This window comes from Microbacterium proteolyticum, assembly GCF_029639405.1.
GTDB lineage: Bacteria > Actinomycetota > Actinomycetes > Actinomycetales > Microbacteriaceae > Microbacterium.
In genome coordinates this window covers 3,747,315-3,804,985 of record NZ_CP121274.1, presented here as the reverse complement: position 1 = coordinate 3,804,985, position 57,671 = coordinate 3,747,315, and the positions used below count along the sequence as shown (strand labels likewise).

General features: G+C 68.8%; 52 protein-coding genes and 1 pseudogene (2 of these 53 cut by a window edge). 23 read left to right on the top strand and 30 right to left on the bottom strand.

The window, feature by feature from the left end; all coding sequences use genetic code 11:
- The 5 genes from P8R59_RS19025 to acs form a co-directional block, all read right to left on the bottom strand.
- A protein-coding gene (locus P8R59_RS19025; RefSeq protein ID WP_278102279.1) for a bifunctional 2-methylcitrate synthase/citrate synthase crosses the window boundary here: on the bottom strand, positions 1-798 show its 5' portion. It extends 378 nt beyond the left edge of the window; only the first 798 of its 1,176 coding nucleotides appear in the window; its start codon is at positions 796-798; its stop codon lies beyond the left edge, outside the window.
- A gap of 2 nt (positions 799-800) precedes the next feature.
- Positions 801-1,718 carry a methylisocitrate lyase gene (gene prpB / locus P8R59_RS19020; protein ID WP_278102278.1) on the bottom strand — a complete coding sequence of 306 codons (918 nt, stop codon included), beginning with the start codon at positions 1,716-1,718 and terminating at the stop codon, positions 801-803.
- Positions 1,718-3,244, bottom strand: coding sequence for an MmgE/PrpD family protein (locus P8R59_RS19015; protein ID WP_278102277.1), 1,527 nt, complete (start codon positions 3,242-3,244; stop codon positions 1,718-1,720). The genes prpB and P8R59_RS19015 overlap by 1 nt, the downstream gene beginning before the upstream one ends.
- Complete coding sequence (locus P8R59_RS19010) at positions 3,241-3,903, bottom strand: GntR family transcriptional regulator (RefSeq protein ID WP_278102276.1); 663 nt, start codon at positions 3,901-3,903, stop codon at positions 3,241-3,243. The genes P8R59_RS19015 and P8R59_RS19010 overlap by 4 nt, the downstream gene beginning before the upstream one ends.
- Before the next feature lie 155 nt (positions 3,904-4,058).
- Positions 4,059-6,026 (bottom strand): acetate--CoA ligase, encoded by a 1,968-nt coding sequence (gene acs / locus P8R59_RS19005; protein WP_278102275.1) that lies wholly within the window; start codon positions 6,024-6,026, stop codon positions 4,059-4,061.
- Positions 6,027-6,431: 405 nt separating this feature from the next.
- On the opposite strand from acs, the gene P8R59_RS19000 reads away from it, so the two are divergent.
- The 3 genes from P8R59_RS19000 to P8R59_RS18990 all read left to right on the top strand — a co-directional run bounded on the left by P8R59_RS19000 (position 6,432) and on the right by P8R59_RS18990 (position 8,947).
- The gene (locus P8R59_RS19000) at positions 6,432-6,962 is read left to right on the top strand and encodes an ATPase, T2SS/T4P/T4SS family (RefSeq protein ID WP_278102274.1); all 531 of its coding nucleotides are present in this window, start codon (positions 6,432-6,434) and stop codon (positions 6,960-6,962) included.
- 109 nt (positions 6,963-7,071) lie between these two features.
- Complete coding sequence (locus P8R59_RS18995; protein WP_100345637.1) at positions 7,072-7,797, top strand: hypothetical protein; 726 nt, start codon at positions 7,072-7,074, stop codon at positions 7,795-7,797.
- Positions 7,784-8,947, top strand: coding sequence for a helix-turn-helix domain-containing protein (locus P8R59_RS18990; RefSeq protein ID WP_100345636.1), 1,164 nt, complete (start codon positions 7,784-7,786; stop codon positions 8,945-8,947). The genes P8R59_RS18995 and P8R59_RS18990 overlap by 14 nt, the downstream gene beginning before the upstream one ends.
- On the opposite strand, the gene P8R59_RS18985 is transcribed toward P8R59_RS18990, so the two are convergent.
- From P8R59_RS18985 to P8R59_RS18955, 7 genes are all read right to left on the bottom strand, one after another.
- Positions 8,936-10,189 carry a recombinase family protein gene (locus P8R59_RS18985; protein WP_245861771.1) on the bottom strand — a complete coding sequence of 418 codons (1,254 nt, stop codon included), beginning with the start codon at positions 10,187-10,189 and terminating at the stop codon, positions 8,936-8,938. The genes P8R59_RS18990 and P8R59_RS18985 overlap by 12 nt on opposite strands.
- Before the next feature lie 141 nt (positions 10,190-10,330).
- On the bottom strand, positions 10,331-11,779 hold the full coding sequence (locus tag P8R59_RS18980; RefSeq protein WP_157802982.1) for a recombinase family protein: 1,449 nt from the start codon (positions 11,777-11,779) through the stop codon (positions 10,331-10,333).
- A gap of 4 nt (positions 11,780-11,783) precedes the next feature.
- Positions 11,784-13,112 carry a hypothetical protein gene (locus tag P8R59_RS18975; protein ID WP_100345633.1) on the bottom strand — a complete coding sequence of 443 codons (1,329 nt, stop codon included), beginning with the start codon at positions 13,110-13,112 and terminating at the stop codon, positions 11,784-11,786.
- A 6-nt stretch (positions 13,113-13,118) separates the two neighbouring features.
- Entirely contained in the window at positions 13,119-13,625 is a 507-nt protein-coding gene (locus P8R59_RS18970; RefSeq protein ID WP_150447115.1) for a hypothetical protein, read from the bottom strand.
- Positions 13,622-13,849 carry a hypothetical protein gene (locus P8R59_RS18965; RefSeq protein WP_100345631.1) on the bottom strand — a complete coding sequence of 76 codons (228 nt, stop codon included), beginning with the start codon at positions 13,847-13,849 and terminating at the stop codon, positions 13,622-13,624. The genes P8R59_RS18970 and P8R59_RS18965 overlap by 4 nt, the downstream gene beginning before the upstream one ends.
- Positions 13,842-15,626, bottom strand: a complete 1,785-nt coding sequence (locus P8R59_RS18960; RefSeq protein ID WP_100345630.1) for a DEAD/DEAH box helicase — start codon at positions 15,624-15,626, stop codon at positions 13,842-13,844. Before P8R59_RS18960 ends, P8R59_RS18965 begins: the two co-directional genes overlap by 8 nt.
- 263 nt (positions 15,627-15,889) lie before the next feature.
- On the bottom strand, positions 15,890-17,437 hold the full coding sequence (locus P8R59_RS18955; RefSeq protein ID WP_100345629.1) for a serine/threonine-protein kinase: 1,548 nt from the start codon (positions 17,435-17,437) through the stop codon (positions 15,890-15,892).
- A 169-nt stretch (positions 17,438-17,606) separates the two neighbouring features.
- Here P8R59_RS18955 and P8R59_RS18950 point away from each other — a divergent pair, with 169 nt between their 5' ends.
- The 3 genes from P8R59_RS18950 to P8R59_RS18940 all read left to right on the top strand — a co-directional run bounded on the left by P8R59_RS18950 (position 17,607) and on the right by P8R59_RS18940 (position 22,657).
- A complete protein-coding gene (locus tag P8R59_RS18950) occupies positions 17,607-18,497 on the top strand; it encodes a hypothetical protein (RefSeq protein WP_278102273.1) in 891 nt (296 codons plus the stop codon).
- A 25-nt stretch (positions 18,498-18,522) separates the two neighbouring features.
- Positions 18,523-19,389 carry a hypothetical protein gene (locus P8R59_RS18945; RefSeq protein WP_278102272.1) on the top strand — a complete coding sequence of 289 codons (867 nt, stop codon included), beginning with the start codon at positions 18,523-18,525 and terminating at the stop codon, positions 19,387-19,389.
- A gap of 265 nt (positions 19,390-19,654) precedes the next feature.
- Entirely contained in the window at positions 19,655-22,657 is a 3,003-nt protein-coding gene (locus P8R59_RS18940; RefSeq protein ID WP_150447118.1) for a hypothetical protein, read from the top strand.
- A 77-nt stretch (positions 22,658-22,734) separates the two neighbouring features.
- Here the strand turns inward: P8R59_RS18940 and P8R59_RS18935 are convergent, their stop codons facing one another.
- The 3 genes from P8R59_RS18935 to mobF all read right to left on the bottom strand — a co-directional run bounded on the left by P8R59_RS18935 (position 22,735) and on the right by mobF (position 27,216).
- Positions 22,735-23,055: a helix-turn-helix domain-containing protein gene (locus P8R59_RS18935; RefSeq protein ID WP_150447119.1), complete on the bottom strand. Its 321-nt coding sequence runs from the start codon at positions 23,053-23,055 to the stop codon at positions 22,735-22,737.
- Between the two features lie 106 nt (positions 23,056-23,161).
- Complete coding sequence (locus P8R59_RS18930) at positions 23,162-23,500, bottom strand: sulfate permease (RefSeq protein WP_100345624.1); 339 nt, start codon at positions 23,498-23,500, stop codon at positions 23,162-23,164.
- Positions 23,501-23,655: 155 nt separating this feature from the next.
- Entirely contained in the window at positions 23,656-27,216 is a 3,561-nt protein-coding gene (gene mobF, locus P8R59_RS18925; protein ID WP_100345623.1) for a MobF family relaxase, read from the bottom strand.
- A 273-nt stretch (positions 27,217-27,489) separates the two neighbouring features.
- On the opposite strand from mobF, the pseudogene P8R59_RS18920 reads away from it, so the two are divergent.
- Positions 27,490-27,870, top strand: a pseudogene (locus P8R59_RS18920) (DNA cytosine methyltransferase); the annotation flags it as partial.
- Between the two features lie 43 nt (positions 27,871-27,913).
- Entirely contained in the window at positions 27,914-28,417 is a 504-nt protein-coding gene (locus tag P8R59_RS18915; protein WP_245861775.1) for a hypothetical protein, read from the top strand.
- A 296-nt stretch (positions 28,418-28,713) separates the two neighbouring features.
- Here the strand turns inward: P8R59_RS18915 and P8R59_RS18910 are convergent, their stop codons facing one another.
- A complete protein-coding gene (locus P8R59_RS18910; RefSeq protein WP_245861746.1) occupies positions 28,714-29,076 on the bottom strand; it encodes a cytochrome c biogenesis CcdA family protein in 363 nt (120 codons plus the stop codon).
- A gap of 75 nt (positions 29,077-29,151) precedes the next feature.
- Complete coding sequence (merA, locus tag P8R59_RS18905; protein ID WP_071044826.1) at positions 29,152-30,528, bottom strand: mercury(II) reductase; 1,377 nt, start codon at positions 30,526-30,528, stop codon at positions 29,152-29,154.
- A 99-nt stretch (positions 30,529-30,627) separates the two neighbouring features.
- Here merA and P8R59_RS18900 point away from each other — a divergent pair, with 99 nt between their 5' ends.
- A complete protein-coding gene (locus P8R59_RS18900; RefSeq protein ID WP_054682943.1) occupies positions 30,628-31,017 on the top strand; it encodes a heavy metal-responsive transcriptional regulator in 390 nt (129 codons plus the stop codon).
- Between the two features lie 14 nt (positions 31,018-31,031).
- Here the strand turns inward: P8R59_RS18900 and istB are convergent, their stop codons facing one another.
- From istB to P8R59_RS18850, 10 genes are all read right to left on the bottom strand, one after another.
- Complete coding sequence (gene istB / locus P8R59_RS18895) at positions 31,032-31,832, bottom strand: IS21-like element helper ATPase IstB (RefSeq protein WP_071044827.1); 801 nt, start codon at positions 31,830-31,832, stop codon at positions 31,032-31,034.
- On the bottom strand, positions 31,829-33,523 hold the full coding sequence (istA, locus tag P8R59_RS18890; RefSeq protein ID WP_054686999.1) for an IS21 family transposase: 1,695 nt from the start codon (positions 33,521-33,523) through the stop codon (positions 31,829-31,831). The genes istB and istA overlap by 4 nt, the downstream gene beginning before the upstream one ends.
- An 82-nt stretch (positions 33,524-33,605) precedes the next feature.
- On the bottom strand, positions 33,606-34,016 hold the full coding sequence (locus tag P8R59_RS18885) for a cytochrome c biogenesis CcdA family protein (protein WP_245861745.1): 411 nt from the start codon (positions 34,014-34,016) through the stop codon (positions 33,606-33,608).
- Positions 34,013-34,642: a TlpA family protein disulfide reductase gene (locus P8R59_RS18880; protein WP_100345620.1), complete on the bottom strand. Its 630-nt coding sequence runs from the start codon at positions 34,640-34,642 to the stop codon at positions 34,013-34,015. The genes P8R59_RS18885 and P8R59_RS18880 overlap by 4 nt, the downstream gene beginning before the upstream one ends.
- A gap of 38 nt (positions 34,643-34,680) precedes the next feature.
- Entirely contained in the window at positions 34,681-34,950 is a 270-nt protein-coding gene (locus P8R59_RS18875; RefSeq protein ID WP_100345619.1) for a hypothetical protein, read from the bottom strand.
- Positions 34,951-34,976: 26 nt separating this feature from the next.
- Positions 34,977-35,942 carry a c-type cytochrome biogenesis protein CcsB gene (gene ccsB, locus P8R59_RS18870; protein ID WP_100345618.1) on the bottom strand — a complete coding sequence of 322 codons (966 nt, stop codon included), beginning with the start codon at positions 35,940-35,942 and terminating at the stop codon, positions 34,977-34,979.
- Positions 35,926-37,563 (bottom strand): cytochrome c biogenesis protein ResB, encoded by a 1,638-nt coding sequence (gene resB / locus P8R59_RS18865; protein WP_100345617.1) that lies wholly within the window; start codon positions 37,561-37,563, stop codon positions 35,926-35,928. The genes ccsB and resB overlap by 17 nt, the downstream gene beginning before the upstream one ends.
- Positions 37,547-38,434 (bottom strand): prolipoprotein diacylglyceryl transferase, encoded by an 888-nt coding sequence (lgt, locus tag P8R59_RS18860; protein WP_100345902.1) that lies wholly within the window; start codon positions 38,432-38,434, stop codon positions 37,547-37,549. Before lgt ends, resB begins: the two co-directional genes overlap by 17 nt.
- A complete protein-coding gene (locus P8R59_RS18855) occupies positions 38,434-39,237 on the bottom strand; it encodes a M23 family metallopeptidase (protein ID WP_100345616.1) in 804 nt (267 codons plus the stop codon). The genes lgt and P8R59_RS18855 overlap by 1 nt, the downstream gene beginning before the upstream one ends.
- Positions 39,238-39,617: 380 nt before the next feature.
- Entirely contained in the window at positions 39,618-40,061 is a 444-nt protein-coding gene (locus tag P8R59_RS18850; RefSeq protein WP_100345615.1) for a DUF6153 family protein, read from the bottom strand.
- Positions 40,062-40,271: 210 nt separating this feature from the next.
- On the opposite strand from P8R59_RS18850, the gene P8R59_RS18845 reads away from it, so the two are divergent.
- Positions 40,272-41,423 carry an acetate kinase gene (locus P8R59_RS18845; protein ID WP_100345614.1) on the top strand — a complete coding sequence of 384 codons (1,152 nt, stop codon included), beginning with the start codon at positions 40,272-40,274 and terminating at the stop codon, positions 41,421-41,423.
- Here the strand turns inward: P8R59_RS18845 and P8R59_RS18840 are convergent.
- The 3 genes from P8R59_RS18840 to P8R59_RS18830 all read right to left on the bottom strand — a co-directional run bounded on the left by P8R59_RS18840 (position 41,420) and on the right by P8R59_RS18830 (position 42,995).
- The gene (locus P8R59_RS18840; protein WP_278102271.1) at positions 41,420-41,911 is read right to left on the bottom strand and encodes a DUF305 domain-containing protein; all 492 of its coding nucleotides are present in this window, start codon (positions 41,909-41,911) and stop codon (positions 41,420-41,422) included. The two genes, P8R59_RS18845 and P8R59_RS18840, sit on opposite strands and share 4 nt — an antisense overlap.
- Positions 41,908-42,312: a four-helix bundle copper-binding protein gene (locus tag P8R59_RS18835; RefSeq protein WP_100345613.1), complete on the bottom strand. Its 405-nt coding sequence runs from the start codon at positions 42,310-42,312 to the stop codon at positions 41,908-41,910. Before P8R59_RS18835 ends, P8R59_RS18840 begins: the two co-directional genes overlap by 4 nt.
- A gap of 161 nt (positions 42,313-42,473) precedes the next feature.
- A complete protein-coding gene (locus P8R59_RS18830; RefSeq protein WP_245861743.1) occupies positions 42,474-42,995 on the bottom strand; it encodes an AAA family ATPase in 522 nt (173 codons plus the stop codon).
- Positions 42,996-43,088: 93 nt separating this feature from the next.
- Here P8R59_RS18830 and P8R59_RS18825 point away from each other — a divergent pair, with 93 nt between their 5' ends.
- From P8R59_RS18825 to P8R59_RS18765, 13 genes are all read left to right on the top strand, one after another.
- Positions 43,089-43,373: a metal-sensitive transcriptional regulator gene (locus tag P8R59_RS18825; RefSeq protein ID WP_045246014.1), complete on the top strand. Its 285-nt coding sequence runs from the start codon at positions 43,089-43,091 to the stop codon at positions 43,371-43,373.
- Between the two features lie 50 nt (positions 43,374-43,423).
- A complete protein-coding gene (locus tag P8R59_RS18820; RefSeq protein WP_100345612.1) occupies positions 43,424-43,780 on the top strand; it encodes a heavy-metal-associated domain-containing protein in 357 nt (118 codons plus the stop codon).
- Complete coding sequence (locus P8R59_RS18815) at positions 43,777-46,065, top strand: heavy metal translocating P-type ATPase (protein ID WP_100345611.1); 2,289 nt, start codon at positions 43,777-43,779, stop codon at positions 46,063-46,065. Before P8R59_RS18820 ends, P8R59_RS18815 begins: the two co-directional genes overlap by 4 nt.
- A gap of 26 nt (positions 46,066-46,091) precedes the next feature.
- Positions 46,092-46,373 carry a YHS domain-containing protein gene (locus P8R59_RS18810; protein WP_100345610.1) on the top strand — a complete coding sequence of 94 codons (282 nt, stop codon included), beginning with the start codon at positions 46,092-46,094 and terminating at the stop codon, positions 46,371-46,373.
- A gap of 31 nt (positions 46,374-46,404) precedes the next feature.
- Positions 46,405-47,022 carry a hypothetical protein gene (locus tag P8R59_RS18805; RefSeq protein ID WP_100345609.1) on the top strand — a complete coding sequence of 206 codons (618 nt, stop codon included), beginning with the start codon at positions 46,405-46,407 and terminating at the stop codon, positions 47,020-47,022.
- Positions 47,023-47,116: 94 nt separating this feature from the next.
- A complete protein-coding gene (locus P8R59_RS18800; RefSeq protein WP_100345608.1) occupies positions 47,117-47,602 on the top strand; it encodes a DUF6153 family protein in 486 nt (161 codons plus the stop codon).
- Positions 47,603-47,713: 111 nt separating this feature from the next.
- Positions 47,714-48,340: a DUF305 domain-containing protein gene (locus P8R59_RS18795; RefSeq protein WP_100345607.1), complete on the top strand. Its 627-nt coding sequence runs from the start codon at positions 47,714-47,716 to the stop codon at positions 48,338-48,340.
- A gap of 197 nt (positions 48,341-48,537) precedes the next feature.
- On the top strand, positions 48,538-49,386 hold the full coding sequence (locus P8R59_RS18790; RefSeq protein ID WP_157802977.1) for a F510_1955 family glycosylhydrolase: 849 nt from the start codon (positions 48,538-48,540) through the stop codon (positions 49,384-49,386).
- 52 nt (positions 49,387-49,438) lie between these two features.
- Entirely contained in the window at positions 49,439-51,892 is a 2,454-nt protein-coding gene (locus tag P8R59_RS18785) for a phosphoketolase family protein (RefSeq protein ID WP_278102270.1), read from the top strand.
- Entirely contained in the window at positions 51,889-54,486 is a 2,598-nt protein-coding gene (locus tag P8R59_RS18780) for a heavy metal translocating P-type ATPase (protein ID WP_278102269.1), read from the top strand. Before P8R59_RS18785 ends, P8R59_RS18780 begins: the two co-directional genes overlap by 4 nt.
- Positions 54,483-56,003, top strand: a complete 1,521-nt coding sequence (locus P8R59_RS18775) for a multicopper oxidase family protein (RefSeq protein WP_100345604.1) — start codon at positions 54,483-54,485, stop codon at positions 56,001-56,003. The genes P8R59_RS18780 and P8R59_RS18775 overlap by 4 nt, the downstream gene beginning before the upstream one ends.
- Entirely contained in the window at positions 56,000-57,130 is a 1,131-nt protein-coding gene (locus P8R59_RS18770; RefSeq protein WP_278102268.1) for a helix-turn-helix transcriptional regulator, read from the top strand. Before P8R59_RS18775 ends, P8R59_RS18770 begins: the two co-directional genes overlap by 4 nt.
- A gap of 171 nt (positions 57,131-57,301) precedes the next feature.
- A protein-coding gene (locus tag P8R59_RS18765; protein ID WP_100345602.1) for a bifunctional DNA primase/polymerase crosses the window boundary here: on the top strand, positions 57,302-57,671 show its beginning. The gene runs 527 nt beyond the window's last position; the window shows 370 of its 897 coding nt (coding positions 1-370); its start codon is at positions 57,302-57,304; its stop codon lies beyond the right edge, outside the window.

The window sequence follows — 57,671 nt, the reverse complement described above, 5'->3', positions numbered from 1 at the left end:
GTACACGCGGTGGCCGAAGCCCATGATCTTGCGCTTCTCGGCGAGGGCGGTGTCCAACCACGGACCCACGTTCTCGGCCGAGCCGATCTCGTCGAGGATGTGCATCACGGCCTCGTTGGCTCCGCCGTGCAGGGCGCCCTTGAGCGCCCCGATCGCCCCGACGACCGCGGAGTACAGGTCGGCCGTGGTCGAGGTGATCACGCGCGCCGTGAAGGTCGAGGCGTTGAACGAGTGCTCGGCGTACAGCACCATCGACACCGCGAACGCGCGGGCGACGACCTCGTCGGCCTCCTCGCCGAAGGTCATCCAAAGAAAGTTGCGCGCGTAGTCGAGATCGGCGCGGGGCTCGACGAGCGCCTCGCCGCGGCGGCGACGCTGGTCGTACGCGACGATCGCGGGGATCTTCGCGAACAGCAGTTTCGCCTTCGCGAGGTCGGAGGCCACGGAGTTGTCGGCCACGTCGGCCGCGGGGGCGAGCGCGCCGATCACCGACACCGCCGTGCGGGCGACGTCCATGGGGTGGGCGTCGAGCGGGAGCAGATCGATCGTGGTGCGGACGGCAGCATCCAGGTCGCGGTGGGAACGCTCGAACTCCTCGAACTCCCGCAGCTCCTCCGCGGTGGGGAGGTCGCCGTTCCACAGCAGAAGCGCGACGGCCTCGAACGACTGCGTCGCGGCGAGCTCCTGCACCGGATATCCGCGGTAGAGGAGGCTGTTGGTCTCGGGGTTGACCTTGCTGACGGCGGTGTAGTCCACCGTCACCCCGGCCAGACCCTTCTTGATCTCTGCGTCGCTCATGCTCACTCCTTCGTGGCTCGGCTGTCGGCGACCGTGAAGTCGAACACGTTCGCGTCGAAGCGCGAGTAGTGCTCGTAGTCGATCAGGTCGTAGAGGTCGGCGCGGTGCTGCATCTCACCGAGCTGGTCGCGAAGGTGACCCTCGGATGCCAGGGCGTCGAGGCCCCGGCCCGCGGCCCCCATCGCCAGGCGCAGGAGCGACACGGGCCAGATGACCATGTTCACGCCGGCGCCCTGCAGCTGCGCGGTGGAGAAGAGCTCGGACTTCCCGAACTCCGTCATGTTCGCCAGGATCGGCACGTCCAGCGCCGCGCGCATGGCCTCGAACTCGCCGAGGTCGCGCATCGCCTCGGGGAACACCGCGTCGGCGCCGGCGTCGACCAGGGCCTTCGCGCGGTCGATCGCGGCAGGGAGGCCCTCGACGGCCCGGACGTCGGTGCGGGCCATGATCAGGAAGTCCGGGTCGCGTCGGGCGTCGACGGCCGCGCGGATGCGCTTGATCGCGGTGTCGGCATCCACGACACTCTTGCCGTCGAGGTGGCCGCAGCGCTTCGGGTTGACCTGGTCCTCGATGTGGGTGCCGGCGAGGCCCGCATCCTCCAGCGTCTGGATCGTGCGGGCGACGTTCATCGGCTCGCCGAAGCCGGTGTCGGCGTCGATGATCGCGGGCAGCTCCGTCATGCGCGCGATCTGCTGTCCGCGGCCGGCGACCTCGGTGAGGGTCGTGAGCCCGATGTCGGGCAGCCCCAGGTCGGCCGAGATGACCGCGCCTGAGATGTACACGCCGTCGAACCCCTTGCGCTCGATCAGCCGCGCCGAGAGGGGGTTGAAGGCGCCCGGCATCCGGACAAGCTCCCCGGATGCCAGCTTCTCGCGCAGCGCGCGCCGCTTCTGCTGAGGGGTGGTCTGGGCGTACAGCATCAGAACAAGCCCTTCGGCGCCGGCGCGAGGGCCAGGACTCCCGGCTTCGCGACGATCGTGAGCTGCAGCACCTCGTCGGCGGTGAGCTCGGGCAGGCGCTGGGCCAGGGCGAGGAACCGCTCGATCTCGTCGGCGGTGAGCACCGGCTCTGCGAGCAGGCGGAACTTGCGCACGTAGTCCTCGCGGGCGAAGGGGCGGGCGCCGAGCGGGTGGGCATCGGCGACGGCGATCTCGTCCTCGACCACGGACCCGTCGGTCAGCGTGATGACCACACGACCGCCGAACGCCTTCTCGTTCGGATCCTCGGAGTGGTAGCGGCGCGTCCACTCGGCATCCTCGGCCGTGGTGATCTTGTGCCACAGGGCGACGGTGTCGGAGCGGCCCGCGCGCTCGGGCGCGTACGAGTCGACGTGGTGCCACGCGCCGTCCTGCAGGGCGACGGTGAAGATGTACGGGATCGAGTGGTCGAGCGTCTCGCGCGAGGCGGTGGGATCGTACTTCTGCGGGTCGCCCGAGCCCGAGCCGATCACGTAGTGCGTGTGGTGGCTCGTGTGCAGGACGATGGATGCCACGTTCGCGGGGTCGCGCAACTCGGGACGCTCGGTTCCGAGGCGGCGGGCGAGGTCGATCCACGCCTGGGCCTGGTACTCGGCCGAGTGCTCCTTCGTGTACGAGTCGAGGATGGCGCGCTTGGACTCGCCCTCGGCGGGGAGCGGCACGTCGTAGGTGGCGTCCGGTCCGCCCAGCATCCACGCGACGACGCCGTCCTCGCCTTCGTAGATGGGGGAGGGGCTGGTCTCGCCGCGCATCGCGCGGTCGACGGCTTCGACGGCCATCTTCCCGGCGAAGGCGGGTGCGTGCGCCTTCCACGTGGAGATCTCGCCCTTGCGCGACTGGCGGGTGGCAGTGGTGGTGTGGAGCGCCTGACCGATCGCCTGGTAGATCGTCTCCTGGTCGAGGTCGAGCAGGGTGCCGATGCCGGCGGCGGCGGAGGGGCCGAGGTGGGCGACGTGGTCGATCTTGTGCTTGTGCAGCGAGATGGCGCGCACGAGGTCGATCTGCACCTCGTAGGCCGTCGCGAGGGCGCGGACGACCGCCGCGCCGTCGCGGCCGGTGTGCTGGGCGACCGCCACCACGGGCGGGATGTTGTCGCCCGGGTGCGAGTAGTCGGCGGCGAGGAAGGTGTCGTGGTAGTCGAGCTCGCGGACCGCGACGCCGTTGGCCCACGCGGCCCACTCGGGGCTGGAGCGACGCTCGAGGGCGCAGCCGAACACGGTCCCGCCGACCCCGCCGATCGAGACGGCGTGGTCGAGCGCCTGCTGCCGCGCGGCGCTCACCGGACGCCGCGTGAGCGAGGCGGCCGCGACGGCGGCGTTGTCGATGACGCGGTTGATGATCATGTCCACGACGTCGTCGTCGACCGCGACCGGGTCGACGGCGATGCGCGCCAGGGCCCACGCCAGCTGCCCCTCGCGCGCGAGGTTCTCGTCGCTGCGGTGGACGCGGAGGTGGTGGGTGATCGTCATGCGAGGGCCTTTCGATGGGGCGAGGGGGCGGCGTCGTCGAGGGACTCGAGGATGCTGGTGAGGGCGTTGTGCAGGTGCACGTGGGTGGCGTGGGCCGCGAGGTCGGCGTCGCCCGCGGCGATCGCGGCGGCGATCAGCCGGTGCTCCGACACCGAGGCGGCGAGCCGCTCGGGCTGGTAGCGGGCGAGACGTCGCACGCGGACGAGGTGGGTGCGGACGGAGCGCAGCGCCGAAGCGAGGTAGTCGTTGGCCGCCGCCTCGTCGAGCGCGGCGTCGAAGTCCGCGATGAGGCGGTAATAGTCGTCGCGTGCGGCCTCGCCGTCGAGATGGGCGGCGTCGAAGGCGGCCGTCAGGGCCGCGAACTCGGCGGCGCGGGGGGAGGCGGCCGCGAGCCGTGCCGCGGCCTCTTCGAGCGCCCGCCGGACGACGAACAGCGCGCGGATGTCGTCGCCGTCGACCGCGGTGACGACGGTGATGCGCGGAGAGGTCTGGGCGACGAGCCCGTCTGCGGTGAGCCGGGCGAGCGCCGCGCGGAGGGGGGTGCGGCTGACGCCGAGGCGGGCGGACTGCTCGACCTCGCCCAGGACGGTGCCGGGGGCGAGCACGCCGGTCTGGATCTCCTCGAGGAGCGCGGAGTAGGCGCGGTCGCTGGCGCGCATAGCATCCCTCCCCGGCGTCGATTCCCCTCAGTGTATACAAAAACGAGTCGAAGAGGGCGCCCGGGCCCGTCACTTGCGTTCTTGGTATACACCGTGTGATCGCGCAAAGAAGGATCGTGGATGCCGAGGGGCCCGGCATCCACGATCCTTCCGCGTCACTTCACCTGGGCGCTGATGACGCTCATGACCGCCGTGTCGGCGAGCGTCGTGGTGTCGCCGACCTCGCGGCCCTCGGCGACGTCGCGGAGGAGACGCCGCATGATCTTGCCGGATCGGGTCTTGGGCAGTTCGCCGACGATGTAGACGTCGCGCGGGCGGGCGATCGGGCCGATCTGCTCTCCGACCCAGCGACGCAGCTCGTCGCCGAGGCCGTCGACGCCGTTCTTCTTCATGTAGCGGCTCTTGATGATGACGAACGCGACGACGGCCTGTCCGGTGGTCTCGTCCGACGCTCCGACCACCGCGGCCTCGGCGACGCCCTCGTGTCCGACGAGAGCCGATTCGATCTCGGCCGTGGAGAGGCGGTGGCCCGAGACGTTCATGACGTCGTCGACACGGCCGAGCAGCCACACATCGCCGTCGTCGTCGAGGCGCGCGCCGTCGCCGGCGAAGTAGTAGCCCTTGTCGGCGAACTTCTGCCAGTACGTCTCGACGAAGCGGTCGGGGTCGCCCCAGATGCCCCGCAGCATCGACGGCCAGGGCTCGGTGATGACGAGCAGGCCGCCGTTGCCGTGGCCGACGGGCGCGCCGGCGTCGTCGACGACGTCGATCGAGATGCCGGGGAGCGGCACCTGCGCCGAGCCGGGCTTGGTCTCGGTGACCCCGGGGAGGGCGGAGATCATGATCGCGCCGGTCTCGGTCTGCCACCACGTGTCGACGATCGGCGCGCGGTCGGCGCCGATGATGTCGCGGTACCAGATCCACGCCTCGGGGTTGATGGGTTCGCCGACCGAGCCGAGCAGCCGCAGCGACGACAGGTCGAAGCTCTGCGGTACGTCGCGGCCGATCTTCATGAACGACCGGATCGCGGTGGGCGCGGTGTAGAAGACGGTGACGCCGTGGTTCTGGATGAGCTCCCACCAGCGGCCCGGGTGCGGGGTGTCGGGGGTGCCCTCGAAGAGGAGCTGCGTCGCGCCGTTGGCGAGCGGGCCGTAGGCGACGTAGGTGTGGCCGGTGATCCAACCGATGTCGGCGGTGCACCAGTAGACGTCGGTCTCGGGGTGCACGTCGTGGACGACCCGATTCGTGAACGCCGCCTGGGTGAGGTAGCCGCCGGACGTGTGCAGGATGCCCTTCGGCTTCCCCGTGGTGCCGGAGGTGTAGAGGATGAACAGCGGGTTCTCGGCGGGAAATGCCTCGGCCTCGTGCTCGCCGGAGGCCTGCGGCACGACGTCGTGCCACCAGATGTCGCGGTCGTCCGTCCACTCGACGTCGTTCTTCCCGCGCCGGACGACCAGCACGTGCTCCACGGTCTCCTGGATGCCGGATCCGTTACGGTCGGCGAGGGCTTGGTCGACCGCGGGCTTGAGGGGCGAGACCTTGCCCTTGCGCCAGCCGCCGTCGGCGGTGATGACGAGCTTGGCTCCGGCGTCGTCGATGCGGGAGCGGAGGCTGTCGGCCGAGAATCCGCCGAAGACGACCGAGTGCACGGCGCCGATGCGGGCGACCGCGAGCATGGAGGCGATGGCCTCCGGGATCATCGGCAGGTAGATCGCCACGCGGTCGCCGCGCTCGATCCCCAGGTCGATGAGGACGTTCGAGAGGCGCTTGACCTCGTCGGTGAGTTCGGCGTAGGTGACGTCGCGCCGGTCGCCGGGCTCGCCCTCCCACCGCAGCGCGATGCGGTCGCCGTTGCCGGCCTCGACGTGACGGTCGAGGCAGTTGTACGCGACGTTCAGCTCGCCGTCGGCGAACCACTCGGCGAACGGCGGGTTCGACCAGTCGAGCACGGTCGTGAACGGGGTGTGCCAGTGGAGCTCGCGCGCCTGATCCGCCCAGAACCCCTCGCGGTCGGCGGCGGCGCGCTCGTACAGACTCGCGTCGCCCACGGCGTTCGCGGCGAACTCCGCCGAGGGGGCGAAACGGCGGGTCTCGTTGAGGAGATGATCGATCTGGCTGCTCATCTGGCGCTCCTTCGCGGTCGAGGCACGGCGCGTCCTCGCGCCACGGTCACGCTATCCCTCCGCCGCGAAGGGCGGTTACCTCCGATAGTTGGCATCCGACGAAAACGGCCCAGCTGATATATCACTCGCTTTTCGAGCCATTCGGTTCCTTCCGGGGCGCGAGACGGTTAGTCTTGTCCCTGCCCGAACATCGCTTCCGGCAGCGCGTCGGGGGGAGCCCCCCAATTTTTCCCCGGCGCGTGGCGGCATCCCTCGCCCCCCATTGACGGGATGCCGCCCCCTCTTTTTTCCGGGCCCGTTTCGACGGGCCGTCGGTTCCTCCCCAGGCCGCGAAGTCGCGGACCTCTCCACGGATGAGTCCATCGGCACCGCGCCGGGACGCGCGGTCTTCCTACCGTCGTCGGTGTGATCTCCCCGCTCCTGTTCCCCGTTCCGGAATCCGCCACCCCGCCGCATTCCCCGCTCGCCGGGATGCCGTCGGCCTGGGCCGACCCGGGACTGGCCTTCCTCCGTCCGTTCCTCGACGACCCCGCCGTCAGCGACGTGTTCGTGAACGGCGAGGACGGCCTCTTCATCGACCGGGGGCGCGGAGCCGAACGCGTGCCGTCGTGGCGGGCGAGCGAATCCGAGGTGCGCCGGCTCGCCGTGCGGTTGATCGCGCTCGGGGGTCGTCATCTCGACGATGCCTCTCCCTGCGTCGACGTCCGGCTCGAACGGGGAGTGAGGGTGCACGCGGTCCTCGCGCCGGTGGCCGTGCGCGGGACGGCGATCTCGATCCGGGTTCCGCGGTGGGACGCCCCCGACCTCGAGGCGCTGGATGCGACGGGGATGTTCCCGCCGGGTGTCCGCGCGCAGCTCGAGGCGATGGTGGATGAACGCTCGAACGTCCTCATCGCGGGAGCGACCGGGGCGGGCAATACCACATGGCATCTCTGACTCCACTAGACACCGCGTCGGCGACCCGCGACAGCCCCATTTGAGCGTTTGGCGTCGAAAACTAAAGCAATGTGGTAGATTTTGGGCATCCGGATGAAGGGAGCCTATTGTGACGATCGACGAGGGGCGCGCGTGGGCGCTGCGAACGCTGGGAGCCGACGGTGTGCTGGTGCGAGAGCAGATCTCGTCCATCATCCGTGACTGCCACGAGAAGATGGCGAATGCGCAGGCGGAAGCCGAGATGAAGCACACCGGCGTGTACGGGCAGATCTGGCGGAAGTGCCTGGACGAGTTCGTCACTGTGCTCGGCCGCCTGCCCTCGGCCGAGATCGTTCCGCGTCGGGGCTACAAGCTGGTCTCGTTCAACGGGGTGATCCTGTTCCCGTGGCGGTTCGCACGGGAGCGGTCCACGGACATCGGGTCGCGCCCGTTCGCCGTGTCGGACACGCGGGTCTCCCTCTTCGGTGAGGAGCGTGAGTCGTCCCAGCAGCTGGACATCGAGTTCGAGCACCCCGAGTTGACCGAGGAAGAACGGGAGCTACTCGACACCGAGAGCAAGGCGCTAGAGGAGGCGCTGTCGACGCATTCCCGCGTGGTCGTCGTGCCGTACGCGAGCAACCCGTTCGCGCTCTACAGCGTCAACTGGGGCGAGGCGACCTTGGGTGGGGACGGGTATCTCACCTTTGCATCGATGGAGTCGCTGCTTGAGGTGGGCACGGGCTCGCTGGTGGATGTGGACCTGACGGACGAGTCGTTCTCCGACGGGCCGATCCCGCGCCCGGATCTGGGGGTGAAGGGCGACGAGGTGGACGGAGAGGCTGATGGACGACCGTGACACCCTGTTCTCGCTCCTCGGATCAGCCGACCGTCCCGATCTTGATGCCGTCGCTGATGCGTTCGATCCGGCCCGTCTGACACAGGCACGTTTCGCAGCCGGCCTGTCGAAGGCGAGACTGGCCGAGCTTGTCGGGGTCACGCCTGCGGCGATCGGTCAGTACGAGTCGCGGGTGGTTACGCCGCGTCGTGACTTGCTGCCGGTGCTCGCGCGTGAGCTCGATGTTCCCGTGGACTACTTCGCGACGGGTCGGCCGATCGGCCGTGTCGACGGTTCCGAGGCGCATTTCCGTAGCCTGCGCTCGACCACTGCACGGGATCGGTCCAAGGCGATCGCGTTCATTGAGCAGGTCTGGGAGCTGACGTTCGCGCTGGAGAAGAAGGTTCGGTTCCCCGAGGTCGACTTGCCCGCGGTGGATCGACAGCAAGCAGATCCCGTTTCCGCGGCGCGGGCGCTTCGCCAGCATTGGGGCCTGGGCGTGAAGCCGGTCAAGCATCTGGTGGCTTTGACGGAGTCGCATGGGATCGTCGTGAGCCTGCTGACGCTGGCGAATGCCGATGTGGCCCGGGTGGGTGCGTTTTCGACGTCTCGGTTGGCTCGCCCGGTCATCGTGGTGACGCCCGAGCGTGCGAAGTCGGTGTTCGTCTATCGGTTCACGGTTGCCCACGAGTTGGGGCACCTGCTGTTGCATGGCGAGGCTGTGCCGGGCGATCAGCAACAGGAGCGTGAAGCCGATCAGTTCGCTGCTGAGTTTCTGACGCCACGTTCCCAGATCGTGAACTTGCTGCCGCGGACGGTGAATCTTTCCCGGCTCGATGAGCTCTCGCGACATTGGGGTGTGTCGGTGGATTCGCTGCTGCTGCGGATGAAGGAGACCGGTACGGTCTCCGACGCCTCGATCCGTCGGGGCTATCAGAAGCTGAACCAGCTGCGCAGCTCCTCACTGGATGCCTCCGAGCCGGTGAACGCGTACCCGGGTGAGATGCCATCGATGTTGGCCGAGGCTGCCCGGCTTGCCGATCAAATCGGCTTCGCCCAGATCGACCTCGCCCGCGAGCTGCGCTGGCACCCGGCACGGGTGCGCGAAGTCCTGGGTGTCGACGATCCCCGGCCGACGTTGAAGCTTGTCACCGATCCTTCACCCGGATAGATCAGCGCGCGGCTCGAGCGGACTAGTGCCGTCGAGGTCGGGGAGTAGGGCGCAAATGACCGCTCTCCGGAAGGGCAGCGACGTCGCCCAACGGTGGTGAAACTCGGCGGTCGCGAGACGGAGAACCCGGGCTTGGCGGTGCGCGGCGAAGCCGATCCCGCCGACGGTCAACACCCGGTCGAGCGGATCACGCATGGTCAGGTAGCCGTTGTGGTCGAGGCGACCGGCGCCGAAGCTGATGGCGAACGAAGCGAGGTCCTCGCGGGCAGTTCGTATAGTCTGCAGCAGCTCTTCCGGGGGTGGCACATGAGGGCGCCACGCGTGGCTGAACTGCTCCACGGCCGCGATGGTGATCTGCTCATCCATCTGGCAGGCATCAAGAGTTGGGCCGGGACATCGGGCGAGCGCAGTGCGGCAGCTGTAGATCCGTCGCCCGAATCGGGTCACCCCAGCAACCAGCCGCCGACCGCACCCTCGGCAGCGCAGGATGCCGCCCAGGAGGGTGGTTGAGGAGCGGCTTGCATCGCGCGGCGGGAGGAGTAGTCCTAGCTGGACGAGCGTCGATTCATCGTCGGAGATGAGCTGGTCCCAGATGGCAACGATGAGGTTCGCGGTCGGGCGATGAAAGCGCCGGTGGTGGAGTCGGTCGCTGGTGAGGATCTCGCTGACGGTTGTCCCATTCCACTTTCCGCCTCGTGGGGCGGGCACACCGTCTCGGGTCAGTTCGTGGGCGATCGCGGTGGGGGAGAGCCCGATGAGGTAGTCGTCGACGATTTGCCGCACGATCCCGGCCTGGAACGGCTCGAGCGCGCCGTTGTGCTGGTAACCGTAGTGGCTTCCGCCGTGTAGCAGCCCGCGTCCGGCACGTTGCTGCTGGGCTCGGGCGACGCGAGCTCCCCGGTGGGCGGACTCGTAGTTCGCGAACGCGACGAGCTGCCGCGCGAACAGTCGCCCTTCGTGTCGGTTCAGGTCGAACGAGCCGCCCTGGACCGCCTCGATCCGCACTTGGCTGGTGTCGAGCAGATCGAGGAGCTGCTCGAGCTCGTTCGGGCGTCGGTAGAGCCGATCCAGATGCCACACGACCACCGTCGCCGGCGCAACCGCGATCCGCTGCAGCAGTTGCTGGTAGCCGGGGCGGGTTCGTTCTCCGTAGGCGGAGACCGCTTCGTCGACGAACTCGACGGTGCGGATGTAGCCGAGGCGGGCGGCGAGGGCGGTGCAATCGTCGCGCTGTTGCTGTATGGACGCGTGCTCGCTGGTGCGGTTGGCGGAGATTCGTAGGTAGATCAGGGCGGTGTCGGGCTGGATGGCAGGCTCCGGCGCCGCCGCGCACTCCTGGTCGCCACTCCGCTGTGGGGCATGAGGGTGCGCAGCGGCGCGAGGTCAGGACGCGTAGGTGATGCGGATTCGGGCAGGGTCGAAGCCGCGACCCGGGCGGCCGGGGGCGATGGTGAGCTTGCGGATCAGCGTCGTGATCACCGCGCGTCGATCGGCCACGTTCAGGCGCCGCCACCAGGATTCCAGCCCGGCAGGATCGCCGATCGGCACCGTTAGCAGCCCGACGGCGCCGGCCGCGGCGAGCTGCCGGTGCGCCGCCTGCAGCGCCTCCTCGGCTGCCCGTTGCCCGGACATACGTTCCCTTGGGGTGATGAGCCCCGCGGCGCTGTCCTGCTCAAGCAGTGCGATCCGCTGGTTGGTCTCCACGATCTGTTCCACCAGGGCACTGATCGGCGAGGTGTCGGAGGCAGGCCGGGGCCGCCCGAGCCGGTGGAGGATGCCCCTGGTGACCTCGTCGTCAAGCAATGGGGCGCTGATGCTCAGACCGCCCCGTTCCGGATGGGAAGGGTCCTTCTGGCAGACGTATCGGAGGGTTGGGTTCGCGCCGGGGGCGGATGTGTGGCCGGCGATTGTCAGGCCTGCACCGCACTTACCGCACCGTGCGATCCCGCCCAACAGGCTCGGCCGCGCCGTCGTGGTGCGCCGCCGGGCCGGGTCGGCGAGGATCGCACGAATCCGCGCCGTCTCTTCCGGGGTGATGATCCGCTCCCAATCACCAGGACCGAGGATTTCCCGCCCGCCGGCGGGATCCGCGCGGGTGCCGGGGGAGTACGCGCGCTGCCCGGAGATGCGCGCAGAGGCCAGCACGCTGCGCACCGTGTACGGGTGCCACAGCCCCGACGTGTCGCTCCCGGCGCGCAGCGGAGGGATCTGTGAGCGGTTCAGCCAGGCGGTGATCGATCGGATCGACTCGCCGGCGAGGAAGCGGTCGGCCATCTGCCGGATCACCGCGGCCTGCTCCGCGATGAGCACCCCGCCCGGCCCGTAGCCGTAGCGGGCCGGCCCGTGCCAGCGGCCCTGCTCCGCCAGTCGCTGGTTCGCGCGCTTGACCCGGTCGGACTTGTGCCCGGACTCGTAGGCGGCGATCGCGACGAGCTGCCTGGCCATCAGCCGGCCCTCGCTCGTGTTCAGATCGAACCCGCCGCCCTGCACCGACTCGATCCGCACCGGATGGTGCTCGACCAGGTCGATGAGGCCCTCCAGCTCGCGCGGCTGCCGGTAGAGGCGATCGACATGCCACACCACGATGTGGGTGACACCGCCCTCCACCTGCGCGATGAGGGCGTCATAGCCGGGGCGCCGGCCCCCGTCGAACGCCGAGACGTCGTTGTCGATGAATACCGGCGGATCATCGAAACCTAACCGCGCCGCCAAGGCCAGGCAGTCCTCCTGCTGGCGCAGCACCCCGGCACGCACCCCGGCGCGATCCTGCGAGATCCGTAGATACACCGCCGCAGCGGCCCGTTCGGCCCTGTCCAGGTTCAAGTCGTTCACGTGATCATGAGTCCGGTGCCCCGGTCTCCACCCCGATGACGATACTGCGGCCAGCGTCGAGAGCGTTTTGGACGACGGATACAAGGTCCTCGGTTGCCGTTCCGCGTGTCCCGATAAGTCCCGTGCTGACCAGCGCAGCGAAGGATGTGTTGCCCAGAGATCTCGCCTTGAGTGGTCCTTCTACGATGCGGGCGGCGCCTCTTTCGCCGTGCATGGACGCCATGAGCGATTGGACATAGTCGGTGGGCACGTAGCTGCCTGGCATCAGCTTGAGATCGTTTACGTCGAATGCCGCATTTCGGCGGCAGAACTTGAAGTAGGTGACGGGTGCGCCCAGCCGGTAGTTCAAGTGGTTCGACGAGTCGAATGCGGCCTGCTGATGGATCGACTCCACTGCAACGAGCCGCTGGCGCTCGAGTTCGAATTGTTGGTCGGGGTAGTAGACCCACTCGGCGGTGCGGTGCTCCATCATCTTGTACTGGACGAGCACGAACGATTCGTTCGAGTGGTTGTAGTAGATGAGATCGGCGCCGGTTGCCTTTTCGATCGGACCTTTGTTTGCGTTCACTACAGTCAGCGTCCGCTGCCCGCTATGAAAGGTCATCGCCGCTGCGTGCTCTGTCTCGAGGCCAACCCAGTCCAGGAAGTTCCGGGCGTCCTTATCGATCACTTGGTCTTCAAGCTGATGAGCATCCGCAAGCCGGGCGAGAAAGGGGGCCGAGGAGGTCTCCCGCGACATGTATCGCAGGCCCCCTCGAAGATTGGTGCTGCCTCCGAAAATCTCCGTGGCGACCATCACAGCGTCGCGTTCCTGGAGAAGTATGCGCCCTTCTGCAGCGCTTGGGGGCGTGAAGGGACGAACGGAATCAGACAAGAACCTCAGCCTCGCGCGGGTGGGCTCCGCGATTCGAAGAAGTCCGTCCCAAACCAGCTGCGAGGTTTTCGGCGACAGGAGTCGACCGTCGAGCCCCTCCTCGAAGACGCGCTTCTGGTCTGTCGTGAGATCGATCTCTGCGCGCAATTCCTCGACATCGAGCAAGAAGTCGAACATGATCAGCGGATCGAATGCATACCGTGTCTGCACGGTAGTGGCGCGACCCGCGGGTCGCATAACGCCGGCACCGACGATGTACACCCCAGGGGACGGGGCGGCGCCCCCGTCGGAGTACTCCATCGCATCGGAGTCAGCGAGCACGATGCATAGCCGCACGCTGCCGGCACCAGGAACTTCATCCCGACGCAGGGCGACGGTCATGCGTTCCGATAACTGAGCCCGTCGGTGGAACGCATCCAGCTCGGCGCCGTCCGCGACGCGATAAAGGACGACGTTCATGGCACCTCAGAGCTCAGGAAAGATCTCAGCCACGAGGTCGTGGGAGCGGCGAACGGAGGAAACGGTGACGACGATCGGAAAGGCCGGGGCAGTCATCGGGTGCGCAGCCATGTTCCTCAACTCTCGGGCAAACGTCAGCGTCTCAACCACATCGGACTCAGGGTCAGTCTCTCGTTGGAAACGTGCAATCAGTTGGCTATATGTGGTGTTCTTGCCCGCGGTGAAACGGTGACGAAGAGCGGCCTCGACAGCCTGCAAACTCTTCTCCATCGCGAGGGCCGCGAACTCGTAGTGGATAACACTCGTTTCGAGCAGGTCGACGGACAGTTGAAGGAGCGCGGCTACATTCGCGGGGGTACTCGTCGTGCGAGGGAAGGTCTGGGCGTGTACTGACACCGTCTCAGGGGTCATGAAGATCGGGCCAGACTCATTGCCGGTCACAACGATCGACGAGTGCGTGGATCGTTTGTCGAGAGCAAAGGTCCAGGCTGTCGGGTGCGGGCCGAATGTCATGGTGTCGCCAGCAGGTCGGTCTCAAGCGCGGCAAGGTCTTTCCGGGCCGTGGCGATGAACTTGAGCCCGCAGTCGAGGCAATAGTGAAAGCTATCGCGCTCGATCTTGATCACCAAGATGCGGTCGCCCTTGAGGAGGACGTGGCGCTTGTTCCCTTTGCAGTAGTGCTTTTTGCCCGCGACACCCGCAGTGAGCGATTTGAGCAGGGATCGTTGGCTACCCATGACGCAACTCCTCTTCCACGCTGTCGACGATCTTCGGCAGTTCGTTGATGAGATGGTCCAGGTCTGCGGCGGAGTACTCGCTGCGGGTGGTTGCGCCGCTGGGGACCGTCTTCTTGATCCGGAGGTCGATCGCGGACTTCACGACCTTGAAGTTCTCACGGGTCTTATCGAAGTCGCGGCCGGCGTGCTTGAGGCTGTGCTTGGCGAGGAGCTTGCCGACGGCGGTCTTCACGAGCTCGTCGAGAAGCGCCCGCTTCGCCTTGCGGGACGCCTGCTTGGTGGGGGTGATCCGCTGCAGGCGGTCGAACTGCTCACCCGTGCTGATGCCGGCGTCTTTCAGGACTGCGAGCGCCGCTGCGACCTTGGGGTCGGCGGTGAGCAGGGTGAGGCTCTCGAGCAGGACATCGTCTTGAGCGGTGATCACCGGAAGGCTGCCGCCTCCGCCGTTGCCTCCGGGGCCGGGTTCGCGGGTCGGGGTGGGTTCGATGAGGTCTTCGTCGATCAGGTTGGCGAAGAACGCCTGGTCGGCTTCGGCGAACTGCTGGAAGTCTGTCCAGACCCCGGTGATGTTGCCTCCGACATGGAAGACCACTACTCCGTCGTTGACGGGGTCAAAGGGATCCACGCCGGGGATGGTGCGCATGATGCGGCCGACGAACTGCATGAACGGGCCAAGGTTGCTGAAGATGCTGAACACCGCGGCGACGCTGAGGTACGGGTGATCGAAGCCTTCGCCGAGCTTCCGCACTTGCACGATGACGTCGAGCTCGTGGTTGTCGAGCTTTTCGTGGATGCGCTCGTTCGCCTTCTCCGCGAGCTGGCTATGGACGAAGTCGGCACGCATCCCCAGTTCGCGGTACTTCGCGACGACCTGCTTACAGTGCTCCATGTTGAGAGCGGAGGCGATGATCTTCAGGCGGGGCTGTCCGGTGGCCTCTCGCATCTCCTGGAGCTTGCGGATGGATGCTTCGGCGATCGTGGTGAGGGTGGCCTCGGAACTGACGATGCTGCGTCGGAAGCCGGCATCCTCCTCGCCGAGACGGCGCACCTCATCCAGAGAGACCTCGACCTCGGCGTCTCCCTCGTGGCGAACGTAGTGCAGCGTCGTCGGGTTCAGCCGGTATCCGTTGATGCGCTTGACGTACCCCTTCTCGACGGCCTTGGAGATCGGGTAGCTGTAGATGACCTCGCCGGTCATCACTTTTCCGTCTGCTCGAGCCGGGGTCGCGCTCACGTTCAGGATTCGCGCATCGGGGAACTTGCGTCGCAGCACGTCCCAGCTCTCGGCGACGTTGTGGTGGCCCTCGTCGAAGAGGATCAGGTCGAAGAAGTCGCTGGGGAGCTTCGCGAGCCACTTGTTGTTCTCGCGCTGCAGCTGCTGGATGTTCGTGACGACGATGTCGGCTTCCTCGAGGTCGCCGACGTTGCTCGAGGCGCCGCGGATCTCCGCGGGCTCAGGGAACGGCTCGCGGTCGAGGACCTTCCGCTTCGTGTAGAAATACTTCGGGTTGCTCGGTGTGAGGTCGCCAAGCAACTGGTCGGCGATCTTCAGGTTCGGCGCGACGAGCAGGGTGCGCCTCGACCTCGCGGCGAAGGGCGCGAGGGCGAGGAGTCCGGACTTGCCGCACCCCACTGGCAGGACGACCGACACCTCGCGGGCGTCGGCAGCTTGAAAGTCGTGGTTCTCGATCGCCTCATAGGCGAGGATCTGCGGCTCGCGCAGCTCGGGATTGCCGGCAACCGTGGGCTGCACGACGACGTACTGGTCGGTCTTCACTTACTGCTCCGAACATGATGCTGATGGGTTGTTGTTTATGCTGGGAGCGGGACCGCCCTCCAAGGCGGCCCCGCTTGGTTCACGCGAAGTCTCAGCCGCTCAGCTCTTCTTCTTGTGGACTACCGTCGTTCTCGGGTTGCGCTTCGCGTAGCTGAGCTTCACGAAGCGTCCCGAGACGGCGCTGCGCGCGTGGCCGCGTGACGCGGCCGGTCTTCCCTTGGGCATGTCTGTCACCCCCTTCCTTGAGGTCGTGCGAGGGGTCATCAACTGGCCTCGCTTATCCAGTCCGCAATGCCGATCCGGATCGCCGGCGGCAGCGTGCGAACGGTGAAGTCGGTGATCGACCAGGCGACCTGGTTGCGGCTTACCGATCGCAACCCCTCGATGGCGGCCATCGACATCTCTTCCGACTTGACGTCCTGCAGGACTGAGACCAGCACGTCCCGCACGTGCCAGCGGTTGTGGTCCGGGCCGAGGATGGCAAGGGCGGCGACCGCCATGCGCAGGATGCTGGAGTCGCCGGTGACATCGACGGCGCGGCGCATGAAGTTCGCGAGCACGTCGCAGTACTCGAACGAGAAGCCTGTGCGCTTGACGTAGTCGGTGAACCGCTCGAACAGACGACGGAACGCGCCACGGTCCCGGTTCCACAGGAACTCGATGGACGACGAGGTGCACCACGGCAGGACGCGGCTGAGCGCCTTCATGTCATCCTCGTCGGATTCGTCGAGAAGCGTGGCCCACTCGAGCATCTCGATCAGATCGGCCGGTGTCGTCGACGGGCTCAGCATCCGGTCGCGGAGTCGTTCAGCGGTCTGTTCGCGCGATTCCCAGGTCTCGTACTCCTGGTGAGTGCCGAGCGAACGCTCGAGCGCCTCGAGGAACTCGGCGACAGAACCGTACCGGCTGGCAGGGTTGTTCGCGGTGGCGCGCTCGACGACGGGTCGCAGGGGCCCTGCTGCCATCTCGGTATTCACCGGGTACTCCTGGGTCACGAGTTCCTGCAGGATCTTGCCGAGACTGTAGACGTCCGAGCGGTGATCGGCGCTGCGCGCTCGCGCCCACTGCTCGGGGGCTGCGTACACCCAGGAGCCCATGCCTGCCCGGAGCGTCGATGTCAGAGGCGTGGTGCCCCGCTCGGCCTCGACCGCCAGCCCGAAGTCGGAGACGGCCCATTCGCCGCTCTCGAGACGGAGCACGTTCGCCGGCTTCAGATCACGGTGGTAGACGCCGTTGCTGTGGATGTATGTGAGTCCGGCGCAGATCTGGCGCATGATGTCCACGATCAGTGGCGGGTTGCCGTCGACCTTCTCGATGAAGTCCGCCAGGCTGCCCTGCGCCAACGGCATCGCGTACCAGACGTCCTGCTCGTCTGTCTCGCCCTGCGCGATCACGGAGATCACGTTGGGATGGGTAAGCCCTTCCAGCAGCCGCAGTTCTCGCTTGAAGCGGCTGATCGCCTCCGGGTCCACGGTTGCCGTGTCCCGCAGGACCTTGACCGCAACGAGGTTCCCGGTCTTCCGGTCGGTCGCGCGGAAGACGTCGGCGAATCCGCCGCTTCCGATTGCCGGAAGTTCGAGGATGAACCGCCCGCCCAGGGTCCTGACGGTGAGGTCGGACTTCGGGCGTCCGGCCTTCCTCTGACGCAGGCCGGATCCGTTCCAGGCCTTGACCACGTCCAGATCCCAGATCGGGCCCTGAGCGATCTCCCCGACCGCATCCGGGAAGTCGGGTCGCTGTCGCAGCGCAGCGATCCGCTGGGGCGTCACTCCCAGTTCTTCCGCCACTTCGCTCAGCCCGCCGAGCCTCATGAGCCGCTCCCGCAGCCCTCGAAATTGTTGTCCATAGAACAAGTATACCACGGAAATGGTTTGACGTGTCTCAACTATTATGTATCCCCGACGGTGGGATGACAGCGAACGCGACATGGGCCTCGGCATCGGTTGTGGTGGGGGAGTCGGTCGCGTCACGATGTTTTCTATGAGTGAGCCGGAGTCGAAAGGCCCAGTGGTGGCCGCGGTCGTGGGGACGCTGTTGCCCGGCGACGTGGGCAAGCCGTTCACCGACGCTGACCGGATACGAGCGATGGTCTCGCACGACTGGCAGATGCTGGGTGCTCAGTACGAGTGGGCAGAAATACACGGCGTGAGCAAGGGACTGCCTCACGGCTACTTCGCGGATCTGTTGGGCCGTGCGGCCGCCGCCGGTGAGCAGCTTGGACTCGCGTTCGCTGCGCTCCGTGATGCTGAGGTTTGGCGCGATACCGCTACAGAGCCCGCGACCGCAAACCATCGCAATATCGCCGGCCGTGCAGTCGCCGAAGCATCCGGGCTGTGGGCTGTGAGTGCCGGCCATGCCGTAGTGAACGTGGTGGCTCGCGTCGTCCGCATCCACAGCAAAGCTGCGGGTCTCGACGTGAAGCTTAGCTGGACCGGCCTCCCGGCGCCGTTCGATTCCGGACGACTCGCAAACCTCTCCCTCAATCCGGAGACAGTGAAGTACATCCTGGCGGCTGCCCGGCAGACGGGAAAGGTCGCGCTGGCGGATCTCGTCGAGCCGCTGGACGATCTCGTGAAAAGCGCAGCTTGGGCTGCGCTGGCAGCCCGGCGAGACGCGGGATATCACCGCCTGCGACCCCAGAGCATCGAAGGCGGGGTGCCGTCTGTAAACCCGTGGGCGACCGACCAGGCCGCGGGAACGCTGACCCTGAGCGTGTCGACGTTCTCGGACTACGTACCGCCCGTGCTCGAAGAGGTGGTGACCGAGACGCACGCCGGCTATGAAGCACTCTCGTCGGCAATGCGCGACGTGCACGACCGTCTGCCCGAGGCGCTGCGAGCCGCGGGCGTCCCCATCTGGCGCACGCCCTGACGATCGCTGTGTGTGCGAGGAAGGCGTGAGGCTGGTGTCCAGAAGGGAAGAAGAACACGCGAGGCTGATGCTGTCGGATGAGCTCGGTGTGGAGTTTCGACTGTATGACGACGGCTCCAAGTCGAACATGCCCGACCTGCTATCCGAGGACGGGAAACACGTCGCGGAAGTGATCACGACCACACCGTCTGCCATTCGCGAAGCAGAACAACGCCTCGCTCCGACGGCGGAGCCGACACTGCCGCACTGCGTGTGGGTGATGATCCCGTACATGATCTTGGGAGGCGCAACTAGAGACGTGCGCAGCAAGATCAGGGCGGATGTCCTTCGGTGGACTGTCGAAGCCGGCTGCGAATATCACTGGTCATCTCGCGACGAGCGACTGTTGCTCCCGGGGGTAGATCCTGTCCCGATCCTCGGACTCGCGGTCTACGACGACGGTGTCCAAGTGATGTGTGCTCAGCGCTGCCAGCATCCGCACACGGAGCCTCATCAGATCAGGTGGTCTGTTACGCATGCACCGTTGCCCGATGATCCATGGGCGTTGATTCGACAGTCATTGCACATCGTCGATAAGGAGCAGCGAGGGGGAGTGCGAGCCATAGGTGAAAAGCTGGACGGGTACCCGAATAAGCACCTCGTGATGTACCCATTCGGTCCGCCCGGGAACCTGACGGCAGCGTTCAGCCGTTACTCGCCCCCGCCCAATCCGCGCGACCTGATGCCCCCGCAACTGAATCCGCCCCTTGTGGACGTTCATCTTTGGCTCATGTATCGGTACGAGGACCGCGACGTCACAGAGGGACTACACGTCTGCAGTGGCCTCTGGGCGAGGTTCGGAACCAGCCTTCCCAAGCTCCCGCTCCGGCAGCTCCATTACAGGGATGGCTGAGAATCCAGGCGATTCTCCGGCCATCTCTAGGAGCGGGTAAGTCCCGATCAGAGGCTACTTAAGCGGAGAAAATGTAGGGGGTATTGCAGCGAATACCACATGGAATCTCTGACCCAGGTAGTTGCGGGCGCTCTGAGCAACAGCCAGGTCGTCCGCAGAGGCCAGAACTCGGCTGCGGCTGTGCGACGTCGCGTGGGCCGATCCGCGCACCTGCTCTGAGGACGGTCGCTTCCCACCGTCCTTTGCAGAGTCAGGAGGACGGCCCATGTCAATGTCGATCGCATCCCCACCCGAGCCCCCAGGTGTGCATCCGCCCGGCGCGGTGATCCGTCGTCTCGCTGCGGTCCTCGTCGCGCTACTCGTGCTGGCTGGGACGGTCGTGCTCGGTGCGGTGCCGGCTCACGCGGGCAGCCTGGGGACGGGCTACTACGGTGACTCGGGTTTCCTGGGGGCGTACAACACGGACGTCGACGGCAGGCAGGGGTACTGCATCGACCTCGGCGCGAACTCCCCGTTCGATCCCACATCGGGGCCGCAGACGGTGACCTCCCTGGACTCGCTCTCGCGTCAGCAGCTCGCGGAGCTGAACTACGTGCTGGACAGGTGGGGGCAGTCCGGCGACCCGAATCTCACGGCGGCGGTCGCGCTGTATGTGTGGTCGGTCGCCGATCCGGGCGTCTACAACAGCCACGGGATGTCCGGCGATGACTACTACGTGGCCCGCGCGCCTGTCGGCGTGCGCGGCACGATCCTGGCGAACCTCGCCGTCATGCGGCAGGAGGCCGCCGTCAACGCGGTCACCGATCCGTCGCTGTCGGTGAGCATCGCCATGTCGGACCAGTACGCCGGCACGGTGACGGTCGCCGCTCATCCCGCGTCGCTGCAGGGCGGGGCGGCGCTGACGGGCGCGGTGTTCGTCGACGGGTCGTCGTCGCGCACGCTCGGCGTCGGGCAGTACGGCATCACGGGCACCCCGGCCGACGGGGTGCCGTCGTACCGGATCGAGGCGAGCATGAGCGTCGCCGCGGCCGGCTACGGGGCGCAGGTCGACCTCTACACGACACCGGGCGCGCAGCGCCTCATCGCCGCCGTCGCCGGTTCTTCGACCGGGCTGTCGGTCCAGGCGCAGACGCCGATGATCGACCTGGACTTCCAGCCGCAGATCGCCACGCAGGTGTCCTCTCGCTACGTCGCCGAGGGCGACGCCTTCACCGACCAGCTCTTCGTGACGCTCTCCAAGGGGACGTGGATCAGGCTCGACGGCGTGCCGATTCCGATCACCGCGACCGGCACGCTGTTCGGCCCGTTCGACGAGCAGCCCGCCGAGGCCGACGCGGCGCCTGCTGGCGCGCCGGTGGCCGGGCAGGAGACGGTCACGCTGACCGGCGCGGGCTCGTACACCTCGCCGGGCACGGTCGTCGCGGCCGAGTCCGGCTTCTACACCTGGGTCTGGACGATCGACAAGGCGGCACAGGGTGTGAACGGCCGGTATCTGACCGACTCGTTCGCGGATCGCTTCGGGCAGATGCCGGAGAGCAGCGTCGTGCCGTTCCAGCCGGTCGCCATGTCGGAGGCGGATCAGCACCTCGCCGTGCCCGGTGACGCGCTGACCGACACGATCACGGTGTCCAGCGCGAACGGCGCGTGGCTCAAGCGCGACGGGGCGTTCATCCCCGTCGTGTTCGAGGGAACCGCTTATCAGGTGCCGGGCACCCTGCCGCCGACGCAGGCCGTCCTCGCCGAGACGGGCGCGGTGCCGCTTGGCACGGTGACGATCACGGCCGACGGTCCCGGCGTTTACACCTCGCCGGAGGTCGTGGCACCGCAGGGCGGATTCGTGACCTGGGTGTGGCGGGCGCACAAGGCGACACAGCCGGAGTGGGTGCGTGACTACCTCGCGGCGGACTGGACCGACGAGTACGGCATCACGGTCGAGACGACCTCGGTGCGCTGGCCCATCGTGACGACCTCGCTGATGCGCGAGTACAACGTCCATCCGGGCGGCAGGGCGTTCGACACGGTGACGGTCACGGGCTTCCCCGCCAACCACGGGCAGTTCGCGGGCGACGGGTACTGGCAGGCCGACAACGACGAGGTGACCCACACGGTCTATGGGCCGTTCGCCACGGATGCCGTGCTTACGGACGACCTCGACCTGTCCGACGCGCCCTTGCTGACTTCGATCACGACCCCGGCGCGCAACGGCGTCTACCGGCTCGGCTACACCGATGCCGACCGGATCGAGCCGTCTGAGCCCGGCTTCTACGTGCTGGTCACGACCTTCGACGGCGACGACCGAGTGCAGCCGTATCGCTCGTCGCCGGCCGACGTGCTCGAGAGGTTCTTCGTCCCGCCGACGCCGGAGGTCGAGCTGCCCGTCACGGTCATCACCCAGGCGACGGCGACCGCGCGGGTGGGCGAGCCGTTCGCGGACACCGCCCTGGTGCAGGGCACGATCCCCGAGGGGGCGTATCTCCAGTTCCGCGCCTACGGCCCCGAGCCGGCCGACGCGGAGCCGAACTGCACGAGCGCGTTCTACCAGAGCGAGCAGATCGCGGTCACCCAGCCCGGCGTCTACGCCTCGGGCCAGACCACGACCGACCAGCCCGGCAACGTGTACTGGATCGAGACGCTCTACGACGCGGACGGGACGATCCTCGTCGAGGGCACCTGCGGGGCGCCCGGCGAGACGACCGTCATCACCGAGCAGCCCGAGCAGCTGACGGTCACGACACAGGCCGTTGCCGAGGTCACCCTCGGCGAGCCCGCGCATGACCTCGCCCGTGTCAGCGGGACGGTCCCGGACGGTTCGACGCTCGTGTTCGAGGCATACCGGCAGGACGGGGAGACCGCGACCTGCACGGACGCCGAGCTCGCGTTCCGCAGCGACCCGATCGCCCTCGACGGTCCAGGCGACTACACCTCCGAGGCTGTCGTCTTCGAGCAGGCCGGCACGTACTACTGGATCGAGACGCTGTTCGACGCGAACGGCGATGAGATCCACCGTGGGCTGTGCGGAGCGCCCGACGAGACCACAACCGTCGTCTCCGTGCCGACCGTCCCGAAGACCCCGGAGCTGCCGCCGTCGCTGGCGCTGACCGGCGCTGGGGATTGGATGTTCCCGTTCGGGATCGCCGGCGGCATCTTCGCCTTGGCCGGCATCCTCACACTGTGGTTCGGCCGACGCCTGGCGATCTACCGCGAGCGTCACGGTTACGTGCGAGAGGAGGACGAAGACTTCTTGGCGCTGTTTGACGAGCAGAGCTGACCCGAATCACTGTCGCGTCCAGCGTCGGAGTGGGACTCGTGCAGTCGAGACCGAAGCGCCAAACGCCTCGGGAGCGTTCAGCCGCCGATGCCGAGATGCTTACCGAGTTCGGCGTACAGCTCCAGCACTCGACCGGCGTCGATTTCATAGCGCGTGCGCTGGCCGCGTCGGGCTTGTTCAGGGGGTGGGTCAGGTATGACGACGCCTAGGGCTGTGAGCCCGGTGAGATGGAACTGCACGGTCTTGGGCACTAGGCCGAGGGCGGTGGCGAGCTGTCCGCGGGTGGCGGGGCCATGCTCGTGGATGTAGCCGATGATGGCGACCCGGACGCCGTAGCCGAACGCGCTCACGGCGTCACCGACCGCAGGAGGCAGGTCGGGGCGAACGTGTTCAGGCACCCGTCCATTCTGCCGGAGTCGCCTTGTCGTCTCACCTCGCCCACAAGGGGATAATACCGTTATCCACTAGGCGAGGGGTTGCCCAGAGATGGGTGGGAGCGTCCTGTCAAGCGGTGGCGTAGCGGGCCTGCGCGCGGCGGGCGCGGGCCTCGTGCAGGCGGGTCCGGGCCAGCAGGATCAGGCTGACCGGGCCGATGAACGCGAACTTCGCGGCGTTCCAGAGGAACAGCACGACTAGGAAGTTCAGCCAGCCGGGGCCGCCGTCGGCGACCGCGGCGGCGAGGGTCGCTGCGATGAGCAGGTAGGGGACGGCGATGAGCATCGCGGGGACGCCCCACTTGAGGCCGCGACGGGTGCGGATCCGGTCGAGCAGGATGTTGGTCGGCATGTAGCGGCGCAGGAACGCACGGGTACGGACGCTGAGGGTCCAGAGTAGCCGGATCATGAGGGCGGTCCTCTCCTAGTGACTCGGCAGCGAGTAACTAGAAGGACCGGCCGGCTGACGGTGCGGTCATGCCTTCGCGACAAGCGACGGCGCCGAAAGGAACTGCCTGCAGGCAGAATACGCCGACAGGTGCGACATCGGAAGCGCATTGCCGATCACAGGCCGGGTCCGGTGCGCTCGGCGCGAGGGTCCGGCGGTGTCCAAGTGTCGCGCTCGCCCGTGTCGGCGAGCGTGCGGGCACGCTCCAGAGCGGCGCGCGCCCGTGCGGCGTCGAGTCGCTGTGCGGCCGCGTCGGGGGCCGGCCCGAGCGGAGTGTCCGCCGTGACCTCGTACCGATCCCGGTAGGCGGCGATGGTGGCGGCCGCCTGCCACCATCGGGCGCGCGGCGCCGGCCGGGCCGGCGGCTGCCCGAGGTGCCCGACCCAGGCCCGGTGCTCGGCCAGGGCGGCGCGGGCGAGCGCCTGGGCGCGGTCCTCGATGAGCTGTCGGCGCTCATCGAGCGCGCGCCGCATCTGCGCGTCCATCCGCCCGGCCGCCTCGGGGATGAGCCCGGCGATCAGTCGTGGCGCACGGCGGGCGCGGCCCGCGCCGGCTGGCCTGGATGTCACGGCGGACAGGCGCGCGTGCAGGACCGCCGCGACGTCCTGGGCGTCGTGGAGGCTGCGGGAGGCGACCAGCCGTGGCAGCAGGGTAGCGACGTCGTGATGGTTGGCCTCGGCGTAGCGCAGCTCGGCGGCGAGCGCGCCGAAGGCGTCGGAGGCGATGGCGTCCTCGGCCTCGCGTTCGGTGAGGCCGCTGGCGCGGATCAGGGCGACCCAGCGATCCTGCTGCGCGGCGGTGGCGATCGTGTCGTACTCCGCCGCGATCTGCCGGATGGACGACCATGCCTCCTGCTCGGAGGTGACCGTCTCGTGCGCGGAGAGCTCGGCGCCGGAGTGCTGCACGACGCCGAACAGCACCGTGCGTGCGCTCGCCGCGGTGTTGTCGCCGGGATGCGGGCCGGCATGCACGCCGTCCGGTCGGCCGGTGGCGACGTAGGCGTGGTTCGCGTCGCGTCCGCGCGTCATCGCGACGTACAGGTTCTCCCGCGTCGTCGTCGCCTCGATCAGGGCGTGCGCGGTGTCGGTGGTGAGTCCCTGCGCCCGGTGTGCCGTGACCGCATAGCCGAGATCGAGGTGTTCGCGGACGTAGCCGGCCGGCAGCACCAGGGACGCGCCGCGGCGTCGGCCGGCGCGGCGGACGGTGACCGAGCCATCGCTGCGCACGGCGGTCATCGTCCAGCGGTCGCCGTTGCGGACCCAGCCGCGCCCGGCCCGCAAGCGCCGGTCGTTGTGGCGGGAGATGACGGCATCGCCCGGTGATGCGAGGGTGCCGTCGTGCAGCTGGACCGAGCCGCGCAGCGGCGTCACGGCGCCGTCGAGGATCAGGTCCGCGCGTGCTCGCTGGTTCAGCGCGGAGACCGACTCGTGGGTCTCCGCGATCAGCACCGACTCGCGCCCGGCGAGCATGTCGCCGCGCCAGCCGGTGTAGGCGGCGTCCGTCATGGCGTCAGTGTCGCCGTCGTGGACGCGACCGTGGGCGTCGTACTCGTCGATCACGGAGGCGTCGCCGTGGCGCAGCCCAAGGGACGCCGCCTTCTCCCAGCGGTGCGTGAAGCGGTGGATGTCGACCAGCTCGGGGGCGTCGTCCCGGTCGTGGACGAGCATCGAGAACGCCCCGCCGGCGTCTACGGACTGCAACTGAGCCCAGTCGCCCACCAGCAGTGCTTTCGCGCCGGCCTGTGCCACGAGCGCGGTGATCCGATCCAGCGTGAGTGTCCCGGCGAGGGATGCCTCGTCGATGATGACCAGCTGCCCGGCTGCGAACGTCGTGCCACGCACGAGGTGGTCTTGCCACCACTTCGCCGTGTTCTCGGTGACGATCCCAAGGTCGTCGCCGAGCACCTGCGCCGCCGCCGCGGACGGCGCCAATCCCACCACCGATCCGTGCCCATGCTGCATCTCCCAGGCCCGCCGCAGGGCGCTCATGGCCGTCGTCTTCCCGGCGCCGGCCGGGCCGACCAGCACGTCGAGGACGCGACCGGAGACCGCGACCGTCGCCAAGGCGGCGGCCTGGTCGTCGCCGAGCACGAGACCACGACGGTCGGGCCTGCGGGTGACGCGCTCGAGCTGGGCGAGGTCGAGCGTGGGCGCGGTCAGCATCCGGGACCGTTCGAGCAGCCGATCCTCGGCCGCGAGGAGCTGCTCGGAGGAGTAGACCGTGGCGTGCTTCGGACGGAACGCGCTCGTCCCGTCCGAGCGTCGGAAGATCGCCGGACTGCTCGCCAGCTCCGGCGGGGTCAGCCGCAGCGACCCCGCCTCGGCGGCATCGGCGACCATGCCGACGATCGCGTCGCGATCGGTCGTGCTGGCGAACCGCCAGCCCATCGTCTGCCGCGCGGCCTCCGCGTAGAGGTTCCACCGTCGCCACGTCGCCCGCTTCTCGCCGACGACCTCGACCACCCTCTGCCCGAGCTCGCGTATCACGTCTAGGGGAATGTCGTCGGCGCGCAACAGCGGCGGCGACGAGGCGTCGGTGATCCGGCGCGCCCACTCGGTCGCGTCCTCGCCCAGGGTCGCGCTCGCACGACGACGCCATTGCGCCGTCAGCGCCGCGAGGGACTGCACCTGCTTGTCCGGTCTCGTCGTCAACGTCGCCTGCGCGCGCAGCTTCACGATCGTCGCCGGCGACGGACGCCGCCCGTGCTCGGCGATGTACCGCTCGATCAGCCGGTCGGCTTCCTCGTCGATGTGCCGTGACCGGCTGGAGAACAGGGCGATCAGCGACTCCGGGACGGTCGTGATCGCCCAAGCCGGGTTCCGGTCCCGGCCACGAGATCGCGCCTCCCACTCGACGCCGAGAACGCGGGTGAGATGGTCGGCGAACACCGCCTCGTGCAGCTCCGACAGGGCGACGACCGCCGCGTGCAGGGGCCGCCCGTCCAGCGACCGCCACTTGCCGTCGAGCAACGTCTGCACCTTGTTCGAGATCACGACGTGCGTGTGCAAGTGGGGGTCGCCGGCCCTGCTGTCGTAGTGATCGAACGCGGTTGCGATGAGTCCACCGACGCCGACCTGTGCAACGGCGCCGTCGCGTCCGGCTGCGCCGACGCGCGTGGCCGCAATCTCCCGCTCCATGAACGCAACCACCTCCGCAACGGCCGCATGGTGCGCGTCGGCGATGATCGCCTGCGTGCCGGCGTCCGCAACCGCCCACACGACGGATGCAGCCTTCGGGATCGAGAACGTGAAGTCGAACCCGGCGACCGCGCGCCGCGTCCCGCGCGCAGCTTCCTCGGCCTCGATCTGCGCGATCGCCTCCGCCCGAGCGACCAGGCCCAGGCTCGGGTCCAGCGATGCGATCCGCGCCTCGACACGAACGGCAGCAGTCGAGAAGTCCTGGTAGGCGCGGCCGAGCGGATCGCCCGTGACCGGATCACGGCCCATGCCGACGAGCAGCTGAAGTTGAACCTCGGAGACCTGATCGCCAGAAACAATCCTGCCGCCGCCAAGCGAAGGCACGCCGCTGCCCATCCAACGACCGGGCGGGGTTCCCTCCTCGAGGTAGTACCGCGTCAGCGGGGTCGACAAGGCACGGTTCCCGTCGCCCGCGGCGACCGTCTTGAGCAGGTACTTGTAACCCTCGCCCGCGCTCATCACCCGCATCGAGACCGTCATGCCCGTCAGGTGCGAACGGGACCACCGCCTTCGGACCCGGCGCTCGCGCCGGGTCCGAACCTCGTCTGCAAGAGGCGTGGGCCGACCGAAGGCAGGCTGACCGCCCGCGCCGAACAGTGCTCCCAGCAACGCGATCCGAGGCCACCGCGCCGAACGATCGACGCCGGGAAGACGAGGGCGGAGCCGCGGAGCTTGTGGGAGTCGCGCGCACCTGGAAGGTGACCAGCCCGGCGAGTGCCTCAACCGGGACGCGCCGACCGCACAGGAACCTCGATGCCCGACTCAGCCCCCGCCCCGGCCGCCCCGCTGCGGATCGGATCGCTGTTCTCCGGCTACGGCGGCCTCGACCTCGCCGTCGAGCACGTCCTCGGCGGACGCACGGCCTGGTTCTCCGAGCTCAACCCCGCCCCGGCCCGCGTGTTCGCGCATCACTGGCCCGCTATCCCCAACCTTGGCGACATCACGCAGGTCGACTGGCGGCAGGTCGCGCCGGTCGACGTGATTTGCGGCGGGTTCCCCTGCCAGGACGTCTCCACGGTCGGCAAGCGAGCCGGCCTCGCACCGGGCACCCGCTCGGGCCTGTGGGCGCAGATGGCGGCGGCGATCGACGTGCTGCAACCCGAGTGGGTCGTCGCCGAGAACGTCCGCGGCCTGCTCTCCGCCACCGCACGCCGCCCCGACCCGCAGGACGACCACGATGAACGCAACCCCCTCTCCGCAGTCCTCGAACGCGCAACCCCCGCGACACGGGCTGCCCTTCGCGCAATGGAACCCGACCCGTGGGATCTGGGAGACGCACCAGCCCGACCTCTACGGGCACTTGGAGCCGTACTCGGCGATCTGGCCGACCTCCGGTACGACGCTCGCTGGGTTGGCCTACCCGCTTCCCACGTCGGCGCACCACACACCCGATTTCGGATCTTCATCCTCGCTCGGCGCGCTGTTCCGCACCCCGCTAGCCTCGGACGTCGCCCGCGGTGGGGAGACGCTGGAACAGGTGCGAGCCCGACGCGGCACGATCGCCCTCTCGCATCAGATCATCGACCTGGCGCAGAATGGCCCCCGACGCAGGCGAGGCCAGGAGCCGGTCGGACTGTGGCCGCTGATCGAGCAGCTGTTCGACGATGGGGACACTACGCCGGAGCCATCCGACGATGGGAACACCTCAGCGGACGACCCGCCCCAGCTCCGGCGGTGCTGAACCATGACGGTCAGCTCCGTCCCGCGCCGCGCTTCGTGGAATGGCTCATGGGCCTGCCAGACGGCTGGCTCACCGACCCCGACCTCGAGCTGAGCAGCAGCGAACAGCTCACCGCGCTCGGCAACGGCGTTCTACCTCGCCAGGCGGTCCGAGCCCTTCATGTTCTTCAGTGGAATCCTGACACTTAGGCGAAACCAGTTCCTCTTCGCATGAAATCCGGGATCTCCTTCGAGGTTAGCCAACCCTCCGGGAACCTCGCTCGTCCGTGGACGCAAATGCAACCTAAGCCGCGATCCTCAGATCGGCAGGAGCGTTCCGCCGATGAGGGTTTGGAGTGAGTAGATCAGCATTGTCCAGAGTCCGGTGATCATGAGGATGCCGGTGAGGATCATGGCGGTTCCGCCGGCGATGTTGATGGCGCGGATGTGTCGGCGAAGGAACCCGGTGGCGGTGGTTGCCCATCCGAGGCCGGCGGCGACGGCGAGGAACGGCAGACCGAGGCCGATGCAGTAGATGACGGCCAGGAGTGCTCCGCGGGCGGCGGATGCGGTGCTGATGCTGAGTGCGGAGATCGCGGCGAGGGTGGGGCCGAGGCAGGGGGTCCAGCCGAGGCCGAAGGCGATGCCGAGCAGCGGCGCGCCGACCAGTGACTTTGTCAACCTGATTTGGCCCCGGGGTGACGGTTTGAAGTGGCCCCGTCGTGGCGGCGGGTCGATGTGGGTGGCTGTCTGTTGTCAGGCGCAGCAGGAAGTGGGGAGTTCGTTGCGGAAGAGGTTCGCAGTGAGGCGGATGCCTTCGGCCATGGTGAGGTACGGGGCCCAGGTGTCGGCGAGTTGGGTGACGGTGAATCCGGCTTTGATGGCGTAGGTCGCGGCGAGCATCATCTCGCCGGCGGTGTCGGCGAGGGCGTGGACTCCGAGGACTTTGCCGGTGTCGGCGTCGGCGACGATCTTGATGCCGCCGCGGGTGTTGTGGTTGGCGATGGCTCTGGGCACGTCGGCCAGTCGCAGGTATCGGCAGGCGCATCTGTATCCGGCGGCGATGGCTTCGGCTTCGGTGATCCCGGCCGAGGCGAGTTGGGGTGAGGTGAACAGGACGGAGGGCAACCCGGTGTAGTCGACCTGCTCAGAGTGACCGAGGGCGTTGTGTGCGGCGATCTTCCCGGTCCTCGCGGCGACGTACACGTACTGGGGCACGTCGGTGACGTCGCCGGCGGCGAACACCGCCGGGTTCGTGGTCCGCTGTTGTTCGTCGACAATGATGAAGCCGCGGGTGTCGGTCGCGATGCCCGCAGTGGCGAGGCCGAGCCCGTCGGTGCGGGGGGTGCGGCCGGTGGCGACGAGGACGCGTTCACCGGTAGCTACTTTCCCGGTGCGGGTGAGGACTCGGACCAGGTCGTCGTGTGGGGTGATCGTTGCGGCGCGGTCGCCTATGACGGTGATTCCGTCGGTCAGGAAGGCTTTGCGGAGCTCGGAGGAGAGTTCTGGTTCGGCGTGCGGGGCGAGCCGGCCGATGATGGTGACCTCGACCCCGAGCCGGGCGAACAGCTGGGCCTGTTCGAGGCCGACGAATCCGCCGCCGATCACCACGAGCGAAGCGGGCAGCTCGGTGAGTTCCATCGCCGTGGTCGACGTGAGGTAATCGATCTGCTCGAGGCCGGGGATCGTTGGGATGGTCGGTTCGGCGCCGGTGGCGATGAGATACGACTTGGCGCGAACCGGTCGTCCATCGACGAGCAGTGTTGAGGGATCGGTGAATGTTGCGGTGCCGGGGAGGATGTCGAACCCGTAGGCGGCGGCGATGTCGGCGTACTTGGTCTGGCGGAGCATGCCGACCAGCTCATCCTTCTGCTGCACGAGCGCGCCGAGGTCGACGGCCCCAGCGGAGGTGGCGGCGCCGGGGAACGGGTTCGTGAGCGCGGCGTGGCGGGTGTGCGCGGCCGCGAGGAGTGTCTTGGAGGGCACGCAACCCACGTTCACGCAGGTGCCACCGAGCGTGCCCGATTCGATGGCGACCACGCTCGCCCCCTCGAGTCGGGCGTGGATCGCCGCGGACATCGCCGCGCCGCCCGTCCCGACCACCGCAAGATCGAACTCGTTGTGCTGAGTCATGATGCCTCCTCGGGTGGACCGGGCCGCACGTGCGGCCCTATGCGACAGAATGGACCTTCAAGCATGCTTGAAGGTCAAACTGACGGTGGAGGTGTCACGATGCGGATCGGAGAACTCGCGGAGAAGGCGAGGACGAGACCGTCGACGCTGCGGTACTACGAGGAGCGCGGGCTGCTGCAACCGCCGGAGCGCACCCCGGCCGGGTACCGCAGCTATGGTGACGAGACGGTGCAGCGGCTCGAGTTCATCGATCGGGCTCGCGCGGCGGGGCTCACCCTTGCGCAGACCGCGGAGATCCTCGATGTTCGCGACACGGGTGGTTCGCCGTGCGCTCACGTGCTGGATCTCCTTGACCGCCGGCTCGTGGAGATTGATGAGCAGCTCGAGCAGCTGCGCGCCCTACGAGGGAGCATCGTCGAGCTTCGGGCGCACGCGACGGCAACGGCGTCCGAAGCCTGCACGCCGGAGTCCATCTGCCGCTACCTCTGATGACTTTCGGATCGCTACTGCCGCTGACGGGTGTGGTTGAGGCGGTACGAGGTGGTGCCGGTTTCGATGATGGTGCCGTTGAACGTGAGCCGGTCGACGATTGCCGCACACAGGCGCGGGTCAGTGAAGGTCTTCGTCCACCCGCTGAACGACTCGTTGGATGCGATCGCGACGGAGTTCTTCTCTTCCCGCTCTGTGAGGACCTGGAACAGGAGTTCGGCGCCGCGTCGGTCGAGTTCCATGTAGCCGAGCTCGTCGATCAGGAGCAGGTCAACGCGTCCGTACCGGTTGATGGTGCGGGTGAGTTGTTTCTCGTCGGCGGCTTCAACGAGCTCGTTCACGAGCTTCGTCGCCAGGGTGTACCGGACGCGGAAGCCCTTCTCTGCAGCGGCGGTGCCGAGGCCGATGAGGAGATGCGACTTCCCGGTGCCGGAGTCCCCGATCAGACACAGCGGATCGCCGCGGCGGATCCAGTCCCCGTTCGCGAGCGTATGGATCGTTGCAGGGTTGACGTTCGGATTCGCGTCGAAATCGAAGTCCCCGAGCCACTTGTTCCTCGGGAACCCGGCTGCCGACACGCGGCGGACAACGGACCGGCGGTCCCGGTCGTCGCACTCGGCGAGGAGGAGCTCGGCAAGGAACCCTTGGTAGGTCAGCTGCTCACGTTCCGCGGCCGTGATCGCTTCGTGCATCACCGCCCGCATGGTGGGTAAACGGAGCCTGCGGCAGGCTTGGTCAACTGCGGCCGCGGCGGCTTCTTCGGTCAGCCCGCGCTGCCGACGCAGGATCGTGGTGACATTCGTGGGGTTGCTCATGATCCGGCGATTCCTTCTCTCTCATCGGTGACCGGCGGTTCTGGTTCGGAACGTCGGTTAAGGAGTTCGTCGTAGTGCGCGACGGATGGCAGTGGCCGCCGGTCGGCTGGGAGTCCGGCGATCACCGCGGCCGGATCCATGAGGCGACGCTGGGTCAGGCTGACAACTCGCTGCACGTCACGTCGTGGTTGTTCAACGCGATGACGGTCTGACTCGGGCCCGGCGGCGTGCAGTCGGGCTTCGACCGCGACGACGTCGGCGGACACCGCCCCGACCGTGAGGGCGGCACGGATCCCCGCGATCACGTCGACGGTTCGCATGGTCCTGTGGAGCAGGAGCACATCGATCAGAGCCCTTGTGCCGGCGCTGTCGCCATCGACCTTCCGCGCTTGCTGCCAGAACGCGTCATGCGCTGTCGTGAACACGCCGGCTTCGCGTGCACGGGCCAGCGCGGTGGACCCGGGCAACGCGCCGGGCTTGCGCCTGAGGACCTCGAGGTAGTGGTCAAGGTTGATCGACTCCCCGCCGCGGGCCACGACCCGCTCGTGCCGAGCGACCTCGGCGTGGCCGTCGAACACCACGAGTTCAGACGCCCGCAACGAGACCCGCACCTTCCGCCCGATCAGACGGGCGGGCACGGAGTACCTCGCCATCCGCACGGTGATCAGGCTCGAGCGGTCTACCCGCGGGTAGAGCACCAGGCCAGGATCGAACCGCTCGCCTGGCAATGGCGTAAGGCGGGCTTGTTCGTCGATGAAGTCTTGCCCGACAGTGCGGATCCGGGTGTTGATGCGTCGCTCGTTGTCGCGGGCGTCCCACCGGCGGATCTGCTCGTTCAACTCGGCGAGCGAGTCGATGACCGGCATCGGCGACAGCCAGGTGCGGCGAAACCGACCAACTTCGCCTTCGACGCCACCCTTCTCGTGGGCGCCGTCGATTCCGGGCTGGCAATAGAACGAGTCGAACCCGTAGTGCGAGCGGAACAGTACCCATCGGTCGTTCTCTACTCGGCTACGGCCCTTCCCATACAGCACCGTCTGTACCGCGGCAGTGAGATTGTCGTACCGGATGTGCCGGGTCGGGATCCCACCTATCTCGTCGAACGCGTCGATATGTCCTTCCAGGAACGCTTCCTGCGATTGCGTCGAGTACACCCGGTGCACCGCCTTCCCCGAGTGCGAGAGCCGGAACGTGAACATGTGGCACTTCGTTTTCACCCCGCCAAGGATCACCCAGACCTCGCCGAAATCGACTTCGGCTTCCTCACCAGGTGCGTGTTCCTGTGGGACGAACACCTCGACGCGGCGCCCGGCTGCGGCATCGATCTGGGCACGACGTACGCGCACGTAGTCGCGGACCGTCGAGTACGACAGTCCCGCCGCTTCGTGCTCGTCGACCAGCCGCGCGAGAACCCTTGTCGCCGTGTGCCGCTGCTTACGAGGCGCGTCCAGATCCTGAGTGAGCATCGCGTCGATCACCGCCTTGTACGGCCCCAGCCGTGGAGACATCCGTGACGGTATCTTCCGCGGCGGCGGAATTGGCGACGCCAAGGCCTGCCGCACCGTGCGACGGTGGACCCCGAACCTGTCTGCCAACGCGCGCACCGATAGCCCGTCGACGCGCGAGGCACGGCGGATATCCGCGAACAATTCCACTTTCGACCCCTGCCGGGCCCGCTCATCCTGAAGCAACACGAAACACACGCTCAGGTGGGGCCAGATCAAACCGTCAGAACCGCCCCGGCAAGTCAGAAAGTGGGGCCACTCCTAGCCGTCACTCCGGGGCCAAAACAGACTGACAGAGCCAGACCAGGCCGGTAGGGGGTTTGATGGCGGGTTTCGCGGTGCGCTGGAAGACGCGCAGCAGGCCGATGAACACCAGCCCCATGATGAGGACGACGGCGCCGAGGATGCGGATGAGGATGTCCTGCCAGCGGATCAGCCAGCTGCCCACGGCGCCGAAGGCGACGCCGTAGGCGATGAACACGAGCGAGAACCCGAGGGTGAACAGGCCGGCCCCGATCAGGGGTCTCCAGCGGGAGCGGGTGGTGGATGCGCCGGTGACGTAGCCGAGGTAGCCGGGTACGAGCGGGAGCACGCAGGGCGAGGCGAAGGAGACGAGGCCGGCCAGCAACGCGATCGGCATCGCGAGCCAGAGTTCGCCGTTGGCGACGATGCCGTTCACGGGGTGCGGCTCTCGGTCAAGGCGGTGTCGATGAGGGCGGCGAGGGTGCCTCGGGAGGGGATGCGGCCGAGGATTCGGGAGGCCATCCGTCCGTCACGGTCGAGGACGATCGTGGTGGGCACGGCGTTCGGGGCGGACTTGCCGGCGAACGCGAACTGCACGTCGCTGGTCGCGGCGTCCAGGATCGACGGGTAGGTGATGTCGAACTCGGTGGCGAACGCGGTCGCGGTCGCGCCGGTGTCGCGCACGTTCACGCCGATGAACACGACGCCCTGGTCGGCGTACTGCTCATATGTCGCCTGAAGGTCGGGGGCTTCGGCGCGGCAGGGTGGGCAGGCGGCGTACCAGAAGTTGACGACGACGACCGAGCCGAGCCAGTCGGTGGAGTCGGCTTGGCCGCCGGTGTCCAGCGGACCGCCGAAGGTCACCGGGGCGTCGCGCTCGGCGGCGGGGATCTCCACGACCGTGTCGTCGGCTGAGGTGTACCCGTTCGGGGTCTGCGGGAGGGTGATGTCGGGCGGCTGGGCGGCGCATCCGGCCAGCAGGAGCAGTGCGGCGAGGCTGCCACCGACTGGTGCCGCGATCCAGCGTCGGCGCGGGTGGGCGGAGTCGGGTTTCGGGGGCATGGCTATGGGCTTTCAGGCAGCGGTGGTGAGCCGGTGGTCTAGGACTTGGCGGTGGGGCGCTTGCGCCCGGCGAGGATGGCGCCGGCGATGACGAGGACGAGCCCGGTCGGGTAGCCGGCGGCGAGGTCGAGCCAGCCGGGTGGTTGGCCGGGTCCGAACGCTTCGAGGTGGGCGAGCCAGTGGATGATCGCGACGAGCGCGCCGGCGCCGATCAGGACCTGGCCGAGGCGGACGAGGAGGCGGTGCTTGCGCCAGCGGGCCTCGAAGTCGTCGGGCTTGTTCGGGCGCGGGGTGGTCTTTCTTGTCATGGGGTGCGGTCCTTTCGGGAGTGTGGTCAGAGGCCGGAGTAGGAGTGCAGGCCGGTGAAGAAGACGTTGACGACGCCGAAGTTGAACAGCACGGCGGCGAAGCCGGTGATGCACAGCCCGGCGGCGCGGCGGCCGTGCCAGCCGCGGGTGGCCATCGCGTGGAGGTAGGCGGCGTAGAGGACCCAGATGATGAAGGTCCAGACCTCTTTCACGTCCCACCCCCAGAACCGGCCCCAGGCGCGCCCGGCCCAGATCGCGCCGGCGATGAGGGTGAAGGTCCACAGGATGAAGCCGACGATGGTCAGCCGGTAGGCGAGGCGGTCGAGGTCCTCGGCCGACGGGGTGGCCTCCAGGAGACGCTGCAGCCGAGTCGTCTGCTCGGGATGGCGGCGGGACTTGAGCAGATAGGTGATGCTGACCAGGAACGCCAGGCCGAAGAACGCGGTGGCCAGCAGCGCGACCAGGACGTGGATCACCAGCCACCCGGACTGCAGTGCGGGCATCAGCGGCACCACGGGCACGTAGAAGCTCACCGTCGCCACGCCCAGCAGCAGCACGGTCAGTCCGAGGACCGCGGTCCCCAGGAACGCGAGGCGACCCCGGATGGACACGGCCAGGAAGGTGCCGATGATCAGCGCCGTGCCGGTCAGGGAGAACTCGAACATGTTGGCCCAGGGCACCCGTTCGGCGGCGATGCCGCGCAGCACCGTGGCCGCGACGTGGAGCACCCAGCCGAGCACGGTCAGCGCGTAGCCGACCCGGATCGCTTTCGACCTGCCGGGTGCCGGCTCCGTCGTGGGCTCCGTGGCCCCGGGCGGTGCAGGAGGCATCGTGGCTGGCCCGGCGAGGACCCGTTCCTTGGCCGGCGCCGACGTGGGGCGCGGGGCGGTGCGTCGGGCGAGGTCGAGGGTGTAGGCGATGAAGCCGGCCGCGTAGACGGCGATCGCCGAGTACACCAGCAGCAGGGACAGGGCGTCAAGGAACGGGGTCATCGGATCCTCCGGGTGGTCGGGGCGCGGTTTCAAGGCGGGCGGCGAGGGCGTCGACAGTGGACTGCAGGCGGGGGTCGTCGCCGCGGGCGAGCGCGGCGACCTCGAGCTGCGTCTGGTCGCCGCGGGCGGCGACGCGCACCCAGATGCGCCGCCGGGGCACGAACAGCGAGAGGGCCAGGCCGGCGACCGCGGCGGACGCGGCGATCAGGGTGGGCGCCTGGGTCGGGTCGTGGGCGATGTCCAGCGACGCGAATCGCGGGATGTTGGTGAGCTCGATCGTGCCCAGCCCGTCCGGCAGCGGGGCGGTGGTGCCGGGCGTGAGCTCGAGGGCCGGGGTCGCGGTGCCGCGGCCGGCGACCTGGGTCATCGCGGAGGTGTCGAGCGAGTAGACCGACACGGGAACACCGCTGTCCAGTCCCAGGTTGCCGACATACACGTCCAGGGTGACGACCGGGTCGAGCAGGTCGGGGTAGCTGGAGTAGGAGGCGCCTCCGGGCGCGATCGCGCGGGTCGGGTAGAACAGGGCGATCATCCCGACCTGCTTCGCCAGCCCGTCAGGGACCTTCACGACGCCGAGGCTGGTGAGGTTGGCGTCTTGCGGGAGGAACGGGATCGAGTCGCTGAAGACGACGTCGCCGGCCGGGTTGCGGACGGTGAGGGTCGGGGCGTAGCCGTTGCCGAGCAGGTAGATGTCGGTGCCGGCTACCGACAGCGGCTCGTTCACCCGGATGCTCGAGGACTGCTGCGTGCCGTCTGCGGTGACGGTGACCTGGGCGTCGAAGTCGCGCGGCATGCCCAGCGCGTTGAGATTGTCCTCGACGTAGTCGACGCGGAACCGGTCCAGGGTGAGGGTGAACTGCGGGATCTGCGCGTCGGTCACGAACCGGCCAGGGGTGAAGGAGTCGTATGCGATCCGCGTGCTGGCGAAGGTCTGCCCCTCGACGAGGATGCGCTGCCCGGTGAAGCGGTAGCCGGTGCCGACCGCAAGGACGACGAGCACCGCGAGCAGGGCGAGGTGGAACAGCAGGTTCCCGGTCTCGCGCAGGTAGCCGCGTTCGGCGGCGATCGAACACTCCCCGCCCGCGTCGAGCCTGCGGAGCCGGTAGTGCTGGCGGCGCAGCTCCTTCTCCGCGGCGCGCAGCACATCTTCCGGCGGGCCGTCCACGCGGCGACGGTCGTGCGCCGGCAGGCGCTGGAGGTTGCGGGGTGTCGCCGGCGGCTGTGCCAGCAGAGCCTGGGCGTGGTGGCGGATGCGCGGGATGAGACACCCCACGAGGGAGGCGAACAGCAGCAGGTAGACGGCGGAGAACCATACGGACCCGAACACGTCATGCAGCTGCAGCAGCTGCACCGCCCAGGCCCAGCCGGGGTTGTTCCGGTCGAACTGGATGACCCCGTTGGGATCGGAGGACCGCTGTGGGATCAACGACCCCGGGATCGCCGCCAGAGCCAGCAGCAACAGCAAGATCAGCGCGGTGCGCATCGAGGTCAGCTGCCGCCACCCCCACCGCAACCAGCCGACCACGCCCAGGCGCGGGCCGCTCGGGGACTCTCCCGCGCGGTCGATATGGTCGCCCGGCAAGGTGGTGTCCGTCTCGGGTGTGCTACTCGGCGTCGGCATGCACCGCCTCGTTTCCGGCCGGTACGGCCGCGGCCCGTCGGGTGCGCCACTGGGCGTAGACGATGACGCCGACGCCGAGCACGGCCGCGATCACCGCGGTGACGATGTTCGCCTTGATCCCGCCGGCCAGCAGCTCGGTCGGGTCCAGCCGGATCCACTCCAGGAAGGCCCGCCCGAACCCGTACCACAGCAGGTAGAGGCCCAGGCTCAGCCCGGTCCCCGCTGCGGGGTGCCCGTCGAGGCGGCGGATGCGCTCGACGATGAGGATCACCGCGGCGCCGAGCAGATTCCACAGCAGCTCGTACAGGAACAGCGGCTGGAACAGCGTGCCCTCCGGGGTGCCGGGCGGGATCGCGGGGCTGCCCGGGTCGATCTGCAGCCCCCACGGCAGCGTGGTGGGCGGACCGAACAGCTCCTGGTTGAAGTAGTTGCCCAGCCGCCCGACGGCCTGCGCGACGAGCATGCCGGGGGCTAGCGCATCCAGGAACAGCAGCAGCGGGATCCCGGCCCGGCGGGTGCCGATGATGATCCCGACCAGGCCGAGGAGCACGGCCCCGAAGATCGCCAGGCCGCCCTCCCACAGGTAGAGCACCCGCAGCAGGTCCGCGCCCGGATAGAAGTAATCGCCCGGATGGGTGAGCACATGATAGATGCGGGCGCCGACGATGCCCAGCGGCACCGCCCACATCGCCACATCCAGCACCGCGCCACGCGGATGCCCCGCGCGCTGCAGCCGCCGCGCCGCGATGACGACGGCGAGCACGATGCCGGTGAGGATGAACACGGCGTAGAAGTGGATTCGCAGCGGCCCGAGCTGGATGTAGCTGATGTCCGGGCTCGGAATCAGGGCCGGCAGCACGTCGAGCGGCATCACGACCGTACCCTCGGCGGCAGCCAGACGAACGGATCGACCGGTTCGCCGTCGGGCCGCACCTCGAAGTGCAGATGCGCCCCTGTGCTCAGGCCCGTGTTACCCACCAAACCCACCAGCTGCCCGACCCGAACCCGCTCCCCCACCTCAAGCGCGATCGAGCCCTCGATCAGGTGTGCGTAGAGGCTCTCGACCAGCTGCCCGTCGATCTCGTGCTGGATCACCACATAGGTGCCGTAACTGCCGCCCTCGTCGGTCGCGACCGTCACGACTCCATCCGCCATCGCCTGGATCGAGGTGCCCATCCCCGGGGTCAGATCGACCCCGTTGTGGTAGCTCGAGCACGACGAGCACGGCGGGATGCGATAGCCGAACGGGCTACTGACCGGGACCCCGGTGGTGAACGGCCACTGCACCGGCGAGGCGGGATCGTTCACGAAGGTGGCCGCAGTGAACGCATACGGTTCCGCGCCATCGGGCAGCGGCACGCTAGCGGAGAAGCCGTCGCGGTCCAGCACCACCGGCGCGACGCGGTCGCCGACTGTGAGCGACTGCGGCTGTGAGCTCACCGTCTCCGGCTGCTGGGCAGCGAGAGCCACGGCCGGGGACGGCGACGGGAACGACAGCGGGACGGCAAGCGCGGGCACCGCGGCCATCGCCACGAGAGCCACCGCGCGACGGCGTAGCCACCTTGCGCGCGACTGTCGTCGCGCCGCGTGCGCCGCCTGCTGCGCTGCGGCGGCGCGCTCACGAATGCGGCGACGGGTTGGCGCTATGTCGTGCTCGGCGGTATCCGCGATCATGCGAGGACCGCCAATGCGAAGTACAGGATCGCAGCACCAGCGAGTACCGCGAGCAGCACCAATGCGGTGAGGACGAAGGGCATAGAACGGAACATCAGATCCTTCACGGGTCGTAGATCGGGGGCGTGGCCGCCGCGGCGTCGGCGACGGCGTCCCGATGCTCGGGGGCAGGTAACGGATCGCGGTGCCGGGGGTGCGCCGGCCGCGGGCGGCGAGGTCGGAGAGGCAGGGCTGTGCGTGAACGGTTCGCGCAGCCACCCACTCGCGGCGACGCCCTAGTGCAGCCGGCGGCGGTTCAGCCGGGCGCGTACTCCGGCGAAATCAGTGAACCAACACGCACCGAGCTCTCGCGCGCACCATTCGCGGCGCGACGTCGTGGATCAGGTGCGACTGATCGACAGGGTGACGAGGGAAGGAGCAGCCCGCAACGCAAGACCCCGCGGCGTCGGCATCACCGACAGGTGACGCCGAAGCAGCGCAAGGAGCTCGTCCCAACGGGACCGATCCACCAGGATCAGGAGCGACAGTGTCAGCAGCAGGGCCAGGACGCAGGCGATCGCGCCCAGCGCATGGCCGGGCGTGCAGACGATGGTGTCGCATCCCTCCGAATCGGATGACGACACTGGCGCGGTCGCCGCGACGGGCTCCGCCTGGGCTGACACGACCGACACGGCCGGTGTGACGGAGCCGGTCTGATTGTCCTCCAGGCTCAACGAATGCATGGCAAGGATGCCGGCGATCACGGCGATGGCCACACCGAAGCCGAGCAAGGCGATGCGACGTGTGGCGCCGGCTGGCTGCAGCGCCGCCCGGATTCCTCGCATTCCTGTCCGCCTTTCCAACCCCAACAGTACCCCCTCCGGGTACAGCCCTCACGCGACGGAATCCCCGCGGTGGCACCCAGCCCCGAGCCGATCAAGCGATCCGGGGCCGGGGCGGCGGCCAGGTTGGACTGGTCGAAGGGCGCAAGGCGTGGGGTGCGCGCCCCCGTAGAATCCGAGGACGATGACGATGAGGCACCTGGGGAGCTGCGGATGACCGTCGTGTTGGTGCTGAACGCGGGCTCCTCCTCGGTCAAGTGGCAGCTGGTCGACGGGCAGTCGGGCTCGTCGATCCGGGGCGGCCTCGTGGAACGGCTCGACACGGATCGCGGCGAGCCGGCGGCGCACGACGCCGTGATCCGAGATCTGCTTGCGAAGCTGCGCGACGAACCCGTCGCGATCATCGGCCACCGTGTGGTGCACGGCGGCAGCCGGTTCGACTCCGCGACGCTGATCACCGACGAGGTGGAGCAGCAGATCGACGAGCTCGCCGTCTTGGCGCCGCTGCACAACCCGCTCAATCTCGCGGGCATCCGCGCCGCCCGTGCCGTGTTCCCCGGCATCCCGAACGTCGCGGTGTTCGATACTGCGTTCCACCGCACCCTGCCGCCGGCAGCCACCGTCTACGCGCTGCCGCCGGAGCTCGTCCAGCAGCATCGGATCCGCCGGTACGGGTTCCACGGCATCTCCTACCAGTACGTCTCCGTCCGCGCGGCCGAGCTGCTGGGGCGGCCGCTGTCGGAGCTGCGGCTGATCGTCTTCCATCTGGGCAACGGCGCCTCCGCCTGCGCGATCGCCGGCGGACGGTCCGTGGACACCTCGATGGGCATGACGCCCCTGGCAGGACTCGTCATGGGCACCCGCGCCGGCGACGTCGATCCCGGAGTGCTCATCGCCCTCGGCCGAGCGGGCCACGGCTGGGACGAGCTCGAGGAGCTGCTGACCCGCGAGAGCGGCTTGCGCGCGTTGGCCGGCACCGAGGACATGCGCGACATCCACGCTGCCGCGGTCGCCGGCGATCCCGCCGCGACCGCGGCGCTGGAGGTCTACCACCACCGGCTGCGGCACTACCTCGGCGCCTACCTCGGCCAGCTCGGCGGCGCCGACGCGATCGTGTTCACCGGCGGTGTGGGCGAGAATGCCCCGGCGACTCGCGCCGCCGCCGTCTCCGGCATGGAGCGTCTCGGGATTTGCCTCGACGACGAGCGCAACCGCGCGCCGGCGGGGCGGGAGCCGCGGACGGTCTCCGACCCTCGCTCCTCGACCGCCGTCCTGGTCGTGCCCACAAACGAGGAGTTCGAGATCGCCCGGCAGTCTCTCGCCGCGGTGACTCGGCCCGACGCTGATCTAGCAGGGCCCGTTTAGTTCCCGAGCCGCTGCAGGATGTCCTTCATCTGATCGATTTCTTGTTGCTGGGACTCGACGATCTCGCCGCAGAGGTCTTTGATTTCCGGGTCGGTGATGTTCGACTGTTCGCAAAGCAGGATGGCTCGGGAGTGGTGGGGGATCATTGAGTCCAGGAACTGCTGATTTCCCACGAACGTTGCGGCCCTTCCCATGAAGAACGCGCCGACCGTGAGCAGGGCGAATGCGATGATGAGCCCGATATTGAGCGGCTTGTTTGGGAACATGCGCCACATGATCGCGATCATGATGATGCCCATCGGGAACACCATCATCAGGGCCATGTAGAGGTTGCTGATGTTCAGGTAGAGATCGCCGACGACGTTGATCAGTGCGAACGTGAAGAAGTACATCACCACCAGGCTCAGGGCCAGGGCGATGAGCAGGCGGAGGTAGCTCTTCGCGCCGCCGGCGTGCGAGGCCCGTTCGTGCGGGGTGTGGTCGCTCACAGCAGGCCGAGCAGCTTCTCGCAGGCCTGCTCGCACCTCCGGCAGGCTTCCTCGCACACCCGGCAGTGCTCGTGCATGCCGGCGTGCTGTTCGCATTCGTCGGCGCAGGCCGCGCACGCGGTGCGGCAGGCTTCCAGGGTGGCCCGCGTGACGTTCGCGTCGTAGCCGGTGCGCCGCGACAGGATGCGACCGGTTGTCTCGCACAGGTCCGCGCAGTCGAGGTTGGTCCTCACACACTTGGTGAGGTCGGCGATCATGTCCTCGCTCAAACAGGCGTCGGCGCACGCGCTACACGCCTGGGCGCACTCGATGCAGGCCTGAATGCAGGCCAGCAGTGCCGCCTGATCGAGGTCTCCCAGATCCTTCGGGTGGGTCCGGAGCATCTGATCTGCGATGGTCATCTCAGTCCTCCTTCTCGTCGGCCCGTATCGGGCCGGTTGCGAAGAACCGTAGGCCGGGCGGCAGCGGTCGGCGACCGGCTTGCATACGCTAGGGGGGTATGTTATGAGGAGTCTTGCCTCCCACACCCGGGCAGTAGCCGCCCGGGAGTGGCGACCGGCGCTTAGAGCCGGTCGAGGATGAAGTCGACCCGCTCCTGCGCCCCGAGTACTGGGACGTGCACGATCGGGAACGGCAGCGCCGCGTATACCTCGGTGAGCAGGTGATGGATCCGCTGCTGGGCGGCGGTGTCCTCGGTGCGCGCGTAGTCCGGCGCCAGCGGCAGCAGGTCCAAGATGAACGTCGTGCGGTAGTCCACCTGCTCGAGCGCGGCCACCAGGATCGGGTCGGGTTCGAGCTCCAGGAAGCGGTAGTAGGCCAGCGAGTCCGGGATGGCCCGGTCCAGAAACACCGTCGTGGCGGGATCGAGGGCGGCTTCCTCGGCGAGCTGCATGTCCAGCACGCCGCGCTGGAACTCGCGCTGCTTGGCGCGGACCTCCTCGACGGTGCGACCGGCGATGCGCTGCAGGTCAAGGTAGTGGCGGGCGTGCTCGATCGTCGTCGTGTAGCCGCGGTCGCGCAACAGATTCACGGTGGTGGTCTTCCCTGAGCTCGGCCCACCCGTGATCACGTACCAGTTGGTCACGTTCGCCCTCCTGTCTGTGCGGTCGGGAATATCCGACCGCGAAAGCACCTTATACCCCCAGCGGGTATAGCATCGGGATCGGAGGTGGTCGGAATGGCACACGGATATGTCGACGACAAGCAGGCGCTGCTGGCGCGGCTGCGACGCGCGGAAGGACAGGTGCGCGGGATCGCGCGGATGGTCGATGAGGACGTGTACTGCATCGACATCCTCACCCAGGTGTCCGCGGTGACCAAGGCGCTGGAGTCGGTCGCGCTGACACTGCTGGAAGACCACCTCGGGCACTGCGTCGCGCAGGCGACCGCAGAGGGCGGACCGGTCGCGGAGGAGAAGCTCCGTGAGGCCAACGCCGCGATCGCCCGCCTCGTGCGCTCCTAAGACATCTCCCCCCACTCACATTCACGCAAGGCTCTTGAAGGGAGCACATCATGACCGGACAGGGATTCCAGGACCTCGGCCTGCAGGCGACCAGCGGGGGCGGGTGCGCCTGTTGCAGCCCCACCTCCCACAGCACGGCAGCCACCGACACCGGCACGCCGGTGCAGCAGACGGCGGCGGGTGACACCGTGTCGGCGCAGTTCCTGGTGGAGGGGATGACCTGCTCGCACTGCGTACGCAGCGTCACCGAAGAGGTCTCCGCGATCGACGGCGTCTCCAATGTCGCCGTCGACCTGCACGCCGGCGGCGTGTCCACGGTGACGGTGTCCGGCGCCGCGCCGGTGGATGCGGAGCGGGTGCGGGCGGCGGTGGAGGAGGCCGGCTACAGCCTCGCCTCAGCCTCATGACCACGACCACGGATGTGGATCTCGACATCACCGGGATGACCTGCGCGTCGTGCGCGACGCGGGTGGAGCGGAAGCTGAACAAGCTGCCCGGGGTGGCGGCGACGGTCAACTTCGCCACGGAGAAGGCCCGCGTGCACGCCGAGTCCGCGGTGCCGGTGGAGGAGCTGATCGCGGCGGTCGAGCAGGCCGGGTACGGGGCATCCGTCCCCGCCCCACCGGCCACCGAGGCCATTGACGAACAGGCCACAGCGCCGCGGGATGCGGAGTTGGTGTCGTTGCGGCAGCGGCTGATCGTCTCGACGGTCCTGGCGGTGCCGGTGGCGGTGTTGTCGATGATCCCGGCGCTGCAGTTCACCTACTGGCAGTGGCTGACCCTGACCCTGGCGGCGCCGGTGGTGGTGTGGGGGGCGTGGCCGTTCCACCGCGCCGCGGCGATCAACGCCCGCCACGGGGCGGCGACGATGGACACCCTGATCAGTGTCGGGGTGCTGGCCGCGTTCGGCTGGTCGCTGTATGCGCTGTTCTTCGGCGGTGCCGGCATGCCAGGGATGCGGATGAGCGTCACCTTCGTCGGCACCCCGCAGGCCGGCGGTCACGAGGTGTACCTTGAGGTCGCCGCCCTGGTGACGGTGTTCATCCTCCTCGGCCGCTACCTGGAGACCCGCGCCAAGCGGCAATCCGGGGAAGCCCTGCGCGCCCTACTGGAGCTCGGCGCGAAAGACGCCGTCGTCCTCCGCGCAGGTAGCGAACAGCGCGTCCCCGTCGCCCAGCTGATCCCCGGCGACATCGTGGTGGTGCGACCCGGGGAGAAGATCCCCGCCGACGGTGTCGTCACCGAAGGTGTCTCCGCGGTGGACGAGTCGATGCTAACCGGCGAGTCCGTCCCCGTCGAGGTCGCCCCCGGCTCGAAGGTGGTCGGCGCCACGGTGAACACCGGGGGCCGGCTGCTGGTGGAGCTCACCCGGGTCGGCGCGGACACGGAGCTGGCCCGGATGGCCAGGCTGGTGGAGGAGGCGCAGACCGGGAAGGCGCAGGTGCAGCGCCTCGCCGACCGTGTCTCCGCGATCTTCGTCCCGATCGTCATCGCCCTCGCGATCGTCGCGTTCACGGTGTGGCTGGTGGTCGGCGCTTCCCCGGAGGTCGCGTTCACCGCCGCGGTGACGACGCTGATCATCGCGTGCCCGTGCGCGCTCGGGCTGGCGACCCCGACCGCGCTGCTGGTCGGCACCGGTCGTGGCGCGCAGCTGGGCATCCTCATCCGCGGACCCCAGGTGCTGGAGCAGACCCGCCGCATCGACACGGTCGTGCTGGACAAGACCGGCACCATCACCGCCGGCACCATGACCGTCACCGCTACGCATCCGACTCCCGGCACCGACCAGACGGAACTGGTGCAGATCGCCGCCGCGCTCGAGCACGGCTCCGAACACCCCATCGGCCGCGCCATCACCGCAGCAGCCAGCAGCCCGCTCGCGGCAGTGGAATCGTTCCAAGCCGAGGCCGGGCAGGGCGTGCAGGGCATCGTCGACGGCCGCCTGGTCGCCGCCGGCCGCGCCTCCTGGATCACCACCCAATGGTCCCTCCCCATCCCCGCCGACCTTGTCGACACCATCACGGCGGACGAGGCGGCGGGGGCGACGGTGACGGTGGTGGCGTGGGACGGGCAGGTGCGCGGGGCGATCAGCGTCGCCGACACCATCAAACCCACCAGCCGTGAGGCGGTCGCACGGCTCCGGGAGCTCGGTTTGACCCCGATCCTGCTCACCGGCGACAACCCCGGTGCCGCCCGGGCGATCGCCGACCAGGTCGGCATCCGGGATGTGCGAGCGGGGGTCACTCCGCAGGGCAAGCTCGACACCATCCGCGATCTGCAGACCGCGGGCCGGGTGGTCGCGATGGTCGGCGACGGCGTCAACGACGCCGCCGCACTCGCCGCCGCCGATCTTGGCATTGCGATGGGCACCGGCACCGACGCGGCCATCACCGCCGCGGACCTGACCATCGTCTCCGGCGACCTCGTGCTGGTCCCGGACGCGATCCGGCTGGCCCGCCGCACCCTGGGCACGATCAAGGGGAACCTGTTCTGGGCGTTCGCGTACAACGTCGCCGCCCTCCCGGTCGCGATGCTCGCCCTCCTCAACCCCATCCTCGCGGGAGCTGCGATGGCGTTCAGCAGCGTCTTCGTCGTCACCAACAGCCTCCGCCTGCGCCGCTTCCGTCCCCTCCCCACCCCGACACCCGCCGCCGCGCCGGTGGCCCGGGAATCCGCCCCGGTTCGCGTCTGAACCGCCCGCATCAGAAGGAGCACACCATGACCCACGACCACACCGACCACGAGCACGGGTCGCACGATCACCACGACCACGGCTCGCATGACCACGGCGCTCACGACGAGCATCACCACCATGAGCCGCCGGCCGGAGCGACGAACCTGGTGACCTGTCCGGTGATGCCCGGCAACCAGGTCGACCCGGCCTGGGCCGAGCAGCGCGGCCTGTTCCGCGACTACCAGGGCACCCGGTACTGGTTCTGCTGCACCGAGTGCGGGCCGCTGTTCGACGCCGACCCCGCGCGCTACACGCACGCCGCCTGACCCGCGCCACTGAAGAAGGACGGCGCGCGACGTGGACACGGCGGTCGGGCTGGTGCAGGCCTATCTGCGGGTCAACGGCTACTTCACCGTCGCCGAATACCCGGTGCTGGACGCCACCGGGCCCGCCGGGCCGCGCACCATCACCGACCTCGACATCCTCGCCGTGCGCCTGCACCGGTCACCGGGAGCGTCCGGGACAGCCGACGCACCGCTCGACCCGGCCCTGGGCGCCGGGGGCGGGGCGGACATGATCGTCGGCGAGGTCAAGGAAGGCCGCCCGCACCCCAATCCGGCGATGCATGACCCGGCGGTGCTGGAAGCCGCGTTCACCCGGTTCGGGTGCTGTGCACCTGACGATGCCGCCCGGCTGGTCGCCGAGCTACTGGAGACGGGACGGACGGTGGCCCCGGAAGGGCACACGATCCGCACGATCGTGTTCGGCAACCCCACCTCCCCGCCCGGCTCGGGGATGCCGTGGCACACCGTCCCGTTCACTCAGGTGTTGCGCTACCTCGAAGACCACCTCAGCGCGCACTGGGGAATGCTCGGCCGCACTCAGATCAAGGACGACACCCTCGCCCTGCTGGCACTGCGGGAGAAGGCCCACCGGGCCGCGACCGGCGCTTCCCGCCGAGACGCGGACCGGTAGTGATGGCGCGCAGTCTGGCGGGCGGGCCCGCGCCAGTGCGCTCGGAGCGCGCCGCGGTAGTCTGGGAGCGGGAAGGAGTTCTGCCGTGAACCGCATGCGCGTTGTGCAGTCCCCATCGGGACTGCGGCGACTGCTGATGACGTTCGCGACCGCGCTTCTGCTGATCGCCGGCCTTCTGGCGATGCATACCCTCGCCGGCACGCTCACGTTCGGGCACGACGCCGCTGGCGTAGCTGCCAGCGAGGGTGTCGGGGCTTCCTATGCCCCCGGCTCCGACATGGGGTCCACCACTCACCCGGCGAGCACCCTCGATGGTGCGGCCGTGATGGGGACTGGCGCCACCGCCGACCATTGCTCAGGGGATTGCGGGGCCTCGGGCGGGGTGCCGGATCATTCGATGCTGATGATGGTGTGCGTGCTCGCGTTGCTGGCCGCCGCCATCGTGCTGCTCGCCCCAGTGCTCCTGGCGCGGCTCGGCGTCGCGCTGGCGCTGCTGCGCTTGCACGGGCGCACCGTGCTGGCGGCGCTGCCGCATCCGCGACCACCCTCCCTCCTCGTCCTGTCGATCAGTCGAACCTGATTCCCGGCCTGCCCGGCGCGATCTTCGTGCCCGGCAGGATGCCTCGGCCTGCCCACTCGCGGCAGCAGGAATCAACTCACCCCAATCGACTGACAGACAAGGACACCCACCATGCGTTTCCGCACTCTCGCGCTGACGACCGGCGCGCTCACCGCCGCGCTCGTGCTCGCTGGCTGCGCCCCGACCGGCGGCTCCATGCCCGGCATGGATCACGGCTCCGGCGGCATGACCAGCAGCACCCCCTCGGCCACCGCCGACGCCGCGTTCAACGCCGCGGACGAGATGTTCGTGACGATGATGATCCCGCATCACGAGCAGGCCATCCAGATGGCCGACCAGATCCTCGCCAAGGACGGCATCGACGAGCGGGTCGTCGACCTCGCGCAGCAGGTCAAGGCCGCCCAGGACCCCGAGATCCAGACCATGAAGGGCTGGTTGGAGGACTGGGGCATCCCCTACGACGACTCCATGTCCGGCATGGGCGGGATGGAAGGCATGGACCACGGCGACGGGATGATGTCTGAGGAGGACATGGCCGCCCTGGATGCCGCGACCGGCGTCGAGGCGACCCGGCTGTTCCTGGAGGGCATGATCACCCACCACCAGGGCGCGGTCACGATGGCGCAGATGGTGCTGGACAACGGACAGAACCCGGATGTCGCCACGCTGGCGCAGCAGATCATCGACGGGCAGACCGCCGAGATCACCACGATGCAGGGCATCCTCGCCACCCTCTGACCCGGACCCTCGGGCGGAGCGGTCACTACCCCGACTCGCTCCGCCCGAGACCCGACCGCGTGCCCGCCGCCGCGGGCCGCGTCGGATTGTCGAAAGGCCGTCATGACTTCTCGGACCCTCGCCGCTTGTTTCGTGGCCATCTTCCTCGCCCTGGTCATCTTGTCTGCGGGGACCATCCTCGTCATCCAGGCGATCGCATGAACCGTCGTCTCACGATCACGACGCTCGCTGCTGCGGTGGCGCTGCTGGTCACTGGCTGCACGAGCCCGACGCCCCAGACGTCCGCGTCGCCGAGGTTGGAGGACCTCGGACATGTGCACGGCATCGTCGACGCCGGTGACGGCACGGTGCTGCTGGGCACCCACACCGGCCTGTACACGCTGACCGAGGACGGCACCGTTGCCGGACCGGTCGGCGGCCATGACTTCGACGCGATGGGCCTGACCCGCGCCGGCGACATCTTCTACGCCTCCGGCCATCCCGGCCCCACCACGCCGCCGGAGCTCGGCGCGCCCAACCTGGGCGTGCTGCGCAGTACCGACGCGGGGCAGTCGTGGGAGCCGGTCGCGTTCACCGGGCAGGAGGACTTCCACGTTCTGACCGCCAGCGGTGCCGGGGCGATCTACGGGATCGGGTCCAGCTCGATCACCGTGCGCACGAGCCCCGACGGCGGCGCCACCTGGATCGACGGGGCCGAGCTGCCCGCCGCCGACCTCGCCGTCGCCGCCGACGGCACCCTCTACGCGGCGACCCAGGAGGGCGTGCAGGAAAGCCGAGACGCCGGCGCCACCTTCACCGCCGTCCCGGATGCCCCGCTGCTGTATCTGCTGGAGGCCGATTCAGGTGGCGGGGTCGTCGGCGTCGACACCGAGGGCAGCCTGTGGCGCCTGGTCGACGGCTCGTGGACACGCCTGGGCACCGCCACCGGCACCGTCCAGGCGCTCGGCGTGACCGCCGACGGCGCGATCGTGCTCCTGGACGACCGCGGCATCGTCTGGATCCGCGGCACCGTGTCCACCACCGCCCTCCCGGCGAGTGCATCATGACCACCATCCACGGCAGCGGCCCGACCGGTCGCAGATCGGAAGGAGACCGACCATGACCCCTACGACAGCGGCGAGCAGCTGGGCGCGCCGCGCCGGACCCGTCGACCCCGCGGCACTGGACGCGGTGGACGCATGGTGGCGGGCGGCGAACTATCTGAGCATCGGCCAGATCTACCTGCAGGGCAATCCGTTGCTGCGCCACCGCCTCAGCCGGGACGACATCAAGCCGCGGCTGCTGGGGCATTGGGGCACCACCCCGGGCCTGAACTTCCTCTACGCCCACCTGAACCGTGCCATCCGCGACCGCGACCTGAACACCCTGTACGTGACCGGGCCGGGGCACGGCGGCCCGGGCATGGTCGCCAACGCCTACCTGGACGGCACCTACAGCGAACGCTACCCGGGCATCGAACGCACCGAGGACGGGCTGCGGGCGCTGTTCCGGCAGTTCTCCTTCCCGGGCGGGATCCCCTCGCACGCGTCCCCCGAGACGCCCGGGTCGATCAACGAGGGCGGGGAGCTGGGCTACTCCCTCGTGCACGCCTACGGGGCCGCGTTCGACAATCCGGACCTGCTGGTCGCCTGCGTGATCGGGGACGGGGAGGCGGAGACCGGGCCGTTGGCGACCGCGTGGCACGGCAACAAGTTCCTCAACCCCGCCCATGACGGGGTGGTGCTGCCGATCCTGCATCTGAACGGGTACAAGATCGCCAACCCGACCGTGCTGTCGCGCATCCCCGAGGAGGAGCTGGTCGCGCTGCTGCGCGGCTACGGCCACGACCCCCACGTCGTCACGGTCGGCTTCGATGGCGAGACCCCGCAGGAGTCCCACGCGGCGTTCGCGGCGGTGCTGGATGCGGTGCTGGATGAGATCGCGGACATCAAGGCCGCCGCGGCGGCCGGGACGCTGGCGGGGCGGCCGGCGTGGCCGGCGATCGTGCTGCGCAGTCCGAAGGGGTGGACCTGCCCGAAGGTGATCGACGGTCTGCCGGTGGAGGGCACCTGGCGGGCCCACCAGGTGCCGCTCGCCGAGGTCCGCGACACCCCCGAGCACCTGCGGATCCTCGAGGACTGGCTGGCGTCCTACCGCCCGCACGGGCTGTTCGACGTGACCGGCGCCCCGCGCCCGGCCACGGTCGCGATCGCGCCGGAGGGGGATCGGCGGATGAGCGCGAACCCGGCCGGCAACGGCGGACAACTCACGATCCCGCTGCGGCTCCCGGACTTCCGGGAGCACGCCCACCCGGTCGACCCCGCCGCGCGCGGCGCGTCGACCGGGGAAGCGACCCGGGTGCTGGGCGAGTGGCTGGCGGGGGTGATCCGGGACAACCCGGACAACTTCCGCATCTTCGGCCCGGACGAGACCGCCTCCAACCGGCTCGCCCCACCCGTCTACTCGGCGACGGGCAAGCAGTGGAACGCGGCTGTGGAGCCCGTCGACGAGCACCTGGCCCCGACCGGGCGGGTGATGGAGGTGCTCAGCGAGCACCAGTGCCAGGGCTGGCTCGAGGGCTACGTGCTCACCGGCCGGCATGGGCTGTTCAATTGCTACGAGGCGTTCACCCACATCGTCGACTCGATGTTCAACCAGCACGCCAAGTGGCTGGAAGCCGCCCGGGAGGTGGCCTGGCGGGACCCGATCCCGAGCTTCAACTACCTGCTCTCCAGCCATGTCTGGCGGCAGGACCACAACGGGTTCTCCCACCAGGACCCCGGGTTCATCGACCTCGCCCTGAACAAGAGCCCCGACATCGTCCGCGTCTACCTGCCGTTCGACGCGAACACGCTGCTGTCCACCTACGACCACTGCCTGCGCTCGGCCGGCTACATCAACGTCGTCGTCGCCGGGAAGCAGCCCGCCCCGCAGTGGCTCACGATGGACGAGGCGATCGAGCACTGCACCCGCGGGCTGGGCATCCTGCCGTGGGCGGGCACCGAGACCGAGGGCACCGAGCCGGATGTGGTGCTCGCCGCCGCCGGCGACGTCCCCACCCTCGAGGTGCTCGCCGCGGCGGCGCTGCTGCGCGAGCACGTCCCCGATCTGAGAGTGCGGGTGGTGAACGTGGTCGACCTGACCCGGCTGCAATCCGAGGACCAGCACCCGCACGGGCTGCCGGACCGGGAGTTCGATGCGATCTTCACCCCCGACAAGCCGGTGATCTTCGCCTACCACGGCTACCCATGGCTGATCCACCGGCTCACCTACAAGCGCGCCGGGCACCAGAACCTGCACGTGCACGGCTTCCAGGAGCGGGGCACCACCACGACCCCGTTCGACATGGTCATGCTCAACGACCTCGACCGGTACCGGCTCGCGATCGACGTCCTCGACCACGTCCCGGGCCTGGCCGCCCGCCACGCGGAGCTGCGGCAGCAGCTGCAGGACGCCCGCCTGCATGCCCGCGCCCACACTCGCGAGCACGGCACCGACATTCCCGCCGTCGCCGACTGGCACTGGCCCCACCCCGACACCACCGACCCCGCCATCGGAAAGGAACCGAAATGAGCGACACCAGAACCGTGACCCTGCAGGTGGGTGGCATGATCCGCGCGACCTCCAAGAACGTCACCGAAGCCCACCTGGGGCGCCAGCCCGGGGTGATCAGCGTCGACGCGAACCCGGTCTCGCAGACCGCGACCGTCACCTACGACCCCGAGACCACCTCGGTCGCGCACCTGCAGCAATGGGTCATCGACTGCGGCTACCACTGCGCCGGCCAGTCCGTCCCGGACCACATCTGCGATCCCGCGCACGACCCGCACGCCCACCCTGCCCAGGCCGCACCCGACGAGCACGCGGACCACGGTGCGCACGCCGGAGACGCTGCGCACGCAGGGCACGATGCGCACGCTGACGCCGACCAACCCGAGGTCCATCAGCATCACGCCGGCACCGGCGCCGCTGCCGAACACCCGAGCGGCTCGGGCTCCGACGACCACGCCCACGCGGGGGAAGCGGCCGCGCACGCGGGCCACGCCGGGGCGGCCGTCGCCGGCGGGCACGATCACGGTGGGAGTGCGGCGGCGGGCCATAGCGCGCAGGACATGATGGGGCACGGCGGGCACCACGGCGGCATGTCGATGGAGTCGATGATCCGCGACATGCGAAACCGGTTCCTGGTCGCCCTGATCCTGTCGATCCCGATCACCTTGTGGTCCCCGATCGGGCGGGAGGTGATCGGGTTCGAGGTGCCGGCCCCGTTCGGGCTGCGCGATGACGTGTTCATGCTGATCCTGTCGCTGCCGGTGATCTTCTACTCGGCGTGGATCTTCTTCGACGGCGCCTACCGGGCGCTGCGGGCGAGGACGCTGGACATGATGGTGCTGGTCGCGGTGGGGGTCGGCGCCGGCTGGCTCTACAGTCTGATCATCACCCTGACCGGCGGCGGCGAGGTGTTCTACGAGGCTGCGACCGTGCTGGCCACCTTCGTGCTCCTGGGCCATTGGGTGGAGATGCGGGCCCGCGGCGGGGCGAACGACGCGATCCGCCGACTGCTGGAGCTCGCGCCGGCCCGCGCGGTCGTCCTCCGCGACGGCAACGAGGTTGAGATCCCCACCTCCGAGGTCGTCCCGGGCGATCTGATGCTGATCCGCCCCGGTGCGAAAGTCCCCACGGACGGCACCGTCGAGGAGGGCGAATCCGAGGTCGACGAGTCGATGGTCACCGGCGAATCCATGCCGGTGGAGAAGGCCCCCGGCGCCGAGGTGATCGGCGCGACCGTGAACACCGTCGGCACCCTCCGGGTGCGGGCCACGAAGGTCGGCGCCGACACGGCGCTGGCGCAGATCGTGAAGCTCGTGCAGGAGGCGCAGAACTCCAAAGCCCCAGGCCAGCGTCTCGCCGACCGGGCCGCGTTCTGGCTCGTCCTGGTCGCCCTGATCGGCGGCACCCTCACCTTCCTGGTGTGGTTCCTCGCCGGGGCCGAGCTGCCGATGGCGATCCTGTTCGCCATCACCGTCGTCGTCATCACCTGTCCCGACGCGCTCGGCCTGGCGACCCCGACCGCGATCATGGTCGGCACCGGGCTCGGTGCCAAGCGCGGGGTGCTGTTCAAGAACGCCTCCGGGATCGAGACCGCCGCCCACATCGACACGGTGGTGCTGGATAAGACCGGCACCCTCACCAAGGGGGAACCGGAGGTCACTGACTATCTCCCGGTCGGGATGGACGACCTCGAGCTGCTCTCCCTCGCGGCCGCACTCGAGCGGGAGTCCGAGCATCCGCTGGCCAAAGCGATCGTGCAGTACGCCGACAGCCGTGACATCCCCCGCCGCACCGCGACCGCGTTCCGCAACGTGACCGGCCAAGGCGCGACCGCCACCGTCGACGGGAAGCAGGTCGTGCTTGGCAACGCCCGCCTGATGGCCGCCGAAGGCATCGACATCTCCCCGGTCGCCGCGCAGCAGCAGGCCCTCGCCGACGGTGGACGCACCGCGATCATGTTCGCCGTCGACGGGCAGATCGCCGGCGTCATCGCTCTGGCCGACGCGCCCCGCGACACCGCCAAAGCCGCCATCGACGCCCTCCACGAACAGGGCATCGAGGTGGCCATGCTCACCGGCGACAACAAACCCACCGCCGACCGCATCGCCGCACTGCTGGGCATCGACACCGTGATCGCCGACGTGCTCCCCGAAGACAAATCCGCCAAGATCGCCGAGCTGCAGAAGACGGGCAAGAAGGTCGCGATGGTCGGCGACGGCGTCAACGACGCCCCCGCGCTGGCCCAAGCCGACCTCGGCATCGCGATCGGCGCCGGCACCGACGTCGCGATCGAGACCGCCGACGTCGTCCTGATGCGCTCCGACCCGCTGGATGTCGCGATCGCGCTCAAGATCGGCAAGGGCACGCTGCGGAAGATGCGCCAGAACCTCGGCTGGGCCGTCGGCTACAACGCGATCGCCCTGCCGATCGCGGCCGGCGTGTTCTACCCCGCGTTCGGGATCATGCTCACCCCCGAGATCGCGGCGATCAGCATGTCCGGCTCCTCCGTCATCGTCGCCGTCAACGCCCTCCTCCTCAAGCGACTGCGGCTACCGGCACAACCCAGCGCAAGCGCCGCGCCAACGGCTGTGCTCGAGAACGAGGTGCAGCCGTGAGCACGAGTCGTCCTGTGCTCAGCGCGTCCCTCACCCGCCGTGGCTTCCTTGGCGTCAGCGTCGGCGCGCTCGCCACCGTCGCCCTAGCGTCCTGCGCGCCGGCAGCGACCTGGGTGCAACCGGACGGCACTCCAGTGAAGGATGCGGAGCGGCGACGTGGCGGCACCGGCAAGGTCACCACCGCGACCCTTGCCGCCGCGCCGCTCGTGCTGGACCTGGCCGGCAAGACAGCCGCCACCTGGGCCTTCGGCTCGACCCCGGCCCCAGTGATCCGCCTCGGCGCCGGAGACACCCTCCAGGCCACCGTCCGCAACCAGCTCGACACCGACACCTCCGTGCACTGGCACGGGATCGCGCTGCGCAACGACATGGACGGGGTGCCCCCCGTCACGCAGGAGCCCGTCGGCGCCGGCGCAGCCTTCGACTACGAGTTCATCGTCCCCGACCCTGGCACCTACTGGTTCCACCCCCACGTCGGCGTGCAACTGGACCGCGGCCTCTACGGCGCCCTGATCGTCGAGGACCCGAACGAACCGCTGGCCTACGACGACGAATGGGTGATCATCCTCGACGACTGGCTCGACGGCGTCACCGCCACCCCCGACCAGGTACTCGAAGAACTCTCCGCCGGGATGGGTGACATGGGCGGAATGGACGACATGTTCATGCGGATGGGCAACACGCTCATGGGCGCCACCTCCGACCTGCTCGGCGGCGACGCCGGCGATGTCTACTACCCCCTCTACCTCATCAACGGGAAGCCGGTCGACGACCCCACCCAGTTCACCGGCAAGCCCGGCGACCGGGTCCGATTGAGGATCATCAACGCCGGCAGCGACACTGCGTTCCGTCTCGCAGTCGGCGGCCACGGTTTGACCATCACCCACAGCGACGGGTTCCCCGTGACCCCGGTGGAGGTTGACAGCATCCTGATTGGGATGGGCGAACGCTACGACGCGACCATCACTCTGGGCGACGGGGCGTTCCCGCTCATCGCTCAAGCCGAGGGGAAGCGAGCTCGCGGCTTTGCGGTCATCCGCACCGCCGCCGCGGCCACTGCCCCGGCGGCCGACGTGAGCATCCCGGAGCTGAGCAGCAGCCGAGTCGGGACCGCGCAGCTGCTGGCCGCCGACAGCCGTGCGGCGCTGTCCTCCCGGCAGCCTGACCGGTCCATCGCGATCGCGCTCACCGGAGGGATGGCCGACTACGACTGGGGCATCGACGGGCGGCGGTTCGACATGACCCAGCCCCTGGACGCAGCGCACGAGATCCGGGAAGGCGAACGCGTTCGGCTCACGATCACCAACGACACCGAGATGTGGCACCCGTTCCACCTGCACGGGCACACATACCAGCACCAGGACGACGGCCCGCGGAAGGACACCTCGATCATCCTGCCGAAACAGACCCTCACCGTCGACTTCGACGCCGACAACCCCGGCCTCTGGATCGCGCACTGCCACAACATCTACCACGCCGAAACCGGCATGACCACTGTCATCGGCTATCGGTCGTGACCACGGCGCAACCTACCAGAGGCCACCCAGCTGGTCGCATCAATGAACGCGTGACGGCGCCAGTGAACCGACGGGATGCGGCCGCACCCCTGCAGGATCTTGACGGCACCGGCGGCCGCTACGTTATTGGCAGGCCGGCCGGGCCGCCGTTGTCGGCGGTGGAGAGCGTGCGCACCGAACGCATCCACCGCGCGGTGTTCGGGCACGCCAAGATCGTCCACGTCCTCGAGGGCGCGGCACATATCGCGACAGCCACAGGCATCCACGAGCTGACGCCGGGCTTCGCGATGACTCTCGGGGCCGGCATGTGGTGCTCAGTGCGTCCGGCGCCAACTGTGCGGCTATGGACCCTGTTCTTCGACGAATCCTTCCTCCGCTCGCACATGCGATGGGTGCTCGCCGACATCACGCGGGTCCGCCCAGGCCTGCATCCCGACGCGTGGGACGGCTCGGCACTCGTGCTGCAGCCCGGCGTGGACATCCTGCACCGCATCGAACCGCTCTGGCGCCAGATCAGCCTCGTGAACGAGACCGCGCCACCGGAGGTCGCGACCACGCGACTGATCTCTCTGTTCTCCCGCGCTGTTGAGATCGCCCTGCCAACGCTGCTCGCCGAGGACGGCGCCGTGCCGGACAGGTTAGTCCTCCCAGTGCGCGGCCGGCTCGCGCAGCCGCCGATCGCTCGCCCCGTGCGCCGCTCGGTCGAGCTGTTGCGCTCGCGCATGGCCGAGCCGTGGACGGTCGGCAGGCTAGCCGCGGAGGTGGCCGTCTCCCGCGCCCATCTCACGCGCGGGTTCACCCAGCAGGTCGGCGTCGCCCCCATGCGGTTCCTCATCGAGATCCGCCTGACGGAGTTCACGCGACTAATCGAGGAAACCGACCTGCCTATCGCCGACGCATCCCGGCAAGTCGGATGGAAGGACGCGCGAGTTGCGGCAGTATGGTTCCGCAAGCGCTTCGGAATCACCCCCAGGCAGTACCGGCGGCATCCGCATCCTTCCTGCACCGGCGCGATGCCGTGTGAGTCGTGCCGTGGCGTGTGCGCCCTCACCCCGGTCCTTGAGCCCGTAACGCGTGCGGTGTCGCGTGATTCGCGCCGCGACGCTCACATTCGGCGTCTTCCCTAGACGACCTCTGCGCCCTGCCGGTAGGCCGGGCTGATACGTCCGGTTCACCGCTGCGCCTGACGGCGCACTCACCGATCGTCCGTCTGCCCGCTGCGAGGTGAACCTCGCGCACCTCATGGTCGCAAGCCATGAAGCGAGCCTCGGATCGGGGGCGCAGGGAGGAGGTCGGCTATGGACATCGGCACCGTGCTGCGCGCCGTCGCCTTGATGCCGTTGCCGGACGCGGCACGGACGCTCGCCGAGGCCGGCGTCCCCGCCTTTCCGTGCCGGCCTCGCGGCAAGGAGCCGCGCACTGAGCACGGCTTCCACGACGCGAGCGCCGAGCCGCGTCAGGTCGCTGCCTGGTGGCGGCGATGGCCGACGGCGAACATCGGCGTTCCGACCGGCGCCGTCTCCGGGTTCGAGGTGGTCGACGTCGACGTCCATCCGGCCGGGACCGGGTACGCCGCATTCGGTCGAGCGCAGCGCGCCGGCCTGATCGACGGATGGGCCGCGCTGGTGCGCTCCCCGTCCGGCGGATTGCACGCCTACTACCCGGCGA

Coding starts and splice junctions, on each gene's coding strand:
- prpB (WP_278102278.1), bottom strand. CDS start 1,718: ATGCTGTACGCCCAGACCACCCCTCAGCAGAAGCGGCGCGCGCTGCGC.
- P8R59_RS19015 (WP_278102277.1), bottom strand. CDS start 3,244: ATGACGATCACCCACCACCTCCGCGTCCACCGCAGCGACGAGAACCTC.
- P8R59_RS19010 (WP_278102276.1), bottom strand. CDS start 3,903: ATGCGCGCCAGCGACCGCGCCTACTCCGCGCTCCTCGAGGAGATCCAG.
- acs (WP_278102275.1), bottom strand. CDS start 6,026: ATGAGCAGCCAGATCGATCATCTCCTCAACGAGACCCGCCGTTTCGCC.
- P8R59_RS18990 (WP_100345636.1), top strand. CDS start 7,784: ATGGACGACCGTGACACCCTGTTCTCGCTCCTCGGATCAGCCGACCGT.
- P8R59_RS18975 (WP_100345633.1), bottom strand. CDS start 13,112: ATGAACGTCGTCCTTTATCGCGTCGCGGACGGCGCCGAGCTGGATGCG.
- P8R59_RS18970 (WP_150447115.1), bottom strand. CDS start 13,625: ATGACATTCGGCCCGCACCCGACAGCCTGGACCTTTGCTCTCGACAAA.
- P8R59_RS18965 (WP_100345631.1), bottom strand. CDS start 13,849: ATGGGTAGCCAACGATCCCTGCTCAAATCGCTCACTGCGGGTGTCGCG.
- P8R59_RS18955 (WP_100345629.1), bottom strand. CDS start 17,437: ATGAGGCTCGGCGGGCTGAGCGAAGTGGCGGAAGAACTGGGAGTGACG.
- P8R59_RS18950 (WP_278102273.1), top strand. CDS start 17,607: ATGAGTGAGCCGGAGTCGAAAGGCCCAGTGGTGGCCGCGGTCGTGGGG.
- P8R59_RS18940 (WP_150447118.1), top strand. CDS start 19,655: ATGTCAATGTCGATCGCATCCCCACCCGAGCCCCCAGGTGTGCATCCG.
- P8R59_RS18930 (WP_100345624.1), bottom strand. CDS start 23,500: ATGATCCGGCTACTCTGGACCCTCAGCGTCCGTACCCGTGCGTTCCTG.
- mobF (WP_100345623.1), bottom strand. CDS start 27,216: ATGACGGTCTCGATGCGGGTGATGAGCGCGGGCGAGGGTTACAAGTAC.
- P8R59_RS18915 (WP_245861775.1), top strand. CDS start 27,914: ATGAACGCAACCCCCTCTCCGCAGTCCTCGAACGCGCAACCCCCGCGA.
- merA (WP_071044826.1), bottom strand. CDS start 30,528: ATGACTCAGCACAACGAGTTCGATCTTGCGGTGGTCGGGACGGGCGGC.
- P8R59_RS18900 (WP_054682943.1), top strand. CDS start 30,628: ATGCGGATCGGAGAACTCGCGGAGAAGGCGAGGACGAGACCGTCGACG.
- istB (WP_071044827.1), bottom strand. CDS start 31,832: ATGAGCAACCCCACGAATGTCACCACGATCCTGCGTCGGCAGCGCGGG.
- P8R59_RS18880 (WP_100345620.1), bottom strand. CDS start 34,642: ATGCCCCCGAAACCCGACTCCGCCCACCCGCGCCGACGCTGGATCGCG.
- P8R59_RS18875 (WP_100345619.1), bottom strand. CDS start 34,950: ATGACAAGAAAGACCACCCCGCGCCCGAACAAGCCCGACGACTTCGAG.
- ccsB (WP_100345618.1), bottom strand. CDS start 35,942: ATGACCCCGTTCCTTGACGCCCTGTCCCTGCTGCTGGTGTACTCGGCG.
- resB (WP_100345617.1), bottom strand. CDS start 37,563: ATGCCGACGCCGAGTAGCACACCCGAGACGGACACCACCTTGCCGGGC.
- lgt (WP_100345902.1), bottom strand. CDS start 38,434: ATGCCGCTCGACGTGCTGCCGGCCCTGATTCCGAGCCCGGACATCAGC.
- P8R59_RS18855 (WP_100345616.1), bottom strand. CDS start 39,237: ATGATCGCGGATACCGCCGAGCACGACATAGCGCCAACCCGTCGCCGC.
- P8R59_RS18850 (WP_100345615.1), bottom strand. CDS start 40,061: ATGCGAGGAATCCGGGCGGCGCTGCAGCCAGCCGGCGCCACACGTCGC.
- P8R59_RS18845 (WP_100345614.1), top strand. CDS start 40,272: ATGACCGTCGTGTTGGTGCTGAACGCGGGCTCCTCCTCGGTCAAGTGG.
- P8R59_RS18835 (WP_100345613.1), bottom strand. CDS start 42,312: ATGACCATCGCAGATCAGATGCTCCGGACCCACCCGAAGGATCTGGGA.
- P8R59_RS18825 (WP_045246014.1), top strand. CDS start 43,089: ATGGCACACGGATATGTCGACGACAAGCAGGCGCTGCTGGCGCGGCTG.
- P8R59_RS18820 (WP_100345612.1), top strand. CDS start 43,424: ATGACCGGACAGGGATTCCAGGACCTCGGCCTGCAGGCGACCAGCGGG.
- P8R59_RS18815 (WP_100345611.1), top strand. CDS start 43,777: ATGACCACGACCACGGATGTGGATCTCGACATCACCGGGATGACCTGC.
- P8R59_RS18810 (WP_100345610.1), top strand. CDS start 46,092: ATGACCCACGACCACACCGACCACGAGCACGGGTCGCACGATCACCAC.
- P8R59_RS18800 (WP_100345608.1), top strand. CDS start 47,117: ATGCGCGTTGTGCAGTCCCCATCGGGACTGCGGCGACTGCTGATGACG.
- P8R59_RS18795 (WP_100345607.1), top strand. CDS start 47,714: ATGCGTTTCCGCACTCTCGCGCTGACGACCGGCGCGCTCACCGCCGCG.
- P8R59_RS18790 (WP_157802977.1), top strand. CDS start 48,538: ATGAACCGTCGTCTCACGATCACGACGCTCGCTGCTGCGGTGGCGCTG.
- P8R59_RS18785 (WP_278102270.1), top strand. CDS start 49,439: ATGACCCCTACGACAGCGGCGAGCAGCTGGGCGCGCCGCGCCGGACCC.
- P8R59_RS18780 (WP_278102269.1), top strand. CDS start 51,889: ATGAGCGACACCAGAACCGTGACCCTGCAGGTGGGTGGCATGATCCGC.